The organism is Corynebacterium sp. CNJ-954, assembly GCF_001942345.1.
GTDB lineage: Bacteria > Actinomycetota > Actinomycetes > Mycobacteriales > Mycobacteriaceae > Corynebacterium.
Window position 1 is genome coordinate 230,687 of sequence record NZ_MKKI01000033.1, and the last position, 57,471, is coordinate 288,157.

General features: G+C 63.3%; 51 protein-coding genes and 4 pseudogenes (2 of these 55 only partly in view). 33 read left to right on the forward strand and 22 right to left on the reverse strand.

Going from position 1 to position 57,471, the window contains the following annotated elements; genetic code table 11:
- Window positions 1-1,040 (reverse strand): annotated as a pseudogene (locus tag BJF89_RS10965) (IS256 family transposase) (it extends 218 nt beyond the left edge of the window).
- Window positions 1,041-1,547: 507 nt separating this feature from the next.
- Between BJF89_RS10965 and BJF89_RS10975 the strand changes: the two are divergent.
- The 8 genes and pseudogenes from BJF89_RS10975 (at window position 1,548) to BJF89_RS11015 (ending at window position 14,264) form a co-directional block, all read left to right on the forward strand.
- Window positions 1,548-2,769, forward strand: a pseudogene (locus BJF89_RS10975) (IS110 family transposase).
- A 917-nt stretch (window positions 2,770-3,686) separates the two neighbouring features.
- Window positions 3,687-4,313: an ATP-binding cassette domain-containing protein gene (locus tag BJF89_RS10985; RefSeq protein WP_075814811.1), complete on the forward strand. Its 627-nt coding sequence runs from the start codon at window positions 3,687-3,689 to the stop codon at window positions 4,311-4,313.
- Window positions 4,314-4,626: 313 nt separating this feature from the next.
- Entirely contained in the window at window positions 4,627-5,121 is a 495-nt protein-coding gene (locus BJF89_RS18615) for a hypothetical protein (protein ID WP_139311995.1), read from the forward strand.
- A 1,080-nt stretch (window positions 5,122-6,201) separates the two neighbouring features.
- Window positions 6,202-7,755, forward strand: a complete 1,554-nt coding sequence (locus BJF89_RS10995) for a DUF4135 domain-containing protein (protein WP_075814815.1) — start codon at window positions 6,202-6,204, stop codon at window positions 7,753-7,755.
- The gene (locus BJF89_RS11000) at window positions 7,698-8,837 is read left to right on the forward strand and encodes a lanthionine synthetase LanC family protein (RefSeq protein WP_075814817.1); all 1,140 of its coding nucleotides are present in this window, start codon (window positions 7,698-7,700) and stop codon (window positions 8,835-8,837) included. Before BJF89_RS10995 ends, BJF89_RS11000 begins: the two co-directional genes overlap by 58 nt.
- 32 nt (window positions 8,838-8,869) lie before the next feature.
- Window positions 8,870-10,933 (forward strand): peptidase domain-containing ABC transporter, encoded by a 2,064-nt coding sequence (locus BJF89_RS11005; protein WP_075814819.1) that lies wholly within the window; start codon window positions 8,870-8,872, stop codon window positions 10,931-10,933.
- A gap of 827 nt (window positions 10,934-11,760) precedes the next feature.
- Window positions 11,761-12,997: pseudogene (locus BJF89_RS11010) on the forward strand (IS110 family transposase).
- Between the two features lie 502 nt (window positions 12,998-13,499).
- The gene (locus BJF89_RS11015; protein ID WP_075814821.1) at window positions 13,500-14,264 is read left to right on the forward strand and encodes a hypothetical protein; all 765 of its coding nucleotides are present in this window, start codon (window positions 13,500-13,502) and stop codon (window positions 14,262-14,264) included.
- A gap of 135 nt (window positions 14,265-14,399) precedes the next feature.
- Here the strand turns inward: BJF89_RS11015 and BJF89_RS11020 are convergent.
- Window positions 14,400-15,619 (reverse strand): IS3 family transposase gene (locus BJF89_RS11020; protein WP_139311996.1). Its coding sequence is split into 2 segments (ribosomal slippage): window positions 14,400-15,349 and window positions 15,349-15,619, totalling 1,221 coding nucleotides; the frame shifts between segments, so codons are not numbered across the junction.
- 307 nt (window positions 15,620-15,926) lie between these two features.
- Between BJF89_RS11020 and BJF89_RS11030 the strand changes: the two genes are divergently transcribed.
- Window positions 15,927-18,284, forward strand: coding sequence for a DEAD/DEAH box helicase (locus BJF89_RS11030; RefSeq protein ID WP_075814827.1), 2,358 nt, complete (start codon window positions 15,927-15,929; stop codon window positions 18,282-18,284).
- A complete protein-coding gene (locus BJF89_RS11035; RefSeq protein WP_075814829.1) occupies window positions 18,257-19,150 on the forward strand; it encodes a hypothetical protein in 894 nt (297 codons plus the stop codon). The genes BJF89_RS11030 and BJF89_RS11035 overlap by 28 nt, the downstream gene beginning before the upstream one ends.
- Window positions 19,151-19,691: 541 nt before the next feature.
- On the opposite strand, the gene BJF89_RS11040 is transcribed toward BJF89_RS11035, so the two are convergent.
- Entirely contained in the window at window positions 19,692-20,489 is a 798-nt protein-coding gene (locus BJF89_RS11040) for an SDR family oxidoreductase (protein WP_083650676.1), read from the reverse strand.
- Window positions 20,490-20,623: 134 nt separating this feature from the next.
- Between BJF89_RS11040 and BJF89_RS19615 the strand changes: the two are divergent.
- Window positions 20,624-20,852: pseudogene (locus tag BJF89_RS19615) on the forward strand (LysR family transcriptional regulator); the annotation flags it as partial.
- Window positions 20,853-21,115: 263 nt separating this feature from the next.
- On the opposite strand, the gene BJF89_RS11050 reads toward BJF89_RS19615, so the two are convergent.
- From BJF89_RS11050 to BJF89_RS11060, 3 genes are all read right to left on the reverse strand, one after another.
- Window positions 21,116-21,442: a helix-turn-helix transcriptional regulator gene (locus BJF89_RS11050; RefSeq protein ID WP_255372606.1), complete on the reverse strand. Its 327-nt coding sequence runs from the start codon at window positions 21,440-21,442 to the stop codon at window positions 21,116-21,118.
- Between the two features lie 86 nt (window positions 21,443-21,528).
- Complete coding sequence (locus BJF89_RS11055; RefSeq protein ID WP_083650663.1) at window positions 21,529-22,980, reverse strand: nucleobase:cation symporter-2 family protein; 1,452 nt, start codon at window positions 22,978-22,980, stop codon at window positions 21,529-21,531.
- Window positions 22,981-23,039: 59 nt separating this feature from the next.
- Window positions 23,040-24,092 carry an isopenicillin N synthase family oxygenase gene (locus BJF89_RS11060; protein WP_075814833.1) on the reverse strand — a complete coding sequence of 351 codons (1,053 nt, stop codon included), beginning with the start codon at window positions 24,090-24,092 and terminating at the stop codon, window positions 23,040-23,042.
- Window positions 24,093-24,319: 227 nt separating this feature from the next.
- On the opposite strand from BJF89_RS11060, the gene BJF89_RS11065 reads away from it, so the two are divergent.
- Window positions 24,320-25,123: a hypothetical protein gene (locus BJF89_RS11065; RefSeq protein WP_075814835.1), complete on the forward strand. Its 804-nt coding sequence runs from the start codon at window positions 24,320-24,322 to the stop codon at window positions 25,121-25,123.
- A gap of 9 nt (window positions 25,124-25,132) precedes the next feature.
- On the opposite strand, the gene BJF89_RS20045 is transcribed toward BJF89_RS11065, so the two are convergent.
- Entirely contained in the window at window positions 25,133-25,486 is a 354-nt protein-coding gene (locus BJF89_RS20045) for an HIT domain-containing protein (RefSeq protein WP_139311997.1), read from the reverse strand.
- A gap of 176 nt (window positions 25,487-25,662) precedes the next feature.
- Window positions 25,663-25,917 carry an AbrB/MazE/SpoVT family DNA-binding domain-containing protein gene (locus BJF89_RS11075; protein WP_255372607.1) on the reverse strand — a complete coding sequence of 85 codons (255 nt, stop codon included), beginning with the start codon at window positions 25,915-25,917 and terminating at the stop codon, window positions 25,663-25,665.
- A 95-nt stretch (window positions 25,918-26,012) separates the two neighbouring features.
- On the opposite strand from BJF89_RS11075, the gene BJF89_RS11080 reads away from it, so the two are divergent.
- The 4 genes from BJF89_RS11080 (at window position 26,013) to BJF89_RS11095 (ending at window position 29,256) form a co-directional block, all read left to right on the forward strand.
- The gene (locus BJF89_RS11080; RefSeq protein WP_139311998.1) at window positions 26,013-26,867 is read left to right on the forward strand and encodes a hypothetical protein; all 855 of its coding nucleotides are present in this window, start codon (window positions 26,013-26,015) and stop codon (window positions 26,865-26,867) included.
- Window positions 26,864-27,619: a MerR family transcriptional regulator gene (locus tag BJF89_RS11085; RefSeq protein WP_075814841.1), complete on the forward strand. Its 756-nt coding sequence runs from the start codon at window positions 26,864-26,866 to the stop codon at window positions 27,617-27,619. Before BJF89_RS11080 ends, BJF89_RS11085 begins: the two co-directional genes overlap by 4 nt.
- A 97-nt stretch (window positions 27,620-27,716) precedes the next feature.
- A complete protein-coding gene (locus tag BJF89_RS11090; RefSeq protein ID WP_075814843.1) occupies window positions 27,717-28,589 on the forward strand; it encodes a GDSL-type esterase/lipase family protein in 873 nt (290 codons plus the stop codon).
- A gap of 127 nt (window positions 28,590-28,716) precedes the next feature.
- Window positions 28,717-29,256 (forward strand): hypothetical protein, encoded by a 540-nt coding sequence (locus tag BJF89_RS11095; protein WP_075814845.1) that lies wholly within the window; start codon window positions 28,717-28,719, stop codon window positions 29,254-29,256.
- Window positions 29,257-29,335: 79 nt separating this feature from the next.
- Here the strand turns inward: BJF89_RS11095 and BJF89_RS11100 are convergent, their stop codons facing one another.
- Both BJF89_RS11100 and BJF89_RS11105 read right to left on the reverse strand, forming a co-directional pair.
- Complete coding sequence (locus BJF89_RS11100; protein WP_075814847.1) at window positions 29,336-30,847, reverse strand: acetyl-CoA hydrolase/transferase family protein; 1,512 nt, start codon at window positions 30,845-30,847, stop codon at window positions 29,336-29,338.
- A 32-nt stretch (window positions 30,848-30,879) separates the two neighbouring features.
- Window positions 30,880-31,518, reverse strand: a complete 639-nt coding sequence (locus tag BJF89_RS11105) for an HD domain-containing protein (RefSeq protein WP_075814849.1) — start codon at window positions 31,516-31,518, stop codon at window positions 30,880-30,882.
- A gap of 104 nt (window positions 31,519-31,622) precedes the next feature.
- Here BJF89_RS11105 and BJF89_RS11110 point away from each other — a divergent pair, with 104 nt between their 5' ends.
- Window positions 31,623-32,573: a GlxA family transcriptional regulator gene (locus BJF89_RS11110; protein WP_075814851.1), complete on the forward strand. Its 951-nt coding sequence runs from the start codon at window positions 31,623-31,625 to the stop codon at window positions 32,571-32,573.
- 38 nt (window positions 32,574-32,611) lie between these two features.
- Here BJF89_RS11110 and BJF89_RS11115 read toward each other — a convergent pair whose 3' ends face one another.
- The gene (locus BJF89_RS11115; protein WP_075814853.1) at window positions 32,612-33,553 is read right to left on the reverse strand and encodes a MerR family transcriptional regulator; all 942 of its coding nucleotides are present in this window, start codon (window positions 33,551-33,553) and stop codon (window positions 32,612-32,614) included.
- 92 nt (window positions 33,554-33,645) lie between these two features.
- On the opposite strand from BJF89_RS11115, the gene BJF89_RS11120 reads away from it, so the two are divergent.
- Window positions 33,646-33,876 (forward strand): hypothetical protein, encoded by a 231-nt coding sequence (locus BJF89_RS11120; RefSeq protein WP_075814855.1) that lies wholly within the window; start codon window positions 33,646-33,648, stop codon window positions 33,874-33,876.
- Window positions 33,877-33,933: 57 nt separating this feature from the next.
- Here BJF89_RS11120 and BJF89_RS11125 read toward each other — a convergent pair whose 3' ends face one another.
- From BJF89_RS11125 to BJF89_RS11135, 3 genes are all read right to left on the reverse strand, one after another.
- Window positions 33,934-35,673, reverse strand: coding sequence for an AMP-binding protein (locus tag BJF89_RS11125; protein ID WP_075814857.1), 1,740 nt, complete (start codon window positions 35,671-35,673; stop codon window positions 33,934-33,936).
- Between the two features lie 110 nt (window positions 35,674-35,783).
- Window positions 35,784-36,458 (reverse strand): response regulator transcription factor, encoded by a 675-nt coding sequence (locus tag BJF89_RS11130; RefSeq protein WP_075814859.1) that lies wholly within the window; start codon window positions 36,456-36,458, stop codon window positions 35,784-35,786.
- Entirely contained in the window at window positions 36,455-37,321 is an 867-nt protein-coding gene (locus BJF89_RS11135) for a sensor histidine kinase (RefSeq protein WP_075814861.1), read from the reverse strand. Before BJF89_RS11135 ends, BJF89_RS11130 begins: the two co-directional genes overlap by 4 nt.
- Before the next feature lie 126 nt (window positions 37,322-37,447).
- Here BJF89_RS11135 and BJF89_RS11140 point away from each other — a divergent pair, with 126 nt between their 5' ends.
- The 3 genes from BJF89_RS11140 to BJF89_RS11150 are packed head-to-tail and all read left to right on the forward strand — an operon-like array spanning window position 37,448 to window position 39,687.
- The gene (locus tag BJF89_RS11140; protein WP_369803705.1) at window positions 37,448-38,167 is read left to right on the forward strand and encodes an ABC transporter ATP-binding protein; all 720 of its coding nucleotides are present in this window, start codon (window positions 37,448-37,450) and stop codon (window positions 38,165-38,167) included.
- A 5-nt stretch (window positions 38,168-38,172) separates the two neighbouring features.
- Window positions 38,173-38,964, forward strand: coding sequence for a hypothetical protein (locus BJF89_RS11145; protein ID WP_222843834.1), 792 nt, complete (start codon window positions 38,173-38,175; stop codon window positions 38,962-38,964).
- 3 nt (window positions 38,965-38,967) lie between these two features.
- A complete protein-coding gene (locus BJF89_RS11150; protein WP_075814865.1) occupies window positions 38,968-39,687 on the forward strand; it encodes a hypothetical protein in 720 nt (239 codons plus the stop codon).
- A gap of 189 nt (window positions 39,688-39,876) precedes the next feature.
- On the opposite strand, the gene BJF89_RS11155 is transcribed toward BJF89_RS11150, so the two are convergent.
- The gene (locus BJF89_RS11155) at window positions 39,877-40,224 is read right to left on the reverse strand and encodes a hypothetical protein (protein WP_075814867.1); all 348 of its coding nucleotides are present in this window, start codon (window positions 40,222-40,224) and stop codon (window positions 39,877-39,879) included.
- A 141-nt stretch (window positions 40,225-40,365) separates the two neighbouring features.
- Window positions 40,366-40,968 (reverse strand): DUF1707 domain-containing protein, encoded by a 603-nt coding sequence (locus BJF89_RS11160; RefSeq protein ID WP_075814869.1) that lies wholly within the window; start codon window positions 40,966-40,968, stop codon window positions 40,366-40,368.
- A gap of 56 nt (window positions 40,969-41,024) precedes the next feature.
- Here BJF89_RS11160 and BJF89_RS11165 point away from each other — a divergent pair, with 56 nt between their 5' ends.
- From BJF89_RS11165 to BJF89_RS11180, 4 genes are all read left to right on the forward strand, one after another.
- Window positions 41,025-42,185, forward strand: coding sequence for a glycoside hydrolase family 76 protein (locus tag BJF89_RS11165; protein ID WP_075814871.1), 1,161 nt, complete (start codon window positions 41,025-41,027; stop codon window positions 42,183-42,185).
- 96 nt (window positions 42,186-42,281) lie between these two features.
- Window positions 42,282-43,319 carry a class II fructose-bisphosphate aldolase gene (gene fbaA / locus BJF89_RS11170; RefSeq protein ID WP_075814873.1) on the forward strand — a complete coding sequence of 346 codons (1,038 nt, stop codon included), beginning with the start codon at window positions 42,282-42,284 and terminating at the stop codon, window positions 43,317-43,319.
- Window positions 43,319-43,792: a DUF3151 domain-containing protein gene (locus BJF89_RS11175; protein WP_075814875.1), complete on the forward strand. Its 474-nt coding sequence runs from the start codon at window positions 43,319-43,321 to the stop codon at window positions 43,790-43,792. The genes fbaA and BJF89_RS11175 overlap by 1 nt, the downstream gene beginning before the upstream one ends.
- The gene (locus tag BJF89_RS11180; RefSeq protein WP_083650665.1) at window positions 43,793-44,782 is read left to right on the forward strand and encodes an endonuclease/exonuclease/phosphatase family protein; all 990 of its coding nucleotides are present in this window, start codon (window positions 43,793-43,795) and stop codon (window positions 44,780-44,782) included. It begins immediately after the preceding gene.
- Between the two features lie 5 nt (window positions 44,783-44,787).
- Here the strand turns inward: BJF89_RS11180 and BJF89_RS11185 are convergent, their stop codons facing one another.
- The 4 genes from BJF89_RS11185 to BJF89_RS11200 form a co-directional block, all read right to left on the reverse strand.
- Window positions 44,788-45,801, reverse strand: a complete 1,014-nt coding sequence (locus BJF89_RS11185; protein WP_075814989.1) for an alpha/beta hydrolase — start codon at window positions 45,799-45,801, stop codon at window positions 44,788-44,790.
- 51 nt (window positions 45,802-45,852) lie between these two features.
- The gene (locus tag BJF89_RS11190) at window positions 45,853-46,593 is read right to left on the reverse strand and encodes a DUF1345 domain-containing protein (RefSeq protein ID WP_075814877.1); all 741 of its coding nucleotides are present in this window, start codon (window positions 46,591-46,593) and stop codon (window positions 45,853-45,855) included.
- Window positions 46,594-46,659: 66 nt separating this feature from the next.
- Window positions 46,660-48,183 carry an MFS transporter gene (locus tag BJF89_RS11195; RefSeq protein ID WP_369803707.1) on the reverse strand — a complete coding sequence of 508 codons (1,524 nt, stop codon included), beginning with the start codon at window positions 48,181-48,183 and terminating at the stop codon, window positions 46,660-46,662.
- Window positions 48,180-48,803, reverse strand: a complete 624-nt coding sequence (locus BJF89_RS11200) for a TetR/AcrR family transcriptional regulator (protein ID WP_075814993.1) — start codon at window positions 48,801-48,803, stop codon at window positions 48,180-48,182. Before BJF89_RS11200 ends, BJF89_RS11195 begins: the two co-directional genes overlap by 4 nt.
- Window positions 48,804-48,896: 93 nt before the next feature.
- On the opposite strand from BJF89_RS11200, the gene BJF89_RS11205 reads away from it, so the two are divergent.
- Window positions 48,897-50,162, forward strand: coding sequence for an aromatic acid exporter family protein (locus tag BJF89_RS11205; protein ID WP_075814995.1), 1,266 nt, complete (start codon window positions 48,897-48,899; stop codon window positions 50,160-50,162).
- 55 nt (window positions 50,163-50,217) lie between these two features.
- The gene (locus BJF89_RS11210) at window positions 50,218-50,694 is read left to right on the forward strand and encodes a GNAT family N-acetyltransferase (protein ID WP_075814997.1); all 477 of its coding nucleotides are present in this window, start codon (window positions 50,218-50,220) and stop codon (window positions 50,692-50,694) included.
- Between the two features lie 4 nt (window positions 50,695-50,698).
- On the opposite strand, the gene BJF89_RS11215 is transcribed toward BJF89_RS11210, so the two are convergent.
- Window positions 50,699-51,601: a hypothetical protein gene (locus BJF89_RS11215; protein WP_075814879.1), complete on the reverse strand. Its 903-nt coding sequence runs from the start codon at window positions 51,599-51,601 to the stop codon at window positions 50,699-50,701.
- 108 nt (window positions 51,602-51,709) lie between these two features.
- Here BJF89_RS11215 and BJF89_RS11220 point away from each other — a divergent pair, with 108 nt between their 5' ends.
- From BJF89_RS11220 to BJF89_RS11230, 3 genes are read left to right on the forward strand one after another with little or no spacing between them, the layout of a single operon-like run.
- Window positions 51,710-52,996 (forward strand): adenylosuccinate synthase, encoded by a 1,287-nt coding sequence (locus BJF89_RS11220; protein ID WP_075814881.1) that lies wholly within the window; start codon window positions 51,710-51,712, stop codon window positions 52,994-52,996.
- On the forward strand, window positions 52,996-53,523 hold the full coding sequence (locus BJF89_RS11225; RefSeq protein WP_075814883.1) for a GNAT family N-acetyltransferase: 528 nt from the start codon (window positions 52,996-52,998) through the stop codon (window positions 53,521-53,523). Before BJF89_RS11220 ends, BJF89_RS11225 begins: the two co-directional genes overlap by 1 nt.
- Entirely contained in the window at window positions 53,523-53,894 is a 372-nt protein-coding gene (locus BJF89_RS11230; protein WP_075814885.1) for an MGMT family protein, read from the forward strand. The genes BJF89_RS11225 and BJF89_RS11230 overlap by 1 nt, the downstream gene beginning before the upstream one ends.
- 123 nt (window positions 53,895-54,017) lie before the next feature.
- Here the strand turns inward: BJF89_RS11230 and BJF89_RS11235 are convergent, their stop codons facing one another.
- A complete protein-coding gene (locus tag BJF89_RS11235) occupies window positions 54,018-55,019 on the reverse strand; it encodes a zinc-dependent alcohol dehydrogenase family protein (RefSeq protein WP_075814887.1) in 1,002 nt (333 codons plus the stop codon).
- Window positions 55,020-55,097: 78 nt separating this feature from the next.
- Between BJF89_RS11235 and BJF89_RS11240 the strand changes: the two genes are divergently transcribed.
- From BJF89_RS11240 to BJF89_RS11250, 3 genes are all read left to right on the forward strand, one after another.
- A complete protein-coding gene (locus BJF89_RS11240) occupies window positions 55,098-55,907 on the forward strand; it encodes a hypothetical protein (protein WP_075814889.1) in 810 nt (269 codons plus the stop codon).
- Complete coding sequence (locus BJF89_RS11245) at window positions 55,904-56,875, forward strand: nucleoside hydrolase (protein WP_255372608.1); 972 nt, start codon at window positions 55,904-55,906, stop codon at window positions 56,873-56,875. The genes BJF89_RS11240 and BJF89_RS11245 overlap by 4 nt, the downstream gene beginning before the upstream one ends.
- 127 nt (window positions 56,876-57,002) lie before the next feature.
- On the forward strand, window positions 57,003-57,471 hold the 5' portion of the coding sequence (locus BJF89_RS11250) for an AMP-binding protein (RefSeq protein WP_075814893.1). Its footprint extends 1,151 nt past the window's final position; only the first 469 of its 1,620 coding nucleotides appear in the window; its start codon is at window positions 57,003-57,005; the stop codon falls past the right edge of the window.

The following is a 57,471-nucleotide window of genomic DNA, read 5'->3' on the forward strand; positions in this document are numbered from 1 at the left end:
TCGGTGGGGTTGTTGGACCACACCTTCGTCCACACGGCCTTCGGGGTCTGGGTGAACGCCAGTAGTTCCTCGAGGGCCTCTTCCAGGTAATCGGCGACGTGGGGGAACCTGTGCTCGCAGAAGCTGACGACCTCCCGGGCCTGGGTCCACACCGTCGTGGGATCGGGCTGCTGGAAGATCGTCTGGAACATCGCCGACAGTGTCGGCCACTGCGTCTTCGACACCATCGACGAGAGGTTCTTGGCGAAGTGCGTTCGGCACCGCTGCCACGACGCGTTCGGGAGAACCTCACCAATGGCGTGCTGGATGCCCAGGTGGGCGTCGCTGGTGACCAGGAACACCTGGTCCAGCCCGCGGGCCTTGAGATCCCGGAAGAACCCGTTCCACGACGCCACTGATTCCGCCGTGGCGACCTGCATGCCCAACAACTCGCGGTACCCCTCGGCGTTGACCCCGGTCGCCAGCAGCACCGAGGTCTTCACCACTCGTCTACCCTCACGACTTTCATCGTCAGCGCGTCGCAGGACACGTACAGATATGGTCCGGTATCCAAGGGGCGGGTTCTGAAGTCTTCGACCATGGGGTCCAGGTCCTTGACCATGTCTTCACACCTGCGATTTCGACAGGTTGGTGATCCCCAGGCTGGCGACCAGGTCGTTCATCGAAGCGGGTGGAAACCCCCTTGAGGTAGCACGTTGCGATCACGGTCGTCAGAGCGCGTTCGGCGCGGCTACGGCGTTCCAGCAGCCAGTCGGGGAAGAACGAGCCGGAACGGAGTTTGGGAACGGCGACGTCGACGGTGCCGACGCGGGTGTCGAGGTCGCGGTGTCAGTAGCCGTTGCGGGTGTTGGTGCGTGACTCGCTGGTGGTGGCGTAGTCCGCGCCGCAGATCTGGTCGGCCTTGGTGGGCAGGATCTGGTTGATGAAGCTCTGAAGGATCTGACGCATCAGATCTGGTGACGCATCAGATCTGGCGATGCTTGGGTGAGCAGGTCGTCGAGGTAGGTCGACGGGTCGATATGATGGGGGCTGGTGGCCATCGTGGAGTGCCATTTCGAGGAGATGTAGGAGTTGAGTCGAAAGGTACCTGCGGTGGTCACCGTCGTCGTTGATGGGGTGGTCACCGGCAGTTACAGATACACCACGCTAGAGGACGTAACCGTTGAGTCGCACTTGATCAGGTCATCGCGGATTGGTGGGCTTGGTAGTTTCCTACTCTTGGCGCGCTTCTCTCCGAACACGGACCACCACTGATTGTCTTGGCAGATCCACCACGCACCCCGTTACCTTGATTCTGTCCCCGTAAGCTCGGGGGCAGGTCACTGGCCTCGGTATGGCTGATTCGCCCTGTTGTTCTACATCATGATCCGGGGGTGTTGCCGCCGAGGTACCAGGACACACGTAGACGGCTAATAGGGACGCGGCTCACCGCTCTTCAGGGGCGGTGAAGTCTCTTTGTAACGTGGGTGCCCGCACCGAGTGTCCGACCACCACCAGTGATCTTCCACCACAACCACACACCAACCTCCCCCAAGGAGGGGATGATCATGGAAGACACCACCTACGACGTCTACCTCGGACTCGACGTCGGAAAAACCGACCACTACGGCTGCGCCCTGACCAGCAGCGGGACCAAGATCTACGACAAGGCCCTGCCCCAGGACGAAGCCAGCCTGCGCGCCGTCTTCGACGAGCTCGCCACCCACGGCAGAGTCCTGCTGATCGTCGATCAACCCAACACCATCGGCGCCCTACCGATCGCCGTGGCGAGGGCCTGCGACTGCGGCGTGGCCTACCTTCCCGGCCTGGCGATGAGAAAAGCCGCTGACCTGTACCCCGGACAGGCCAAGACTGATCCGCGGGATGCGTTCATCATCGCCAATACCGCCCGCACCATGCCGCACACTCTACGTGCGGTGGACCGCAACGCTGAAGTGTTTTCCGCACTCAAGATGCTGTCCGGCCTGGATGACGACATCGCTCGTGATTGCACCCGCACGATCAACCGGCTTCGCAGCATCCTGGTGCAGATCTATCCGTCCCTGGAACGCGTCTTCGCCGGCGAGATCATCCAGCGAGCCTTCGTGCTGGATCTACTGATCCATTACGGCGGGCCGACCAAGCTCAAGCGTTCCGGTAAGAACCGGGTGCTGGCCTGGTCGCGTAAGCGTGCGAAGAAGGACCCAGAATCCCTGGTGGACGCCATCTTTCAGGCCCTGGCGGCACAGACGGTCACCGTACCCGGCACCGCCGCAGCCGAAGTGGCGATTCCGATGCTGGCGACCAACATCAAGGCGTTGAAAGCCCAGCGTGACTCCATCGCCGGGCAGGTTGAGGAGATGCTTGACGACTTCCCTCTTGCCGAGGTCTTGATGTCGATGCCGGGTGTGGGCATCAAGACCGCCGCGAATATCCTGCTGGCCGTGGGCGACTGTTCCGACTTCCCCGATGCCGCCCACCTGGCCGCCTACGCCGGCATCGCCCCGATCACCAGACGCTCAGGCACATCAATCAAAGGCGAGTTCCCTGCCCGATCCGGCAACAAACGGCTGAAAAACGCCCTGTTCAGGTCGGCCCGGGTCGCATCAAACTGCCACGAGGCGTTCCCGGTCGTACTACACCAAGAAGCGGGCCGAGGGTAAACGGCACAACGCCGCGGTGATGTGTCTTGCCCGGCGTCGGTGCAACGTCATCTTCGCGATGCTGACCCGCGGTGAGTTCTTCCGGGAGCTTCCGCCGAGACCGGCGAGGGAGGCTGCCGCAGCCTAGACTGACGAACTGGGCCCCGTCCCCGCAGAGACCTAAGGCGGTGCGCCCCAACAGCCGGGCGCACCGTCAACGTCCGCATGTTCGAAGCGTCGCCATCGGCAATCAGCCACACCAGGTCGAGAAACTTCGGTTGAAGGGTTGACAACCTACATAGGGACACCCCCCGTACATTGGTTCTCCGACCTCCGCGGATTCTTCGACGAGGAATCGGTAGCCGAACTCCTCGGCCGTCGAGGTGGGCGTCCAGCAGGCCGTTGGTGCGATAGGCTTCGACGAGTTCGGGCCTGGTAATCCGCCGTTTCCGCCAGCGGTAGTAGGGGTTGCGGGAGAGCTTCAAGATCCGGAGGGATACCACGACGCGGACGCCGAAGTCCTTCGCGATCTGCGCGATGGTGGCGCCGTCCTCGCGGGACCAAGCCACGCGTACGACGTCTTCGTGGAACCCCTGGGGGTAGAGGGCAGGCATGGCGCACATCCTTCCGGGCCGCGCAGCGGGCAAGCCACATCCGATGTCACCTAACTGTGCAAGAGTCCCCACTTCTGCACCCACCGGGGAGAATGATGGTGTGCTCCACCGGCACGCCGCACTCGTTCAGCATCTCCTGCAAATCGCGGTACCACAGTCCGTGGCGGTTTGTACCAGTGCACCGACCACAGGATCACGTCTTGAGATAACGGTAGCGGAACCCAAAGCAAGTTGATACTATAAGGTCCCAAGCAAGCTTCACTGGAAAGGAAAACAGCAATGAGAATCAACGCGGTAGCGACCTGTGGGATAGCGGTAGGAGCGCTGCTCTTCGTAGCTAATGCCATGGCACTAGGTAACATGTTACTAAGTGGAATTGGTATCGTACTGACTCTTGTTTCTGCCATAACTCTTATAATAGTAACCGTCCGCGGGGACAGGGATCTGCACGGTGCTGCCGAATAGCAAAAGCGAAATCAGGATCAGAGGGTTAGTCCTGAAGAGTTCAAACAAGAACGACATATCAATACCGGATTATACTTTCCGGTCCGGAACACTAACAGCAGTATCTGGAAAAAATGGCGCTGGGAAAACTAGCCTACTGTACGCTATATCTGGTGCCATTCGGCAAAAATCAGGGACAATTGAATTCGTCACCGACAGAAAAAAAAACCGTAGGAGAACGATATCCGCACATATGCCGGCCGTCTCCCTGTGTCAAAGCTCATCGATTAAGGGGATACTGGAAACGCGAAGAACATTCACCGACTTCTCGGAGAATAGATGTCGTGCAGTGTGGAATTCCCTGGGAGTTCAAGTAAGGGAGGGGTCAAGTATTGCATCCCTGTCGAGTGGAGAATACAATAAAATATCAATCGGTCTGACACTCGGACACAACTCAGATATTATTATACTCGACGAACCAGAAAAAGCCCTCGATAATGTATCTAGAGGAAAAGTGAACAAGCTGTTGGTAGAGGCAGCGACAAGAGGAACGATCGTTATCGCGACGACTCACTCTACTGAACTACTGCAGGAAGAATATGCTGAAAATCTGACCATACCTCAAGGTAACTAAAATACGCATGAATAATATACTCAGCACAATACTATACCTGATAAAGGTAAGATGCCGAGATCGGGTTTATGTAGGAATAATCGCGGGCTTCGCCGTAGCCTTGTCGCTCTTATCCTTTACGACAGCGCTAATAAATTCTAGGGGAAGTGAGGTGCCAGATTATATTTGGCAATATAGCCTCTCATACCCCGGGCGAACCGGTTATGTGTACTCCGCGATCGCAGGAGCACTCTTCATTATACGTTGTCTAAAATATGGAGACGACAGGTTTGTGAGGATGCGAGGGTACGAGAGTGCGACAACTCTATCCTTAATGGCAGCTTCTGCGCTATTGGTATCAGTTGCGGGCAGTATCACGCTGGCCGCGGCAAATCATCTGCTGGTCTCCGGAGCAGGGGCACTAAACGGCCACGAAGACATCTTGCTTTCATCAGAGGCCTTGGGGTTCGTTATAAAAAACTTACTGGTTTTGACTATATGGGGCATAATCGGTATAGGTATCTCCCTTGCATTAAAGACTATCACAAAAACAATCATCACGATTCTCGTATATGCACTGCTAGTCGAGCCTACACTGACTTCAGCATCTAACGAAGGTGGACGCTCTTCCGCTTGGCTCGACTACATGCCGGGCGCGTTGAACTGGACGATTGTCTGGAGCCCAGAAGAAAGCGGTAGTGAAACCATAGCTAATGTCGCATCAACTTCGTTAACCGTAAACCTCGCTATCCTATTGCTATCGTGCTATGCTTTCGCTATACTTACCATAGGTGGAACCGTTTACTTGAAAACGAGACGCCAGCGCTAAATTCCGAACCGGCATGCTCCTTCCAGTTGCGGCCATCTAGTGTCCACCAACCCCGTTCATGGCGACGCGCGCGGCGCGGAGAGGAAGAAGCCAAATGCACTTGAATCACAATCCGGAAAAATTCCGGGTACCGCTGGTCGAGCTCGACGATGCTGACATCGATGAGGTCAACGGCGGCACTACGTCCATTCCCTGCGGAACCATCGCGATTGCCTCGATAACACAGTGTTTCGGGGACAGCGCAATTTGGGGATCTTGCAAGCTTGGAACGAGAGCATGCTGCTAAGGATCAGAACAGACAGGAGAGTCCAATGAAAACTACTAATGTGCAGGTAGACCTCACCGAAGTGATCGACGAAGAGATCTCGGATGTAAACGGTGCAGCGTCAGGTATGTTTGGTACCATCGGATGCTGCTGGTGCGTCCCCTGGTACTCCGGTATCACCAAGTGTGGTATCGCATGCGGTCGACAAACTTGCTGATGGTGCGGTAGGGTAGAACGTCATCAAGAATACGGCAGCGCGGAATCACCTTGGCGTTGCCGTTTCTTGTGTCGTAAAATTATCGGTAATCTACTTTAAATAAATAAAACTCTAGAGCGAGAAAGACATTACAATGGCCACTACTTTACAGTCGCATATAGAAGGGCTACCGCCGCGATGGCGAGAGCTTGGGGTGCTAAAGGCAGTTAGTTCCGGAGAGCTAACAGTTGATGAAGCCCTCGCGCCGCTGGGTTATACGGCAAACGAACTCGCTATGGTACTAAGTTCGCCAGATAGCATGTGGAATCAGTATAGTACAATATGGTGGAAGAGTGGACTAGTGTACTATCATAAGGGGGGATCTGCCCGGGGCATTGTTACAGAGCTAGAAGAGTTCGGCCTCTTCGCTAAACCTATATTCCGAATAGTCTCCGGTTTCTGGCGCACTGCCTGTGAGCCCAGAATTATGGAACACCAAAATAGCCCCATTTTTGATCGAAACGTCCTCGATTCGTTGGTGCGGCAACTACCAATTGAACGCCTTGCGTCGGTTGTTCTTCCGAGCGTTTCAACGTTTCGTGAGGAGTTCTGTCGATCGATGTCACCGACGGAGTTTGAGTCATTTCTCGGAACGGAACTCGGTACTTGGGAACTTTTCGAGGAGTATCCCGAGGTCTTGCGAAGTGTAATCGTCGCTTTGGAAGATTGGCTTTCATATATCGTCGAGGTACTCGACCATATCGCTGAAGATGAATCCTCGCTAAGGGATGTATATTCACTTCATCGCAATGAGAGGATCAGTGGTATTTACTTCGCGGGTGGAGACGCCCATGGGGGCGGACGACGCGTCGTTCGCGTCGCGTTTGAATCACGCAATATCTTCTATAAGCCGACGGACGGAGAACTGCATAATCTCCTTCCTGAACTAAAGAAAATAATTCCTGAAGCGTTTGCCCATATTTTCATCCCCGAGGTTCTTCTACGAGATGGCTACTTCTGGGTCGCCGAGGTCGAAAGCAGGGTCAGACCTCACCAAGCAAGTAACTTGTCTAGTGGCTTGGGATCGCTGACAGCGATTTCTTACTTCTTAAGGTCAATCGACCTTCACCATGAAAACATCCGATTCGTAGACGGTAAGGTGTGCGTTACCGACGTCGAAACCCTAGTCCACGGCGCTATTCCGCAGCCTCCCGTGGATAATGAGTATGGTAACGCAGCTACGCAATGGTTTGCTAACAGCGTTGCATCTATCGGCATACTTCCCAATCCGGTAGCTGCAGCTCACGATCATCCCGACCGACTTACAGATATATCGACGTTGGGAGCTAAATCCGGCCAGGAAGGAGGACCGTCAGTTCCGCAACCGGTCGAGGGTGAGGACGGCCATGTACGGCTCGCGATGGTGAGTGGTGTATTTGATGATGAACAGGAGCTACCGGAGCGTCCTATCCTACTCCAGTATCGACAGGAGTTTTTGGAATCGTTTGAACATACTTTTAAGTTGATAGTAAAACGTAATAGGCTTATCGCACAAGTCGTTTCGGACCTATCCGACGTTAGAGCCCGGTTCCTTGCTCGGCCTACGATGGTTTATGGAAAAATAATTGCGGAAATGAACCACCCTGAATTCACTCGTGACTACATGGGGCGGGTACTCTGTTCTTCTAAACTGCTATCTCGATTCTACGGGAGAGATTACAGGGCGAGACTGGTTGCTTCTGAAATTTGTGACGTAATGGATGGTAACGTTCCACGGTTCGAAATGACGATAGGGCAAGGTGCGATATTTAATGATCGGGGAGAGCACATTGGTTATACCGATGCACCATTGCCCGATGTGATGCGCAGGTTAGAGTGCTGTTCAGATAAAGACCTTGTCGAACAGAAGGCCATCATCGAGCACTGCTGGGCGACAGCATACGTTGATAATACGAGCGATTCGTGTCCTTCGCAATCTTTTTCGATTTCGTCCTCATACCTGACATCCTCTTCTCTCGACAGGGAACTATTGGCAGATAGCCTATTGGGCAGCCTTCACATAAGCGACGATGGTTTTGCGGTTCCCCTGGCGCTGCGAGCGCAGTATCGTGGTCAATGGCGGCTCGGGACAGGAGGCGTCGACCTCTACGACGCGTTGCCGGTATACTACTAGCACTGAACTCGTTTTCGGAGGACGAAACGTCCCTCCGGCTTAAAGAGGCGAAGGAAGCGTGCGAGAAATCAATTGTCGCTGCTGCGCGGTTAGTGCAGAAGAAGGGCTTGAAACTTACTATTGGCTCGGAAGAGCCCGATTTGGGATTGACAGGAGTGCTGGGCGGACTTCTTAGGACGCTCCCGACTATATCGGATTCTGACGATCTGGGAAACATTGCCGATATTTGTAGGATAATCGGAGACGAGGCACATCTTCAAATCTATTCGACTCAGAACGTCGATGTTGTAGGGGGACTTTCTGGATTAATCATCGCGCTTCACCGCTGCGGAGAAAAGCTGAATATATCGTTTGACGAACAGATACGTGATACGGCAACGAGGATCTGCGACGTTGTCGTGGATCGTGCGTTATTTACGAATTCAAATGAATCTGGTGCTGGGCTGCTTGGGTTCGCCCACGGGTCTTCCGGAGTTGTTTACGCGTTGTCGATCGCTGTGGAAAAGGTCGGCTCGATTGACGATAGAAAGCGGATCTTCAGTTTACTGGAGCGTATTTCATATTGGGAGAGTGCGATTGTTGATCGGTTCGGGGGGACATGGCCGGACCTTAGGGAAGATCCGTCCAACCGGGGCGATGCCGGTTTTAATGCGTGGTGCCATGGGTCTGCTGGTGCTCTCATCTGCTGGTCTTACGTTGCATCGAAGACAGGATTTCCCGCTACGGTACTAGGACGGGCGAGAAGGCTTATGTCTAGTGCGCTCGAAGAGACGATTAACTCACTTGAAAATCTTTCATATGGATCAAACCACTCGCTTTGCCACGGTGCGAGTGGTAATATCGCCATTTTAAATGCATACTTTACGGGTGAGCTGGCGCAACCGAACGTGGGCACCGAGGCTCCGGAGACATCTCGTACTCTCGCGAGCATTGCGCTAGCACACCGCTCGTTTCTTAGACCATGGTGTTCTGGAGCGATGCCTGGGGTTCGTAACCAGGGTCTTTTTATGGGAATGTCAGGTACCTTGCTTTCGATTGCATCAGTTTCGGATCCTGAACTGCTACGTGGAGTCTTGTGGTGAACAGGTTTAGTCCCGGAATTCGCCCCCGCCTTGTGAAGAAGAACGGACCGACTCGTCAATTAAAGGCAACCGATTGTGGAATTGCCTGTTCGCATTGGTTGCTTTGCGCTATGGGTGGTCGAATTTCGTATAGCGAAGTGGCGAGGGTCGTTGACACGGGCAGGAGCGGGATTTCGTTATTAGATATCAAGAGGATTATCTCCGGATTTGGTGTTGGCGTTAAAGCTTATAAAGGAAGTATTGTCGAGGCTGTTAATCTGGGGCCGCTCGTTGTAGGCTGGAATGGTGACCACTTTCTTTGTGTGTACGGAGTCAATGATGACGGGGATGCTCTACTGGTTATGGACCCCGCCTCGGGCTATCGGGAGATAAGCATTGCTGAGGTGGAGTTGACATCTACTGGCCCCTTTCTCTGCCTTGCAGAAGGATCTGACGCACATCGTTCTAAGCGTTTTCGAAAGAGAACAGCAATCTTATGGCGTTATGCTCAGCCGCGAAGGTTCGAACTCGTTGCGATCGCTCTTATAGCGATGTGTTCATCGGCTATATTGACCTTCCCTCCGCGAATGGTTGGCTCTGTAGTGGACGAGGTATCGCGGTCAGGGATTATCTTGAGTCGAGAGACCTACATTCAATTCGCGCTTATAATGGGGTTAGTTGTTGCCTATTCTGTTTTGAGCCTCATACGAGCGGAACTTGCCAATTATGTAGAGCGATCGTTTGAGCGTGAGTTGGGAAAGTCAATTGGACTTAAGGTTTATGATCTCTCCCTTGCAGAGATGGGAAGAGTCGGCATTGGAAATCTATTGACTAAGTTCGCGTCCCTGAATTCTGTGCGCGACATCATCGCCTCTAGAGTGCTGTCGATAATTTCTGATATGGTGATGTTTTTAGTTCTGGCTTTCAGTGTTGCACTAATTTCTGGATATCATTTCGTGTTGCTTGTAATGGTAGCAGCGTTGGCGATAGGGATTGGCGTAAGTGTTGCTCCCGCAGCAAATAGGTTTACCGAAGATATTATTCGTGCTAGCTCTCGTGCGCAAGGAACGCTCGTTCAGGACGTATCGGGTTTCGACACCCTAAAAGCCAATGGCCTCGAAGAGTACAAGTTTGGCAATTGGTTCACTTCGTACGTAGATCAGGTTCGGAGTGTTTTTAAGCGCCAACAATTGGACCTCCGTGTCGGCGTTCTATTCTCGACGTTAGACGCTTTGGCTCCTCTTCTGTGGCTGATTCTTGGTCTGTTTATTATGTCGACAGGTGGGGTGATTACCATTGGGGATTTGGTAACTCTTGTCACGCTTTGTAGTTTCGCACTGGCACCGATTCAGCGGGTCGGGGCAAATCTGCAAATAATGCTCGGCGCTGGCGCTGAGATAGATAATGTCTCTGATCTACTGGATCTCCCGGGGGAGGATTTTCACCCCGGAGGGATTATGATAGCCCGCGTAAATGAGTTGTCCGCTCATGATCTAAGAGTAGGGTATCCTGGAGATTCGGACCTTGTTCTTGACGGAGTCTCGTTGGCATTGAAAGAAGGTGAAAAGGTTCTTATTTGCGGGCCGTCGGGTGTTGGAAAGTCTACTTTAGTTCGTTCGCTTCTTGGCTTGAATGAGTCTGGCGGTTCTGCGGTTTTCTGGGACGGTACAGACATGAGTGATATTAATCTTCGATCTTTGCGGTCCCAGGTTGGTTACTCGTCGCAGAAGAATTCACCTGTCTCTGGGTCTGTTCGGGAGATTGTGACATCTGGGCGGAGCGGATTTTCGGATAGTGATGTCTGGAAGGCTTTGAGGGTTGCTTGTCTAGATAGTGTGGTTGCGAAGCTGCCCATAGGTCTCTCTTCTTACATTGATGATTCGAATGGTGTTTCCGGAGGTCAGCTTCAGCGACTTTGGATCGCGCAGGCCGTTCTTGGTGTTCCCGGGGTTATTCTTCTCGACGAACCGACCGCAAATCTGGACAAGGTCACGGAGGAGCACGTTATGGTGCAGCTAGTAAATCTTGATTCTACAGTGTGTGTAGTTTCCCATAATAGCGATATGGCGCCTCTATTTGATCGTGTTGTCAATCTGGGTAGTGATCGTCAATCTTAGCCTTAGGCTTCTGTCGCTTACTGCATGGACCTTACTTTTATTCGTTGATTTTGGAAGTGGTTTTGCGGAGGATCGTGGGTCCTGCCAAGGCGGCGGGGCAACAATGTCTGCTTGTAGTAGCTTCTTAAACTTCTCGTGCGGCGTGTAGCTTCTCGGCACTCCACGTGGGATGTTGTTGAACATCGCCGCACCCCGGTCTACCTTCATCTGATCAATTCACAACGCGGTACCCCTGTCTCAGAACTCCCGCGCCTCCCGGTAGATCGATTCCTTGGTATCGTGTTGGATGGAGCTGTCGGAATCAGCGAGGAACACACCCAGGCCTGACTCTTTGGTCGGTCGTGCGTGCTGGGCCATCTGAAGTATCCCGACCCCAGGTCAACGTCGTGGGCGGCCCCCGGTCAGCCTGGATCCCAGTCTATCGACCGTGACGCTGAGCAGGTTGGCCAACCTGTCGGAATCTCTGCCCAGGTCCAACGTGTTTGTGATCATGAAGCGGCCGGTACGCTCAGCCAAGGGCCGCGTCAGCGGTCTTGCTGTTTTGCCGATGGTCAGGTCTCCCGTTGCCTTGATGGTGTCCCCGTATCCTCGGGGGCAGGTCACTGGCCTCGGTATGGCTGATTCGCCCTGTTGTTCTACATCATGATCCGGGGGTGTTGCCGCCGAGGTACCAGGACACACGCTGACGGCTAATAGGGACGCGGCTCACCGCTCTTCAGGGGCGGTGAAGCCTCTTTGTAACGTGGGTGCCCGCACCGAGTGTCCGACCACCACCAGTGATCTTCCACCACAACCACACACCAACCTCCCCCAAGGAGGGGATGATCATGGAAGACACCACCTACGACGTCTACCTCGGACTCGACGTCGGCAAAACTGCCCACGACGGCTGCGCACTGATCACCGACGGGACGAAGGTCGACGACAAGGCCCTGCTCCAGGACGAAGACAGCCTGAGCGCCGTCTTCGACGAACTCAAGACCTACGACAGTGTGCTGTTGATCGTCGATCAGCGAAGGCACCATCGGCGCCCTGCCCATCGCCGTAGCCAGGGCCTGCGACTGCGGCGTGGCCTATCTGCCTGGCCTGGCGATGCGTAAGGCCGGCGACCTGTATGCCGGCCAGGCGAGAACAGATCCGCGGGATGCGTTCATCATCGCTTGCCCCCGCCCCCAACATGCCTCATGCGCTGCTTGCGGTGGACCGCAACGCCGAAGTGTTTTCCGCACTGAAGATGCTGTCCGGCCTGGATGATGACATCGCCTGGGACTTCCACCCGCACGATCAACCGGCTAGGCAGCATCCTGGTGCAAATCTACCCGCTACTGGAACGCGTCTTCGCCGGTGACATCGTCCAACGAGCCAACGTGGGTGCACCTGCTGATCCATTACGCCAGGCCGACGAGGATGGAGCGCTCCGGCAAGAAATGCGTACTGACCTGGTCGAGGAACCACTCCAAGAAGGACCCCGAAGCCCTGGTCGACAGCATCTTCACCGCGCTGGCGGCACAGACGGTCACTGCGCGCGGCACCGCCGCAGTCGAAGTGGCGATTGAAGATGTTGGCGACCAACATCAAGTCGTTGAAGGCCCAGCGTGACTCGATCGCCGGGCAGGTCGAGGAGATGCTTGATGACTTCCCTCTTTCCCGGAGCCAGTTGCAGACTTGATGTCGATGCCGGGTGTAGGCATCAAGACCGCCGCGAACATCCTCCTGGCTGTCGGTGACTGTTCCGACTTCCCCGACGCCGCCCACCGGGACCCCTACGCCGGTATCGCACCGGTGACCAGACGGTCCGGCACGTCGATCAGAGGTGAGTTTCCCGCCCGATCCGGCAACAAACGGTTGAAGAATGCCCTGTTCAGATCCGCCTGGATCGCGTCGAACTGTCACGAGGCGTCCCGGTCGTACTACGCCAAGAAACGGGTCGAGGGTAAGCGTCACAATGCGGCGGTGATGTGTCTGGCCCGCCGCAGGTGCAACGTCATCTTCGTGATGCTCACCCGTGGCGAATTCTTCCGTGAGCTGCCACCCCGAGCTGCCCCGGAGGCTGCTGCAGCCTAGACCACTGAACTGAACCCCCTGCTATCCCGGAGGCGTCGCAGGCTCCGGAAACGCCCGGACCCGACGTCTACGCCACCCTGTTTGAAGACAGACCACTGAAGTCCGGGCACCAGGTCGAGGAAAACACGGCGCAGGGGTTGACAATCTAGATAGGGACACCCCGTTTCCCGGGCTTTGCCCTCCCGGCAACCTCGGCAGGCCGGGTGTGGACCTCCCGCATCCCCACGATCGGGCTGTGCCTTGGCTGGCGTTTGCCTAAAGGTGTATCAGTTCCCGTGCTGGCCGTCGTGATGTACCTGCTCACGGACGGGGACGTGCTCCCGATGGATGCAGGATATCTGGCCGGCTACTTCGCACTGACTATGTCTTCTTCCGTCGGCACCGGAAGAAACGGCTCAAGCGGGGTGTGCGCGGAGAGAAGGACGAGTTCTCGTTGTTGCGAGCGGCGGGGTACATTTCTCTGGACGTTATTTTTCAGAGACTTAAGGATGTTCGGTTCCCCATGATCCGTCGCTTTGCCAAGCCCCTGTCCCTCGCCGTGCTGCCGTTGGCAGTTTCCGGTGCCCTCGTGTCGTGCAGTTCGGACGACTCAGATGCTGGTGGGGAGGACACAGCTTCCCAGGAGGCACTGCAGAACCCGCCGGCATCTGATGCTCCGGCTGACCTGATCCTGGATGATGCAAGTACTCCGGACGGGTACACCTTTGAACCCGCGGGGTCGGAAGGCGACGAGGATCTCAGCGAACTCTTCGGCGGAGAAATGGAGGACAGTGGTGATATCGTCACTCCGCCCCAGTGCGAGCCGTTGGCGGTCGACCTCGGCTTGGTCCTCCAGTGGTCGATGGAACCAGCAGACGCGACGGCGGTCGCGTCCTTTGTGCAGGATCAAGATGACGAGTCCGGCGTATTCGTGCGGGTGACCACGGGGACGCCGGAGGGCGGCATGCCTGATGTTGCCGGGTGCGGGGAGTTCTCCAGTGAGTCGAACAGTGAATTCGGTTCCATGTCGAAGTCATTTCAGGCGACTCCGGTGGATGTCAGCGTCGACGGCGTTGATGACCTGGCCGCTGCCGACATCACGGTGACGGGACTGCTTCTGGACGGTGAGGACGTCGGCGCCGAGGCGGTAGGCCAGACAGCCCGCTACATCACTGGCGCTCTCGGAGACCGCACGTTCAATTTCCTCGTGGTCGGGCAGGTCGATGATGAGGTCGTGGAGCAGCTGGCTGCGGATCAGGTCGCGCGGATGAACAGCGTCGCAGCATAGCGATAGGCTATATTTCCTGAGCTCCTGTTTCGAGGAAAGTTACTCTCATGTCGACTCATTCCATGGTGTGGACGACCGTATCTGCCGCCACTATGATCGAGATTATGGCCTTGCCCGCAAATCGTGGACAGGTAACTAAGCTGCCTCGGGTACCTCAGCAGCAGGTTTGTTGAACAGATTCATTTCGAACTCCACCGGTGGCATGTACCCCAGCGACGAGTGCAGCCGTCGTCGGTTGTATACCACCTCAATCCACCGGGCGACAGCCTGGCATGCCTCAGCCCGGGTCGGCCAGGTGTACCGGTCGTAGAATTCGGTTTTCAACGTGGCCCACACACTTTCGGCCATCGCATTGTCCCAACACACCCCGGTCCTGCCCATTGACTGCAGTACGTGCAGGTCCTGGCACACTCGGTGCATCTGTTCGCTGGTGAACTGGCACCCACGATCAGCGTGGAACACCACATCATCGGGCAGCTCACCGCGTAGCGTGTGGGCCATGCGCAGGGCCCGTTCCACCAGGTCGGTGTGCATGTGGGTGTCCATCGCCCAGCCGATGATCCGCCGGGAATGCCCGTCGGTGACCGCCGCCAGATACACCCAGCCTTCACCGGTGCGAAGGTAGGTGATGTCGGAAATCCAGCATCGGTCGAGCCCACCCCGGTCCCAGGCCCGTTGTGCCCGGTCGGGGATCGTGTGGGCCTCGACACCAGGCAGCGTGGTCACCGGGGAGAACTTCTTGGGGCTAATGCCCTCCAAGCCCTGGCGCAGCATCGACTTCGCCACGGTCTTGCGGTCAACGGTCATCCCTTCACGGGCGAGCTGGGCGTGCACCCTGGGAGCGCCGTAGACCTCGTCGGATTCGGTGAACACCGTCCGGACCTTCGCGTCGAGGTCGTCGCGCTCACGGCGTCTGGGCGATGGTTCTCTCGCTTGTCTGGCCGCCCAGGCGTAGAACCCAGACCGAGACACTCCCAGCAGGCGGGCCATACGGGTGACCTCGTAGTTCGCCTTCTCCTGCGCCATCAGTTCGAACCGTTCGTCGGTGGCTGCTTGGCAGCGAAGAAGGCTGCTGCTTTTCCCAGGAACTCGTTGTCCTTCTTCATGTCGGCGAGTTCGCGGCGTAGTGCCTTGAGCTCGGCGCGTTCATCCAAGGTCAGTTCCCCGGTCGGTTCACCGGCGTCTTTGGCGCGTTCGGCGGCGACCCACTTTCCCAATGTCTGGGCACCGACGTTGAGCTCGCGGGCGACCTCGGCGATGGTGCGTCCGGTGTCGATGACCAGGCGGGCGGCTTCGTGCTTGTACTCGGGGCTGAAGTTTCGCCGTGGTCGCTTGCCCGGGGTCTTGTCGGTCATGGTGAATCCTCTCGTGCGGGACAGATCCCGCTAAATCGGATGTCCACTCAACGAGGGTAGGGCCAATTATTGATGGGGGTGTCTTGTTGCTCGCTGAGACTCCCGAGATGACAACTACACCCCGCTGGCGTGGGCGTCCGGGCGCTGCCAGGCGGGGCAACGACCGTCCAGCCGCCCACTAGGTCGCAGGTCCATATCGCCCGCTTGTGACGCTCGCTCGGTCCGAGAAGGTGATGCAAGCGTTTCAGTTCCTTCCCCCCGGGCAGTTTTGCCTCACTTCGCCCGCTTCACCCTATACGATCGATTCATGACTTCCGACGAGCGCGTCCAGCAAACGGCGACGGTTCCGGAACTCTGGGCGCAGCCCGTCAAGATCGCTGGGAACGAGGTCCGACAGCTCCTAGTGCCAGCGATGACCGCTGCGGTGCAGGACAGCCATTCGGACGCCGACGACACATCCGACGGGCGCAGGGTCACGGGAGTGTATGGCTCCTGGCCAGTGGTTAGCGGATCACTCGAAAGGGTTAGAGACGGCGCTGTGCTCCTGCTGACCGAACACGCGCAGGAGCTGGTCTGGAGCGGTTCGGCAGGCTTAACGGAACCCGAGGAGCTTCTGGAATCGTGGAGGGGCGCATTTCACTTCGGCGATCCAGACGGGGAGGGCGCGCTTCGCAGCCCACAGGTCGGCGCGGTGCACGCAGCGGTCGGCCACTTTCTGTCTAGCAACGATGAGCCCGGTTTGATCGTCATGCCAACGGGCACTGGCAAGACCGAGTCTATGCTCGCGATCGCCGTTCACGAGCGTGTGGCTCATCTGCTGGTGCTGGTTCCGACTGCGGCCCTGCGCCAGCAGATCGCGACGAAGTTCCTGACCCTGGGGATCTTGCAGCGCGAGGGCATCGTCAACCCTCTGGCCCTGCGCCCGGCAGTCGCCGAGCTTGCACGCGGCATCAGCAGCGTGGAGGACGCCCGCGCGCTCCTGGCTGCCGCCCAGGTGGTCGTCGCAACCCCGGATTCGCTGCGCGCGTGTTCCGCAGAGGCCAAGGAAGTGCTCCTAGAAGGCTGTAGCCACCTATTCGTGGACGAGGCTCACCACGCTCCTGCGGCAACGTGGCAGGCAGCGATCTCCCACTTTCCTGGCCGCCGCGTGCTGCTGTTCACCGCTACGCCCCATCGGCGCGACAAGCAGGACCTGCGTGGACGACAGATCTACCGGTACTCGCTCGCGGCTGCTCAAAGGGACGGGTACTACCGCGAGATCGCTTACTCCGCCATCGTCAGTCTCAACGACGCGGAACGGCTCATCGCGACGGCAGCTGTCGAACGACTCCGACGCGACCGGCGAAGCGGGTTCGACCACCTAATCATGGCGCGCGTCGGCTCGGTGGCACGGACGGCGCAAATACTGCCGCTCTACGAGCAGATCGCCCCCGACTTCGCGCCGGTCGTGATCCATAGTCAGCTCGGGGTGAAGCCCAAGCGCGCCGCGCTCGAAGCTCTACGTTCACGAACCAGCCGCATCATCGTTTGCGTCGACATGCTCGGCGAAGGCTTCGACATGCCGCAACTGAAGATCGCCGCTCTGCACGACTCGCGCAAGAGCCTCAGCCCACTCATCCAACTGGTCGGTCGATTCACCCGCACCGCACAGGACAGCGACCTCGGGACCGCGTCGGTGTTTGCCGCCCGCGACGCGCAGAGCGCGATGTCGCCGCTGAGCGACCTGTACCGCGAGGACGCGGATTGGAACGCGATCATGCGGGACGAAAGTGAGCGCTTGACCATCGAGGCGGAGCGGACCGCCGAGTTCGACCGGTCCTTCCGAGCTGCCGGAGAGGCGCTGCCGACATCGACGCTGCGCCCGACGGTCAGCGCGATCGCCTTCTTAGCTTCGTCGAACTCGTGGGACCCGGCTGCGGGCCCAAGCGTGTTCGAGGCCGCCAATTCCGAAGTTTCCGCGCTTACCGTAGGGCACGAGGGAAATGTGGCCTGGTTCGTGGTGTCGAGGCTGGACACGGTGCCGTGGTCGTCATCGGCGCAGATGGAGGACGCGACCCACGAACTGGTAGTCATGCGCTTCGACCCTAAGCGCCGACTGTTATTCATTCATGGTTCGGAAAAGTCCAGCAAATTCGAGGATCTCGCCGAGGCGGTGCTTCAGGGGCCGGGCGAACTGCTCCACGAAGCGGTCGCATTCCGGGTCTTGAGCGGTCTGGGCTACCCGGTCCCGACTAATGTCGGGCTGGTCGACCTCATTGACGGCGATAACCGCTTCAGCATGCACACCGGCGGGGACGTGAGCGCAGGCCTGCGCGTCCAGAACACCGGGACGAAGTCGCAGACACACATCGCACTAAAGGGCTTCGCCAACGGCGAACGAACGGTGATCAGCGCGGCCCGGTCCGGGCGGATCTGGAGCCCGCGGGCTGCCCGCAGTGTGCAGGAGTGGGTCCAGTGGTGCGACGAGCAGGGTGACAAGCTCTTGGACGCCAGCATCAATGTCGCCGAGGTCATTAGCGGCTTCGTCGTTCCGGAGCCGCTAAGGAAGATTCCGGAGGAGATGTTGCTCGCGGTGGAGTGGCCCGCGCTGGTGTACGAGAGCCTGACGGCGCTGCCCGACATCGAGCGTCAAGGCGCGTGTATTCGCTGCTTGAGCTGGACTTAGTCGCGCTCCCCTTGGCCCCGGGAGAGTTGAAACGTCTCGCGCTGGTGCATCAGTCCGCGGACCAGAACCAGCATTGGCAGTTGGAGTACACGCTCAGCACCCGGGACCGGAGCCTACAAGTCACCGCAGACCAGGTCGATGCCACCGTTCTGACGGCTCGGGGCGACGAAGCGCCCTTTGCGCGTTGGCTGACCGATCACCCGCCGACCCTGGTCCTTGCCGGGGATGTGCTCGTCCTAGACGGCCGGCAGGTGCTGCGCGCGAAAGACACGCCCGCGTTCGACCGCGAACACCTTGTCGCGCTGGATTGGCCGGGCGTGAACCTGAAGGTTGAGTCGCAGGGTAAGGACAAGCGCGCGGACTCGATCCAGTACCTCGCCGCCCGGGAACTGCGAACGACACGGCAATTCGATGTGCTGCTTGATGACGACGGGAAAGGTGAGGTTGCGGATCTGGTCGGGCTCCGCGTCAACGAGGGCCGTCTGATCGTGACACTGGTGCACTGCAAGTACGCGGCTGGTGATGGCCCGGGCGCGCGCGTGGCCGACTTGTACGAGGTATGCGGGCAGGCGGTCCGGAGCATCCGGCGACGTAAGCGCATCGCCGTGATGCTCGAACTGCTGTCGAAGCGCGTGGGCGACAAGCTGGAGCGAGGGTTCCAACCGTTCGAGGTCGGAGACGCCGCTGCGCTCGTGCGCGTGTGCGAGCAGGCTGGCCAGCTCCGGCCGCAGTTTGATGTCATCATTGCCCAGCCTGGCCTGGCGAAGTCCAAGGTTCGCGATGACCAGCTACCAGTACTCGCCGGAGTCGCCAGCTACCTGCAGCACACAGCCGGCGCGTCGCTGACCGTGCTCGTCTCGGAGTGAGCAAGCCTCGGGCGCAAGGTCCAAGCTGGTTCAGGTAACGAGGCCGACCACGAAGGCCTGATGCTAACTATACGAACGGAGGTCGCGCACGCTGCGGCGTCGCCTGCGCTCGAACAGGAGATATCCGTGGCGGCAACCCACGTCCGCTTTCGGTGCAACGCTCTTCCTACTCACACCGCGGTCTGATCGGAGCAGACGACCACGCCGCCGAGGGTGCGCCCTTTCGCCGCGAAGGTTCTGGTTCGTATAGGGCATGACGCGGGGACGCTGGTCACCGACGGCCGCCCAGATCATGACGAAGCGGACAGGCTAGGATCGTCGCAACCATTCGGGGTGTACTTTCCATTGGCCGCCGAGGCTCCGGGGATTACGACTTGGCTCCGCTTGCATTGACGTTCAAATGCCCGCCAGTCGGGGCAACGGGTGTCATACCGCCAAGGATTGAGTCATCTAACCCACCGGCTGTTCTTTCCTCCCGCGACGATGGGTTCCTAAGCCCTTCAGCGATGGTCCGTAGATACTGCCTCTTCGTCGGCCCCGGTCAGGGAAGATCTCGTATCGAACGGCAAATAGCAATTGTAGTCCTCCTCTGAGTGCTGGGGGTCACCATGGCAGGGGGGCCGCCTTCGTTGAAGAAGCCGCCGCGGGGACCGTCGTCGGGCAGGGTGGCCAACCGGATCGCGATTGCGGCCCCGTCCTCTGGGGCGCGGTCGCCCGAGTGGCTGGTGAAATCGGTCGCGACGAGCCCGGGACACGCCGCGTTGACGACGACGTTCGTATCGGCCAGCCTGCGGGCGTATTGGGCGGTGATGCTGTTGAGCATTGTCTTCGACGGCGCGTAGGCCGCCATCTGCGGTCCCGTCTGAAGAGCGAGCGAACCCATATCGCTGGACATGTTCACGATCCGCGGGGGCGGTGAGGCGTACAGGAGCGGGAGCATCGCGTTAGTCAAACGCACGACCTCGTACACATTGGTCTCCAGGACGGTGCGGAGGACGTCCAAGTCGAGGCTGGTCGGGTCCTGCGCGCCGTCGTCGGTGCGTCCGCCGATTCCGGCGTTGTTGACGAGCACGTCCAGTCGCCCGACCTTGGCTTCCAGGGCCTGGGCAGCAGAGATCACGCTGGTATCCGAGGTGACGTCCAGGGCGACGCCGAAGGCCTCCATGCCGCCAGCGCGCAGGGCTTCCACCGCCGTCTCACGGCGAGCGTCATCGCGGGCACCCACGGCGACTCGGAATCCAGCAGCTCCGAGCCCGCGGGCGATCGCGAAGCCAATGCCCTTGTTCGCGCCGGTCACCAGCGCGGTTTTCATATCCTGTGTGTTCGTCGTATCGGTCATGTGTTCCATGGTCGGCCGCCTGGTCACGTACCGTCCAACACCGTTCGGATCCGCTGTGATACCCGTCCGGTATCTCAGCGTATGGTGGGTGTATGGACCATCTGGAAGTGCGCGAGCTGAGGTAGTTCCTCGCCGTGGCCGAGGAACTCCACTTCGGGCGTGCGGCGGAAAGCCTCGGCATCGCCCAACCGCCGCTATCGCGCGCGATCCGTCAGCTGGAGCGCCGCTTAGGCGTGCAGCTCTTCGAGCGGAACCGCCGCGGCGCCAGCCTCACGAAGGCGGGGCGAGCTCTGCAGGGGGGAGGCCCCGCCGATTCTCGACGCGATCACGGCGGCGGAACGTCGTACCCGGCGCGCTGGGAAACAGGATCGGTCGCTCGTACTCGCAACCAAGGCAGGGTGTCCACTCAACGAGGGTAGGGTCAGAGGTGCCTCGCAAAGGCATCGGCGTGGCGCTCCGTCGGGGAGCGCTCACTGAGTTGGTCTGGCTCCGCATCGAGCACGGCGACTTCGTGACCTGTCGTCTGCTCGATCAAAGTGACGAGATCCCCCAGCGGTTGAATGCCAGGCTAATGATCGTGTCTGAACTTGTCGTAGCTGCCTTAACCTGGTGCTCTGACGATGACATCACGGAGCCGGGATCGCCTTATCAGCTAAGTAGGCGTCCATCTCCATGAAGTGAAGCAGACGTTGGCGCATCGCGTTCATGTTCGCACTGTTCGTGGACTGCGTAGCGCAGCGCACGCGCTTCGCGACTGCACTGTCGGTAAGTTGCGCTACCGTGCATCCTGTTGCTTCAGCGATCAGGATGATCTCCGGCATCTTCGCCACGCGGCTACCGTTCAGAATTCGATTCAGTGTGGTTTGTGAAATGCCCGTTTTGTCCGCGAGTGCACGCTGTGACAGCCCGGAGGCCGTCCGTGCGCTCTCGATGGCGTCTGCAACGGTGTTCACTATCTCCACCTCCTGAACCACTCCCCGGAACATGATTCATGTCTACCGCGCGGTACCCCTGGAGTCCAGGCCCGGTTGCCCGCCTCCTACACGAACACCGACTCCGGCTCGGGCCGCCGTTCATTGCGCGCCGCCCGGGCGCGGTCCGCGATGGGGGTGTGATTGAACAACAGGTTGAGTCCAAAGGCCGCCAACGCGGCCAGGACCACACCGTCCGACAGGAGCGTCTGTGCCCAGTCCGGGAAGTTCGACCAGATGCCGGTGGAGAACTTCGACAACAGCCCGAGGGCGACTGCTATCGCCACAATCGTCGAGTTGACCGTGTCGGTGAGATCCACCTTCCGCAGGGTGTTCACGCCCACTGCGGCGATGGAGGTGAACAGGATCAGCGAGATCCCGCCGATCACCGGGTCCGGCAGCGCGGCGATCACCGCTCCTGTCGCCGGCGTGAGCCCCAGGAGCAGCAGGACGGCCCCGGCCGTGGCGGTCACGTAGCGCGAGTGGACACGCGTGGTGCGTACCGCGCCGACGTTCTGGTTGAAGACGGTGTCGAAGAATCCGTTGAAGATCCCGCCGAGCACACCGGACGCCGCATCCCCGACCAACGACCGGGCCACGTCCGACCGGCTCATCTTCTTCCCGGTGATCTCCGACAGGGCGCTGACGCTGGCGATCGTCTCCGCGAAGAGGAACATCATCACCACCGACATTGACAGCACGCCGACGAGCGGGAACTCCGGAGCTCCGAAGTGGAACGGCTTCACCAGCGCGAACACCGGCTCGTCGCCGACTCCGGAGAAGTCGAGCAGACCGGCGGGCCAGCAGACCAGCACGCCGATGATCGTGGCGATGATCAGCGAGGCCTTCGCCACCACACCGCGTGCCAGGCAGGACAGGGCGACGGCCACGACGACCACGAGAGCGGCGATACCGATCGACAGCGGGTCGGCGTAGTCCGGATTCTCCTGACCACCGATCGCCGGTTGCCCGACGACCAGGCCGGCGGACACGCCGATCAGTGACACTCCGAGGACCAGCAGCACGGTGCCGGTGACCAGGGGAGGGAAGTACTTCAACAGCTTGCTGAACGGCCAGGCGAGGAGCAGTCCCACGACACCGCCGGCGAGCATGCACCCCCAGATTGCGGGCAACCCGTACGTCTGCCCGATCGATATCATGGACGCCACCTGGACGAACGCCGCACCACCGATGATCGGCATGCGTCCGCCGGCGATCCGTCCGAGCCCGAGCGACTGGATCATGGTGATCACGCCGGCGACGAGTAGGTCGGCGTTGACCAGCATCGCCACCGTCTCCCGGTCGAGCCCGAGTGCGGCGCCGAGCGCCAGGGGGACGGACACGCACCCCACGTACATGATCAGGACGTGCTGGATGCCGTAGGTGAGGTTGTGGCGCCAACCGAAGTTGGTGTCCACGGCAGATCCGTCGGTGGAGAATCCGACGTCGGGGTCGGCACCGGGGTCGACGTCGGGGGCGGGGTAATGATGTTGCGCGGTGCGGTCGAATGTAGCGGTCATGGGTGGGGATGCTCCTGAGCGGGACGGTGCTTGAGCGGCGACGGGGAGTGGTGCGGGAACTACCTGGCGGATTCGGCCTTGCTGAAGTTCGCCCTGATCCGCATGTCGAGGTATTCCCCGGCGGTCATCGGCGCGTACTTCCGGTCCGGTCCCTCGATGACGGCGTCCCGGTCAGCCTGGGCGAAGTAGGGCATGGAGTAGCGCTCCGGAATGTCCACGCCGATGTCGGCGGCCTTCACCCGGTGGAAGTTGGATTTCAGCCGGTCATCGCTCCACCGCATGAGCATGTCGCCGATATTGCAGGTGAGGATGTCCGTGAAGGCGGGGACCGGCGTCCAGCTCTGGACGTCCTGCGTGGCGTCCGCACCGGGCATGACCTGCAGGCCGGACTCGCCGTCGGTCTGGAACAGCAGGGTCAGGCAGTTGAAGTCGGTGTGTGCGCCTGCACGCCACACCGGCGCACCGTCCTTGTCGGGGACGTTGTCGGCGGCGTCCACGGCCATGTAGTGGATCATGCGCAGGGTGCACTGGTGCAGGTCGGAGGCGGGATCGTGCACCTTGGTGAAGTAGTTCCGCTCGAAGCCGAGCTTCACGGCGAAGAACTCCAGGATGCGCATGGCCACGTCATGGCACCTGCTTTCGAAGGACAGCGCGTGGTCACGGAAGCCGGGCAGCGTCTCCTCGTCGAGCCACAGGCCGTCCATGAGTGGACGGGTGAGCTGGTAGCTCTCCTTCTCGTCCGGAGTGCCCGTCGACGGGCGGATCTGGGACTTGTGCTCGAAGCCGACGTTCTTGCCTTTCGGCTTGGCGACGGTCTCCAACGTCTCCTTCGGCAGGGCGAAGAGTCGGCGGGACTCCGCAAAGGCGGCGTCGATCTCGGCTTTGCTGATGCCGAAGTTCTTCAGTTGGAAGAACCCGATGGTGGTGGCGGCCTGCCAGAGTTCCTCGGCCTTGGCGTCCCACTCCTGGTCGGTGAGGTCCCAGTCGTTGACGTCGATGACTGGGACGGCCCGGTCGGTGGTTTCGGTGCCGACACCGCCCATCCTCGACTCGAGGTCGAGTTCGGCGTTGCTGTAGTTGTCGGTGCTGCTGGGCGTGGTGGTCTGAACCATGATGGTCCTTTCACGTCACGCGGTTTCCCCTACGGTCGTACGCTCCGTCATCCCGACGCCGTGCGATGCAGACCCGGCTGAGCCGCTGATGGTCTCGTAACAGGACTCAATCTACGAAGCGGTCGTTTCGAGGTTGTGCCACTTCTGTGACATCTGTGTTGCCGGTTCCCGGGTGGCGGAAACGGCTACACTCGACCCGGTCAATCGCCCCACACCGGAGGACACCCGTGAAGCTACCGAAGCCTTTCTCCCGCCGCAGGAAAGACGACGCGTCCGTCCAGCGTGATACGGGGGCCGCTGCGCCCGCGACAGTCGACGAGGAGGAGCTGTCCCCGGAATCCAAGGAGGCGCTCAAGGGGATCGCGGACCTGGATGAGCCGGACGGTAAGTTGGCCCGCCAGTTCTTCAAGGCGGTGGACAAGGCGTCCGAGGTGCAGGCACCGGCGATCGAGAAGTACGTCAACTACATCCGGCGTAGGCACGGCAGGAAATCCGTCGCCCGGCAACAGAAGGTCATTGACCGGCATTTCCGGACGCTGGCGACGGGCACGGGTGCAGGGACCGGCGCCCTGGCTTTCTTCCCCGGTATCGGGACGCTGCTCAGTGCGGGCGCGGCGGGTGGGGAAGCCCTCGGTGTCGTGGAGGTCTTCGCGCTGTACACGCTGTCGAGTGCGCGCTTGCGTGGGGTCGACATCAGCCACCGGGAGGCACGCCGTCGGCTGATCCTGTTCAGCATCGCCGGTGCCGCAGGCAACGAGGCGGTGTCGGCAGCCTCGGGTGCGAAGGGGATCGGTGGACTCCGGAAGCTGGGCAGCGCCAGCGACGCCGAGAAACGTACCATCAACTCGCGGTTGGGTCGGATAGCCTTCCGCCAGCTGCGTCGACGCATGGCAGGGGCGGCGTTCGCCAAGATGCTGCCCCTGGGTGTCGGCGCGGTGCTGGGCGCGAGGGCGAACCGGAAGCTGGCGCACATGATGATCCGCCACACCCATGCGGTGCTCATCGATGAGGGGAAGAGCAGCCGTCACTGACGTCCGCCCTCAGAGATCGTGTGGGTGTGATCCCGACGTGCGAATATCTGTCCGGAGGAGGTCGGCGTAGTAACTCCGGTCCTGTTCCCCGTACCAGGTCGCACTGTCATTTAGTTCGTACAGCTTGTCGCCGTCATACCTCGGAATCACATGAACATGCAGGTGCCACAGGTCCTGGTGCCCTGCTGGCTCATTGTGCTGCCGGATGGTGATGCCGTCACACCCGTATGAGCTCCGCATTGCGACCGACACAGTCTGGACCATCTCCCACAGTGGGGTCCCGGTATCTGGCGGCAGAGAGTAGATATTCTCGACGTGGATTCTGGGACGACCAGAACGCCTCCCGGATTGTTCGGCCACCATTTCGGAGATATCAATGCGAATACTCCGGCAGCGTCTGCGACTACATCGGACGGTGAGTTGTATTCGCTGAAGCTGCCCGACGCAACATTGCACATTGGGCACTCGTAGTCGCTAGGGGCGTGGCTGTACATTCAGAAAGGCTATCAGCTCCCCGCTCTGACGACATCGTGCGAAAATCAGTCGGTGTCTGTGTCTCGCAGAAGTTTCATGAGGGCATCCGTTCGTGCTGTGGTCACCTGACCTCGCATCTTGCTGACAATGAGTTCCCCGCGGGACGGAACCTGCGCAGAATGAACGATGCGTAGCGTACCGCCGTCCTCGATTACCTCCACGTCATCACCTTCACGGATTCCGAACTTACGGCGTAACTCGGCCGGAATGGTCACCTGTCCCTTGGCGTTGATTCGCAAGCCGCGTCTCCAATTCTGCATGTCGTGCCTGGTTACATAGTACGTCGACACCCGTGTAGTGGGTGGGGCCCGCTGATCCTTGACTGCGACGCAGCGTCATAGTTGAGACTGAGGCTATGACTCAGAATCATCGGCGCGTGCGGGCGGTACACCGGGCGCATGCGGGTGTCACCGTGCTGGTCGTCATCACGCTGGTGGTGCTCAACCTGACAGGCGTCCTTGCCGGTGACACGGCACTGCGGCTGTTTCTCGCTGTTGAGGTGCCGCTGCTCATGGTGTTTGTGGTGTTGACCCTGATCCGGCTCCGACGTGTCGTCAGCACACCTGCCGGCGACGACCGCAGCCTCCTCGACCGCGTCCTCGCGGAGGAACCGCTGCTCCGGCCCGCGGTGTCGGAGGTCAGGTACTACTACAGCCTGGTTCTGGCTCTGGCAGGGAAGCGGCAGGTTCCCGCGGGCGTGGCATTCTTCGGGTACACGAAGGGAGTCATGGCTGTCCCCGTGGCGATCGTGATGGTGAGCCTGGTGGAACTGGTCGCCGTCCACCTCCTGGTGCCGTGGCAGTGGCTGCGGATCGTACTGCTGATCTCCAGTATCTGGGGCGTCCTCTTTGTCGCAGGACTCTTCGCCGCCAGGATCGTGAACCCGCACCTCGTTTCACACGACGACCTGACCCTGCGTTGGGGGCTGCAGACGGTACTCAGCACACCGCTGAGCAACGTAGTCTCGGCGGGCAGACACGCGAACCACGCCGCCACGCAACCCGATGTCGGAGGGAACCGGTTGATCCTCACACAGTTCCAGAGCACGAATGTGATGCTGCGCTTCGCCGTGCCCGTGGTCGCCGATGCGCCGGTGCCGAAGAAACACCGTCCGGTCGATGTCCGCGTCACCGAGGTACAGCTCTTCGTGGACGATCCCGGTGCATTCCTGCGTACCGTGGCACCCGCCCAGGACGAGGTCGGTGCATGAACGACAAGGGGGTAGGCAGGGACGGCGACATGGTGCTGCGCAGCCGTGAGATCGCCGATCTGGCAGGCACGACACCTCGCGCGCTGCGCCATTATCACGCGATCGGACTGCTTCCGGACGTTCCACGCGACCCGAACGGGTACCGCTGCTACCGCGCACGCGACGTGGTCCGCGTCCTGCGTATCCGGCAGCTCGCCGTGAGCGGCATGCCGCTCCGCCGGATCCGTACGATGCTGGAACAGGACCTCCGTAGTCAGGATGAGCTCCTGGAGGAACTCGACCGGGACCTCGCGTCACAGGCCGAACGGATCGACGCCCAGCGTGCGATGCTCGCAGAAGTACGTCGGCTGTCCATGCCGGTGGTCAGGTCCGGGAGTGGCGGGCAGCTCACATCCACCGAACAGTTCGACCAGGACGTCTGGACAATGGTCACGGCGACCGGCGCATTCGACGGTGACGGCGCAGCCGCCGTCCTCAAGGCGCTGGGTGACGGGGAGACGGCAGTGCAGGGTGTCGCACTCGCGACCGAACTTGAGCAGCTGGCGGAGCGGAAACACATTGAGGACGCGGATGCCGAGCGCCTGGCTCGGCAGATGGTGGCCTTCGGCGAGAGTGTCCTGGCGGAAGTGGGCATCGAACCCGTGGACGAGGAGCAACCGGTCGCAACGTTGATCCAGGACATGCAGGCTGATGCACTCAGCCCCGCCCAGCAGACGGTGTGGAGTGCGTTCCTGTCCCGCGTGCAGGACTGACGGCGCTGTCGCCCGCCTGTCGGGGACAAGAGCAGTTACAGTTCTGGGTGGTCGGTCATACCCGTGACCGAGACACCACCTGGAAGGACACCCCTCAATGCGTCGATTCACCTGTGTCACCCGTGTTTTCGCCACCTGTCTGCTGTTGTCGGCGACGATCTGTTCCGCCACCGCCACTGCGGGGGTGGCGTCGCCCGCCACCACGAAGGTGGTGACCTACGGTGACTCCTACACTGCCAACCCCAGTCAGCTTGTCGGCATGGCGAATCAGTATGAGGAGCTCAAGCCGTTCCTCACCGACTACCCGCGTACCGGGCAGCTGGAGTCGGGCAAGGAATGCCTGCAGGCACCCGACAACTGGCCGCGTCTGCTGCAGGATGAGGGTTTGGACGTCCGCGACTGGTCCTGTACCGCGCAGACGTCGCGCACGATGCTGGATCGGATCGACGCCAGCATCGCCGCTGGTGACCTCACCGCCGACACTGATTCGGTGGTGTTCCCGGTGGGGCTGAACAACTTCGGCCCGTGGGGGCAGAAGGACGGTGTGGACGTCACGGACTTCGATGCCGTGCAGGACGCCTACGCCGCCGACATGCGCGAGGCCGCGCGCCGCGTCCGGGCAGTTGCGCCGGACGCGGCGCTGGTCGTCAGCGGGATGCCGCAGATCGGTCACGGCGACAGGTACTGCATCGTCAACGTCGTGCCGGATCATCCGGCGGGCCTGTCGGTGCCGTACCTCGCACGTGCCGAGGATGCCGTGCAGACGATGCAACGACAGTCCGCCGAGGAGGTCGGGGCGACGTTCGTCGACCTGAAGGCCGCCAGTCAGGGGCATGATTCCTGCGCGCCGGATGCGGACCGCTACATCGCCGGCCTCATCGACACGACCACCCCGGACTACAAGATGATCATCCACCCCTCGCAGGCCGGGCAGCGGTTCATCGCGGAGCAGATGGCGGGCGTCGTGTGACGTTCTGTCGTCCGGACGCCGATTACCCCCCCGGGGGCAGACATTAATTTCCTTGATGAATTGGTTGTCCGTTAAATTCTCCTCAGTCGCGTTGATGACGAACGTGAAGCATCAAGAGGAGAATTCCATGACCACTCGCAAACTCGCCGCAGCGGTAGCCACCGCGGCCCTCACCCTCGGGCTCGTCACCGCCTGCGGTGGTGAAACCGAAGCTGAGGACGCTACCACCAGTGCTTCCAGCTCGACGACCTCAACCACGTCGCGTACGAGTACCACCAGCGCCACAAGCACCAGCTCGGCCCCCGCCACCAGTGAGCCCGAGCCCGAACCGGCCGTCGATGACGCCCCCGACTCCGCTCCTGACGCTGACGTGGATGCCGACGCAGCCGCCGATGCGGACCGGCCCCGGGCAGAAGCGCCGGCTCCTGCTCCCGCCTACACGCCGGATCCGGAGCCGGAATACACTCCGCCGCCAGCATCGGCCCCGGAGCCCGAATACACGCCCGCCCCCGTTCCCGACAGCCCCGGCGCAGTCACCGGACGGACCGTCACACCCGGCGCCTTCTGCAAGGGGGAGGAGACCGGGATGACGGGCCAGACTGTCACCGGGCTCACTGTCACGTGCACGAAGGACCCCGACGGCGACCGCTCCCGCTGGCGTGAGTAGGTAACACGCAAGGTCCTCCAGAACCCCCGTCACTGTTTCCCTGCGAGGGCAGTGAGAGTTCGCCAGGGACAACCGGCAGTTATACCGCGGCTGCTTTCATCGACCCCCGTTCTGCGAGGTTGCTGTGGAAGTAGAACGCGGTGGGCAGGTCATGCGGGGTGTGGAGGTGGCTGTCGGACGCGGCGCGTTCGTAGTACTCCTCGAGCAGCGGTCGGTAATCCGGGTGCGCCACTGAGATCATCTTCGGCACACGATCACGAGGTGCCAGACCACGCAGATCCGCGTAACCGTACTCCGTGATCACCACCATCGCATCGTGTTCGGTGTGGTCGATGTGGGAGGCAAAGGGAACCACCGCGGAGATTGCGCCGTCCTTGGCCACCGATGGAGAGATGAACGTCGAAGCAAAGGCGTTGCGGGTGAAGTCGCCGGAACCGCCGATACCGTTCATGATCCGCGTGCCGCTGATATGGGTGGAGTTGATGTTGCCGTAGATGTCGGCTTCGATCATGCCGTTCGAGGAGATCAGTCCCATACGCCGGATGACCTCGGGAGAGTTGGAGATCTGCAACGGTCGCACGACCAGATGCCTGCGGTACCTGGACGCTTCCCGGTTCATCTTCTCGGCGTACTCCGGGGACAGGGCGAACGACGTCGCCGACGCCACCGTCATCTTGCCCGCATCAATCAGATCGAGCATGCCGTCCTGCACAACCTCGGTGTAGGCCTGGATGTCCTCGAATTTCGAGTCGAGCAGTCCTGCCATCACCGCATTCGGGACATTGCCGACTCCCGACTGCATGATGTACCCGTCATAGGTCAGCCTGCCTGCGGCGACCTCGCCCTCAAGGAAGTCGAGGAAATGTCCGGCGATCTGCGTGGACACCTTGTCGAGAGGCTTGAACGGGCTGTTCCGGTCTGGGGCATCGGTCTCGACTACTGCGACGACTTTGGAGGTGTCGATCTGGACGTGAGGGGTCCCGATCCGGTCGCCGACGTTGTTGATCGGTATCGGCGTGCGGTTGGGCAGCGGCGGAACCCGGTAGACATCCGCCATCCCCTCCAGTTCCGGTGACTGCCAGGTGTTGACTTCGATGACGATCTTCTCAGCGGCATCGAGGTATTCGAGGTTGTTTCCGAGGCCGGAGGACGGGATGAGGTGGCCGTCTTCAGTGATCCGGGTGACTTCGACGACAGCGACATCGAGCTCACCGAGGAAACCTTGCTCGACCTGCAGCCCTGAATGCGAGAGGTGGATGTCCTGGAACTTCGTGCTGCCAGCGTTGATCTTGGAGCGCAGCACCGGATCTGACTGGTAGGGCATGCGGTAGTTGATGGCGTCAGCTTCAGCCAGCACCCCGTCGCAGTCCGGTGCGGTGGAGGCTCCGGTCAGCAGGTTAATGGTGAACTCGTCACCGCGGTCGTGGATCTGTGTGGCTTTGTCGGCGATCGCGGCGGGCAGTGCTTTCGGGTAGGCCGCTCCGGTGAATCCGGACATGCCTACGGTGTCGTTGTGGTGGATGAACTCTGCGGCTTCGTCGGCGGTCATGACTTTCGACTGCAGTTCCGCGTTGGCAATACGTTCGGACATGGTGGTGTTCTCCTCGTGGTGCGTGGTGGGGGTTACTCTGGCCAGGCGCTGTTACGGATGACCTCGACGAAGTCGCCGCGCTCGAATCCGGGGAGGAAGTGTTCGAGGACATCGGCCTTGACATTGCCGAACGTGGTTTCGGGACGGTCCTTGATGCCGTCAGTGAAGGCAGCGAGGATGCCGTTCTTGAAGTCAGGGCGTGGATGCGCCGCAACAACTTCCGCCCGCTGCTCTTCGGTGACGGTGTCGAACCCCAGGCCCATCACATCGTGCTCGACCCCACGGGTCACCAGAGCGATTTCGGAGCCCATATGCAGCGGGATCTCCGGTGTCGTGTGCAGCGCGATCGAGGTCCACACTTTGTCGGCTGCCTCATCAGCGATGCCGTGGGAGGCCAGGAACCTGCGTGCTTCGTCCGCTCCGTCGATCTCGAAGCGCTGGTCAGTGCGTCGGTACGTCTCGGTGAGACCCAGGTCGTGGAACATCGCGCCGATGTACAGCAGCTCCGGATCATAGGCGATGCTGTCGCGTTCGCCGCGTAGTGCGCCGAAGAGGAACACGCGCCGGGAGTGGTCGTAGACGAGCGGCGTGGTGACGTCTCTTACCAGTTCGGTGGCCTCTGTGGCGAGAGTGGAGTCGGGGATGGTGATGCCGGCGATGGTTTCTGTCATGGCGTTTCCTGCTTCCAACTCGGGGTCTGGTTCCAACCTCCAGCCTTGTGCCCCCGCTATACTCACGCCATGTCTTTCACGACGTATATCCCACGGATTACGACATGAAACGCGTCGGTTTCTTACTCTTCGACGGCATGACCATGCTTGACTTCGCTGGTCCAGCCGAGGTGCTGGGACGGGCTTCGGACTATGAGCTGGTGTTGTTCTCTCCCCACGGAGGTTCTGTCACCACAGCAAACGGTCTGCCTGTGGCCGGAACGGCCCAGGCGAGTCCGTCTGCGGCGGCTGACTTAGACACCGTGATCATCCCCGGTGCCGACGACCTGCCGGACCGTCCGATGGATGCGGAACTGTTGAAAGCGGCTTCGATTCTCGTGACGGGAGCGAGACGGGTTGCCAGTGTCTGCACCGGTGCGTTCATTCTGGCGGAACTGGGGTTGCTCGACGGGCGACGGGCCACTACACATTGGCGGAATGCCGGTGATCTGGCACGACGCTACCCCCAGGTACAGGTGGAAGCGGATACCCTGCACATCCACGACGGGAAGTTTGTCTCATCAGCAGGCATCACAGCCGGGATAGACCTGGCCTTGTCACTGGTGGAGGAGGACCTCGGTGCGGACGTCGCGAGAGAGATCGCCCGCGAGATGGTCGTCTTCATGCACCGTCCGGGTGGCCAGTCCCAGTTTGCCGGCACTCCGGATACACCGATTGCGCAGAATCCCATCCTGCGTGACGTTCTCTCCCGAGTCCACGCGGACCCTGCCGGATCTCACACGGTGATAACCATGGCAGCTGATGCCGCAGTCAGCACGCGGCACCTGGGGCGCCTGTTCCGTGAGGAACTGGGCACCACTCCAGCGCGGTGGCTTGAGCAGTTCCGAATGTCTACAGCCCAGCAGCTCATCCTTGACGGGCAGACGGTGACCGCTGCAGCCCGTCACTCCGGCTTCGGCAGTGACGAGAGTCTTCGACGGGCCTTCGGCCGGTACCTGAACACCACTCCGACGGAATACCGGGCACGGTTCAGCTCCACATTTCGAGGCCCGTGAATCCAAGGCAGCAGACTGCAGTTGGTAATGTCCACCGATCACTCCGGGTGTCGGGCAAGCCAGTCGAGCACCTGCTGTGCATGCTCGTTCGGTGGGAAGATCGGGTAGAAGACGTGCTCGATCGTGGATTCACGGATGATCAGGGTCAGCCTCGCATACAGGCGTTCATGCCCCGGTGCGCTGAAAGTCGGCAGTGTCAGTGCATCGGCCAGGGTGAGATCCTCGTCGGAGAGCATCGTGAACGGGAGGTGCAGACGCGCTACCAGTTCTGCCTGGTAGTCAGGGGACTGGCTGGAAAGCCCGTAGACGTGTCCGACACCTGCGTCCTGAAGGTCCTGGAAGTGGTCGCGGAAATTGCAGGCTTCTGTGGAACAGCCCCGCGCGCCGGGGATCTCGTCCCATCCCCGGGGGAGATCCACACCCGGGCGCCCCGACAGTGGGTAACAGTAGATCACGGTGCGGCCTGGGCCAGGAGAAGAAACGTCCAGCGTCATGCCGTCGCTGGTCGGCAACTCCAGATGTGGCATAGCGGCTCCCGGCAGATGATCGGCACCGCCGTCGTCTTCCGGTACCGGCAGACCTGCTGGCAGTGTCGTGAAGTCGGGCATCGTGGCCTCCTTGGCGGACGTGCTTCCTGAACTGTGGTCGAGACGTTGCTGCAGTTTCTCCCGGCGGGACGAGAGGGCGGTGATCATCTCGTCGAGGTCTGCGATCGTGTCGCGGTAGACCACCAGTGAGCTCACGCATTCATCGCCGTGCGCATGGCCGAGGTCCAGGCACTCGACGAATGGTCCGGCCTTACTGGGTGCAATGCCGACCCTGCTCAACTCCCGGATCTCTTCGACTGCACGGAGGTGACTGTCATTGAAAGACCGGTAGCCGTTGGACTCCCGGCTCGGGATGATCAACCCGAGTCGCTCGTAGTAGCGGATTGCTTTGACGGATACGTCGGCCCGTCGAGCCAGTTCTCCAATGCGCATCGGGCACCTCCTGACAACGACGATAAACCTTGACCTCAGGGGCAATGTCAAGTCGCTTTCGCTTCGGAGACGACCAGGATCTCCGGAGGTCTGTGAGTGCCCAGCACGTGAAGCCGGACGTGCTGAAGAAGCTCGGTATCCGCCACCCTCGTCGGATCCTTCAGGCGCACATCGACGACATCGGCACGGTCGTGAATCCTGCATTGTTCTTCCCACTGGCGTTCCGCGCTGCTGCGGAGAAGACGTTGACCTACCGGGTGGTCAGCGTTGCATCTTTCACTTGTGTCAGCGTGAGTCTTGTCGCAGCTGTGTTGCAGTACTGAGGCCTGTCCCCGAGCCGACGGGGACGTGGACCAGGGCAATGGTCATGATGTGGGTTTCTAGTCGTCCCGCCCCGGCAGTTCACGAGGAACGACCTTGCCGACGGCATTGCGGGGCAACACGTCCATGAAGACGTAGCTGCGTGGCACATTGTGACGGGCAAGCTTGTCCTTGACGGCCGCCTTGGCGCGGTCCTTGAATTCGTCTTCGTCGGTACCGTCGGCGTCCCCGGTGAGCACGACGTAAGCACAGAGGGACTGGCCGAAGTCATCGTCGTCGACGCCGTGTACGTGGACCTCCTCGACCCCGTCCATGCTGGAGAGGATGTCCTCGGTCTCCTGCGGGAAGACGTTCTCGCCGCCAGAGACGATCATGTCGTCGCTGCGTCCGGCGATGTAGAGCAGACCGTCCTTGTAGTAGCCCAGGTCACCGGTGGCGACGAGTCCCTCAACGGTCTCCTTGTCCACGCCTGGGCGGGTGTAGCCCTCGAACAGCATGTCGTTGCCGACGAAGATGCGTCCGACCTCGCCCTCAGGCAGCTCCCGGCCGTCGTCGTCGAAGATCTTCAGGACGGTGGCCATCGGAGGCTTGCCGGCGGTGGTCGGGTGCTCGGCCAGCTCTTCCGGCCTGGCGATGGACGCCCAGCTGACCTCGGTGGAACCGTAGAGGTTGTAGAGAATCCCGCCGAACTTCTTGGTGGTTTCCTCGATCACTGCTGGTGGCAGTGCCTCACCGCAGGCCGTGATGACCCGGGTACCCGGGTTGAAGTCGTCAGGCACAGCGGTGAGGAGGCGGCGCAACATGGTCGGCACGATCGCAATCGCATGGGGTCGGTTCGCCTCGATCAGTTTCACGGCTTCGGTCGGGGAGAATCGGCGCTGGAGTATCAGGGTGCTGCGCAGCGCCAGGCCGAGTTGGATCTGTGCGAAGCCCCAGGTGTGGAACATCGGCGCCGCGATGTAGTAGCCACGGTGATGCTTCAGTGGGATTCGGGACATGATCGACGACGCCGGCAGGTAGGTCCGTGGTTCCGGCCGGCGGGCACCCTTCGGCGTACCGGTCGTACCCGAGGTGAGGATGATCGTGCGACCACGGCGTGGTCGTGCCGGGAGCTTGTGGTCGTGCGACGCGGACCGCAGCAACTCGGTCAGGGTCGGCCAGTCCGGGTTCCTGGTCGCATGGTTTCCGGACTCCGTCGCCTCGGCGACGTTGCTCGCGTACTCGACGTCGTCGTGCCGGTGGTCATCGGGGATACGCGCTGCGGTGGCGTGGTTCTCCTCCCAGTTGACGATCACCGGGCACTCGTTGAAGTTCTCGGGGAGCAGAGGGATGAATTCTTCGTCGATGAAGAGCAGGTCGAGCTTCTGCTCCTTGACGACTGCGCGGGTCTGGTGTGCTGATGCGCCGGTGTTGAGCAGGACGATGTCGGTCCCCAGTCGGCCGTGGGCGCACAGTGCCATGATGAAGCCGCGGTGGTTACGAGAGAGGATGCCGATCCTGTCGCGTTCCCTCACACCGGTACGGTGAAGGGCCTTTGCCAGGAGGTTGGTCTGGTTGTGCAGTTCCGAGTAGGTGATTGACCCGGCGTCATCGACGATGGCGGTGTGGTGGGGGTCGCGGGCTGCACCGAGGGCGAGGAGACCGGTGGGCAGGAACTCCCACTGGTAGATGTACTTGAGGGCCTTGCCCATGGCGGCCGGTGACATGGGTCCGAGGACCCCTGACTTGAACAGGGGCAGTGTGCCCTTCGCCAGGACGGGCAGTTGGTTGAGGGTGACTGCGGGGCGGGCTGCGCTCATGGTGCTCCTCCGGGGTCTGCGGCCAGTTTGTTTATGAATGAAGACTGGTTTACGTCGTTAACCCTACCTGTTGACACTGATTGTCGTCAGGAGAACCGGTAGAGCCACGTCTACCTACCCGCAACCCCCGCCTCATATGCTGCGATCACCAGCTGCGTCCGGTCCCGGGCGTCCAACTTGGCCAGCAGGCTGCCGATGTGGGTCTTCACGGTGCGCATCGAAATCGTCAGCGCCTCGGTGATCTCGGTGTTCGACAGGCCCCGTGCCACCAGAGTGAGCACCTCGGTCTCCCGTGCGGTCAGCCGCTGGAGCGTTTCGTCGGGCGTATCACCCGGTGCCGCACCTTTTCCCACCCTCGGCGAGCGGACATAGTGCTCCACCAGTCGTGACAGGATCGCCGGCGCGAACAGTGACTCACCGTCATGTGTACGCTTCACCGCATCAACCAGCTGCTCCGGACGCGCATCCTTCAGCAGGAAACCGCTGGCGCCCGCGCGCAATGCCTCATGGACGTAATCGTCGAGGTCGAACATGCTGAGCACGATGACTTTCGTCGACGTGAGCGCAGGATCCGCCGTGATCGCCCGCGTCGCCTCCAGCCCGTCCCCACCGGGCATCCGGATGTCCATCAGAATCACATCGGGCACGAGTGCGCGGGCCTGGTGGACCGCGCCCTCGCCGGTACCGGCGTCTCCCACGGTCGACAATCCTTCCGCACCGTCGATGATCAGGCCCAGGCTGTGCCGTAGCAACGGTTGATCGTCCACCACCAGGACCCGTATCACCGCAGGTCACCGTCCGGAAGCCGGATGCGGAGCCGGAAACCCTCACCGGTCCGAGACGTCGCCAGGCGTCCTCCCATGCCTTCGGCACGTTGGCGCAGTGCGGACAGCCCGTGTCCCGCCCCAGGCTGTGGCCGGTGACCGGGAACGGGCCCGGAGTCGGTGACGGTGACGACCACCTCGCCCCCGTCCCGTTCCACCTCAACCAGCGCGCGGGCCGGCCCGGCATGGCGCAGGACGTTCGCGAGCGCCTCCCGCACCGTCGCGCACACCGCCACCTGGACACCGGGGGAGACGTGGTCGAGCTCGCCGACCCGGAGTTCGGCCGGGACACCCGCGTTCACGGCGGACGCTACGATCCCCGGGAGGTCATCGATCGTCTCCGCAGGGCGCAGGGGAGCGTCCTGCCCGGCGCCGTCCGACGAGCGCAGGACGGTGAGCATGCGCCGCAGCTCCGTCGTCGTCTCCCGCCCAGCGGTCTCGATGTCCTTCAGCGCCGTCCGGCGTTCAGCGTCACCGTGGGGGCCGGTTGCACCGGACGCGGCCGCCGCACGGACAGTGATCAGGCCGAGCCCGTGGGAGACGAGGTCATGCAGGTCACCGGCAATGCGCAGCCGCTCATGCTGCGTCGCCTTCTCCGCCGCCCACTGCTCCAGCTCCGCCTCATAGTGACGTCGTTCCGACCGCGCCTTGAGCGCAGCGCCCACCGCGAGCGCCACGCTGATGCCGACTGCCGTCAGCACCGCAGCCCACGCCGCCACGGGACTGTCCACGCCGACTGCCAGCACCGCACACAGCACCGCGACGATGGCCACCGTCGCGGCGAGCCATGTCCGGGAATGCCAGGTCGGCCGGTCATCGTGCATAACTCCGCAGTCTATCCGCCGTGCTCGGCGGCCACATCGGACCACGGTACGAGGGACCACGGTCCGTGGTGGTCAGCCGAAGTCCGGTCCCTGGGCCGATGACCACCGGCAGGTGCACCGGATTGGATGAGTTTCATGATCAGTATCGAGAATCTCACGAAGACGCGGGGGAACCGGACCATCCTCGACGACGTCTCCTTCCAGGCCCGCCCCGGTGCCGTGACCGGTTTCCTGGGGCCGAACGGGGCAGGGAAGTCGTCCACCCTGCGCATCCTGCTCGGCATCGACCGGGCGACGTCCGGCACCGCCCTCATCGACGGACGCCCGTACCCGTCACTGACCCGTCCGGTCACCCGGGTCGGTTCGTTGCTTGACGGGTCCGGGGCCCACCGGTTGCGCACCGCCCGCAACCACCTGGCCTGGGTGGCCCGCAGCAACGGCGTCCCACGCAGCAGGGTGAGTGAGGTGCTTGACGCCGTCGACCTCACCGAGGCCGCACGCACCCGGGTGGGACGGTTCTCATTGGGCATGGGGCAACGGCTCGGCCTCGCGACGGCACTGCTGGGAGACCCGGAGGTGCTCATTCTCGATGAACCGGTGAACGGGCTCGACCCCGAAGGCATCCGGTGGCTGCGGCGCCTGCTGCGTGGGCATGCCGACGACGGCGGCACCGTCCTGCTGTCCAGTCACCTGATGAGCGAGGTCGCCGAGATCGCCGATGACCTGGTGGTCATCACCAGCGGGCGCATCGTCGCTGCCGGATCCGTGCCGGATGTGACCCATGGGTACCCGACGCTGGAGGACGCCTTCTTCGACCTGACCGGTGGGACGGGGGCAGCACGATGACGAGCATGAGCAGTACGTTCGGCGCAGAACTGCGCAAGGCCACCACACTGCCCGCGGTCTGGGCCGGCACGGCGGTGACCGTGGTGGGCTCGGTGGCGCTGGCGGTGCTCAACGCCGTCAGCGTCCGCGGGGCCGTGGACTCCGGGCAGTCGGACCTGATCTCCGGCTCATCACCGACCTCGCCGTTCGAGTCCGGATTCACCGCGATGCCGATCACCGGTGTCGTCGGTGCGTTGGTCATCGGCGTCGTCGTGATCGGCAGCGAGTACACCGCCGACCGCGCCGAGTCCGGCGGCGGGCGCCAGATCGCGACGACGCTGGTCTCGTCGCCGCACCGTGTCACGCTTCTGGTCTCCAAGATCCTCACCGTCGTGGCGCTCGTCATCGCGACTGCCGTGGTGACGATCCCGCTCTCGGTGGGGGCGGCCTGGGTGGCGACAGGGGCCGTCGCCGAGGAGAGCGTGTCCCTGACCGACGGGCTGCTGCGTTCCGGCGGCGCGACACTCTACTGGGCGTGCATGGGACTGATCGCCTTCGCCGTGACCGTCCTGACCCGCAGCGGGGTGATCCCCCTGGTCGTGTTCATCGCCAACAGTTCGCTGGTGTCGGTGACATTCCTGCTGAGCCGGGTGACCGAGGTGGCGAACTGGTTGCCGGACATGGCCGGACGCAACCTCTTCGGCATCGAGGGCGCAGACGGCGGTCTGGATCCCCTCCCCGGGGCGGCGGTCATGCTCGTGTGGACGCTGGTACTGCTGGTCATCGCCGGGGTCGCCTTCGAACGACGGGACGGGTGAACGATGACCACGGCAGACACATCGTTCCAGGCGGTGGCTCGCACCACCGCCGCAGAGCTCGAGAAACTGCGCACTCTTCCCGCGGTTCCCTTGACCATTGTTGCCACGGTGGCCTTTACCGTGGTCTTCACGGCTGCCCTGGGAGGCCCGTCCGAGGAGCCGCCGTTGCTGCAGATCATTCCCTTCATGCAGGTCGGCGTCATTCTGCTGGGGATTCTTCCGACTGCGCACGAGTACGCGGGCAGCCAGTTCCGGACGACCCTGACGGCAGAGCCTCATCGCGGTCACCTGCTGCTCGGCAAGACACTCGCCGACAGCATCGTGGTAACTCTCGCCGTGATCCTGGCGGTCGGTGGCGGTGTATTGACGGCGGTGATGTCAGGAAGCGCCAGCAGCAGCACCCCCGGTGACGATGCCTCCCGTCTTCTCGGCGCCGCGGTGTACCTCGTCCTGATCGGGGTGTTCTCCCACCTCGTCACGGTGACTGTCAGGTACATGGTGCCGGCGCTGGTCGGGTTGCTGGCAGTGGTGGTCGTGTTCCCGCCGATGATCGCCGCGGTCACCGAGCATGCACGGTGGCTGCCCGGTGAGGCCGGCGGGGTGTTGTACCGGTTGCAGGCCGATGCGGTACTGGGCCCAGTGGCAGGGGGGCTGGTGCTGCTCGGCTGGATCCTGGTTGCCGGCCTGGTCGCCGCCGTGGTGATGCACCGGCGGGACGGGTGATCAGGTCATGCAGTGGCAGAGACGACGGCAGCGTGGCAGAGGTTCCGGTCGTTTTAGATGTAGAAACCGACCCGTACCTCTGCCAGCTCGCCGGTAGCTCTGCCATGTAGCAGCGATAGATCTGGGGCCCTGCTTGGTGTTGGACACGATCCCCCGAGTGTGATGCCTCCGGACGCCTGTCGGGCCGAACTACCAGACTTTCTTGACCCACCCGGAGTAACTGGCACCGCCGGGCAGGAACACCTGGCCGACTGCGTACCTGTCGACGTTTCCGTTTCTTCCGTACAGGTGCTCTCCTGGATAGGTTCGGCAGTTGCCCTCTGTGTACCCGCCGACGACGATCCCGATCTCCACATCGTGGTGGATGTGGCACTGGGTCGTGCCACCACGCTCGACGTAACTCATCGGCGCAGCACTCGCGGCCGGGGCGGCGAGGCCGGCGAGCAGACCTGCGCCGGCGGCGGCGACAGCGGCGCGGGTGGCCCAGCGACGAACGCCGGACGTCGTGGCGGGCATGGACGTGTCAGTACGGGACATGATGCATCCTCCTGTGATGGTGCGTCAGATAAGGACAGAGCGACGGTGCCTGAGAACGTCATGCCCAGACACAGCCATTGAAAATATCTTTACATAATCACTTAAGGGCCTCAAGGTTTCGCGTAAACCCGTACTCAGCACTCAGTCCTCGTCGCGCTTCTCCCGCGGCTCCAGCTCATGCATCCGCTCAGCGGCCCGGCGCAGGCGTTCTTTCCGCGTCTCCTGGTCGGCTTCCTTGATCTCCTCGAAGAGTTCCTCATCCTCGTCGGAGTACTTCAGCAGCATCCGGGGTACAGACAACGTGACCGCCAGCGAGGGCCACACGATCCACGCGTAGCTCATATGGAAGACGAACTGCAGTACCAGGAACGACACCAGCGTCACCCCAAGCACCACACCGTCAATGGTCTGCACCAGGTTCCCGCGTTTGCGCAGGCTCTCCACCTCGGCGGCTTCCGGGTCGAGTGGTGACAGCTCTGCACCAGGCCGGTCGGTGACTGCCCCGTCCTGCCCCGGCACGGCGACCGCCGTCCCATTTTCGTCGAAGGGAAGTCCTCCGGGGAGGTCGGTGAACAGGGGGCGCAGCTCACCGACAGTCCGGGCTTCAGCGACGGCACCGGACCGCTCGTTGAACTCGTGCTCGTCCAACCGACCGTCCGCGAAGTGCGTGCCCAGGGCACTCATCGCGTGGATCCGGTCGTTGTCGCTGAGGCGTAACCCGTCCGCACCATCGGCACTGTTCATGTGGTCAGGCTACCAATACGTGCGAAGAGTGACGGTGTGCAGGCACAATGTGAGCTATGCAGGAACGTTGGGATCATCGCGCCGATCTTGCCGAGCAGGCAATCACCGACCGCCACGGCGGACGGCTCTGGGGCGTGCCGCGAACCAACCTTGCTGTCGTCGCCTGGCCGCCGACCACCCGAGACAAGCTCTTCTACCACTGGCACTACTGGTGGCAGGCGCATTACATCGACTGTCAGGCGGACGCCGCCCTGCGGCGCAGTACCCGGCTGCGACTCAGTTTCATCCGGCGCACCATACGAGGCATGCGCATCCGCAATTTCGGGCGGCTCACCCGCAACAGCTACTACGACGACAAGGCCTGGCTCGCGCTCGCCCTGGAACGCGTCGAGCGTCTCGACCGCTACGGCAAGGTGCGTTACCGCAGCGCCCTGGAGCACGACATCTTCGACGGTGTCGACAGTCTCACCGGGGTCATGCCGTGGCGCGTGGGGGAGACGTTCTACAACGTCCCCACCAATGGTCCGGTCGCGATCCTCGCCGCCCGTACCGGACGGGTCGAGCTGGCAGAGCAGCTCATCGACTGGGTCCACGCCAACCTGATCAACACGGACGGTCTGGTCACGGACGGAATCAAGATGAAGCTGTCCGGGCCGGAGACGGTCCCGGAGATCCACGCCTACTGCCAGGGTGTGATGATCGGCGCGAATCTGGAGCTCGCCCGTGCGCAACGTCGCGCCGCCGGCATCGACATGGACGCCGTCGACCCTGTCGGCACCCAGGCGCTGACCCGCGTCCACCGTCTCGTCGAGGCTGTCTCCCACCACATGACGACGCCGAACTGGTCGTTGGACTGGAAGGCCCGGGGCGGCGACAACGGGCTGTTCAAGGGGATCCTCGCCCGGTACCTCGCCCTCGTCGCCACCTCGCTGCCCGGCGACGACCGGGCGAGCGCCGCGACCCGGCGTCTCGCCCGCCGTATCGTCCTGCGCTCGGCGGAGTCGGTGTGGCGCTACCGTCTGGAGATCGACGGGCTGCCGGTGTTCCCCGCATCCTGGGGTGGGGACGCCGTCCTGCCGCAGTCCGGTGGGCTGATGGGTGCTGCATTGTCGGGCTCGGCGGCCGCGGCGGAGATCCCTGAACGTGACCTCTCGGTCCAGCTCTCCGGCTGGATGCTCATGGAGGCGGCGGCCGCCGTCACCCGTGACAGTGAGTGACGGCTGACCGACGGCAACTGACAGATCGGCCCGAGCACGGCATACTTGAACTGAGAACGCGGAACCCGCCCGTCGACCCCACACGGAGGAACACTCATGCCCATCGCAACACCCGCCGTCTACCGCGACATGCTGGACAAGGCCAAGGAGGGTGGCTTCGCCTACCCGGCCATCAACTGCACCTCGTCGGAGACCATCAACGCGGCCCTGAAGGGATTCGCTGACGCTGAGTCAGACGGCATCATCCAGTTCTCCACCGGTGGTGCGGAGTTCGGTTCCGGTCTCGGTGTGAAGAACATGGTCGCCGGCGCCGAGGCACTGGCGCACTTCGCCCACCACGCCGCCAAGCACTACGGCATCAACGTCGCCCTGCACACCGACCACTGTCAGAAGGAGAAGCTCGACACCTACGTCCGACCACTGGTCGAGATCTCCCGCAAGCGTGTCGAAGCCGGCGAGAACCCTCTGTTCCAGTCCCACATGTGGGACGGCTCCGCCATCCCGATCGACGAGAACCTGGAGATCGCCAAGGACCTGCTGCCCAGGTGCGCCGAGGCGAACATCATCCTCGAGATCGAGATCGGTGTCGTCGGTGGTGAAGAGGACGGGGTCGAGGCCAAGGCCGGCGACAACCTGTACACCACCGCCGAGGACTTCGAGAAGACCGTCGACGCCATCGGTGCAGGTGACCAGGGCCAGCGTTACCTGCTGGCCGCCACGTTCGGCAACGTCCACGGTGTGTACAAGCCCGGCAACGTGAAGCTGCGCCCCGAGGTCCTGGACATGGGCCAGAAGACCGCGGCCAAGAAGCTCGGCCTGTCCGAGGGGGCACAGCCCTTCGACTTCGTCTTCCACGGCGGCTCCGGCTCCGAGAAGGAGAAGATCGAGGAGGCTCTGCGCTACGGAGTGATCAAGATGAACGTCGACACCGACACCCAGTACGCCTTCACCCGCCCCATCGCCGGCCACATGTTCGCCAACTACGACGGCGTGCTGAAGATCGACGGTGAGGTCGGCAACAAGAAGGTCTACGACCCGCGCTCCTTCATGAAGAAGGCTGAGGCCGCGATGACCGAGCGGATCATCGAGGCCTGCACCGACCTGCACTCCGTCGGAACCACGGTGTCGAAGTAATGGCGGAGCAGATCCGTAAGGGACGCGACCTCTTCGGCGCCGAGCACCCGGAGGTGCGTCTCCCGGTCGAGTTGGCGACGGCGGTCACCGGGTCGGAATCCCTCGAGGAGCTCGAGACCCTGGCTGTGGCGAACCCCAAGGACTCAGGCGTGTGGGCGGCATTGGCCGCCTACCATCTGTCCCAGGGCAGCGCCGAGGGTGCGGGCACCGAGAAGGTCACCGCCTATGCCTGTGCCCGCACCGGCTACCACCGCGGGCTGGACGCGCTGCGCTCCAACGGCTGGCGTGGCACCGGCCCGGTGCCGTGGTCCCATGAGCCGAACCGGGGTGTGCTGCGCGCGATCATGATGCTTGCGACCGCCGCCCGCACCATCGGTGAGGAGGACGAGTACATCCGCTGCCTCAACCTCGTCAATGACTGTGACCCGGGTGCCGCCGACGCCATGTCCACCGGCTCCGACGCTCAGTCGTAAGTGGTGGTGCGGCGACTGCTGCGGTCCGTCCCGGCGGTCGCTTTCGTCCTGTTCCTGGTGTGGGCGTCCACGCCGTTGTGGCATGTCACCAGTGCCCTTCCCGACCGTCTGGCCCGGTTCGTCCCCGCGGCCCAGGCGGTCTTCGCTGTCGGTGTACTCGGGGCGCTCCTCTGCCTGATCGTGGTGTGCTGGCAGGCATGGCGTCGTCGCTCTGCGGTGCCGGGGGTGCTCGCCGTGCTGCTCACCGCGGCCGTCGTTGCGCCCGTGGGAATCGTCACGGCACAGTCCGGGGCACCGGACACGGAGGCGTCGCGGAAGACAGGGGAGACACTGCGGGTGATGGCGCTCAACACCTACTTCAACGGGGCGGACGATGCATCGGTCATCGCTGAGACCCATCGTATCGACCCTGATGTCCTCGTCCTGTCGGAGACCTCGTCCGCCGAGGTCGACGCAGTCGAGGGAGGGACAGGGTTGACGTCGACGTCGCCGGTCGATGACAGTGGGCGGGCCTCCGGGACCGCTGTCCTGGTCCGGCCGGGCACCCCGGTGTCCGACGTGGTCGAGGACCGCGGGCTGACCGGCCACCAGACCCCGTCGGCCCGGGTGTCCGTTCCGGCGCCGGTGGACGTCTACGGCGTGCATACCCTCCCGCCGGCGTTCAGCGACCTGATTTCCGGATGGGAGGAGAACCTCGGGATGCTCAAGGACTCCTTCGGGGGGAGCGATGTGCCGTTGGTCCTGGCGGGAGACTTCAACGCCACCGTCGCCCACCCGGAGTTCCGGGGTTTCCTCGACCACACCGGGCTGACCAGGTGTGAAGGGAGCAGCGGGATACGACGTCTGACCGGTACCCCGACGTGGCCCGACCGGTTCCCGCTGGTCCGGATCGACCATGTCCTCGTCCGGGGCGGTAGCTGTGAGGACGGTGGTACGGTGCAGGTCGAGGGGACGGACCATCGTGGGGTGTGGGCCGACATCTCGGTCTGACCGGGTCAGGGCAGGGGCTTTACCGGGGACTGCTGGGGAGCCAGAAGCCTGGCGACCCAGGAGTCTCTCGCTGCCAGTGCGGACCGACTCACCGCGGTATCCGGCACCATCATCGCTGAACCGTGGAATGCTCCGGCCCACACGTGAAGTTCAGCCTGGATCCCTGCGGCCCACAACCCGGAGGCGTAGGCCACGTTCTCATCGCGGAAGACCTCCGCTGACCCGCAGTCGATAAACGCCGGCGGAAGACCGACGAGCCCGCCCTGCTGATCGACGGCCCGGCCGGGGGCAGAGTAGACGGACACGTCCTCCGTCCCCCGCCGGTCGCCCAACAGGCACGTCCACCCGAAGAGGTTGTCGCCGCGGTCCCAGACACCGGTCCCGTCGATCTGCCGGGAGGACGTGGTCGTGTTCCGGTCTTCCAGCATCGGGCTCATGAGGATCTGCCCCAGCAGCGGCGGACCGTTCCTGTCGCGGGCGAGAAGTGCCGTGCCCGCCGCCAGGCCGCCGCCGGCGCTTGTTCCGCCGATGAGGATGCGGCCGGGGTCCACGTTCAGTGATGCCGCATTGTCGTGCATCCACACCAGTCCGGCGTAGCAGTCCTCGACCGGCGTCGGTGCCGGGTGCTCGGGTGCCAGACGGTAGTCCGGTGTGACGAGCACGGCGTCATGGTCGAGCACCCACTGGACCATGAACTCCACGGCGTCCAGCCGGCGCCCGCTGATCATGCCACCGCCGTGGAGGAAGTAGATGCCGGGGCCGGCGGGACGGTCGCCCCGGTCCGCGCGGCTGATCACGGTGGCGGTGAGTTCGGCACCGGCCTGGCCGGTGACGGTGATCTCCCGGGTGACCAGGCCTCTGGCGTGAATGTGCTCCAGGGTCTGGGCAGTCCGGTCGCGCTGTCGCAGAGCCGGGAGGTCCTCGACCAGCAACTGCGGTGGCGTCATCTCCCGGATCACCTCGAGCGCGGGGACCAGCTCCGGGTCGAAAGGCGGATGGTGGGGTCGAGGGGTGTCCATGGCGTCCCACTCTGCCACGTGGGCGCCGGACGGCGACGGGTCGCAGGTCGTTCAGTTACCGGTCAGTCCACCGAACAGGAGTGACACCATCATCGCCACGATGACCGTGTTGAAGATGAACGCCAGCAGGACGTGGCTGCGCAGCTTGCGCCACATCCGACGGGAAGTGACCTCCGCCGGTGCCGAGAACGCCATGGTGGAGACCATCACCGAGAACGTCAGGTAGTCGGCGAAACGGGGCTCCTCGTCGAAGCCGAACCGGATGAGTGGCGTGTTGTCCGGGTCCTCCAGAAGCGTGGTCTGCATGTAGTCCAGGGCGAAGGAGTAGACCATGATTCCCCATGAGCTGGCCACCGTGGCCAGTCCCAGCAGGATGACCACGACATTCTCACGTGCTCCGGGCGACAGCGCGATCGCCACGGTGACCACGACCGCCATCATCGCCGCGGTGGTGGTCCAGTCGGTCGGCCCGCCGAGGCCGATGATCCGCCCCACCCAGGTACGGCGTGCCCGGTGGCCACGTCGCGCGACGTCGCGGATTGCCGCCGAACCGGCCCGTGCGTACGCACGGTGGGTCCACCACAGGTAGATCGCCGTGAACGACAGCCAGTACACCAGGTAGATCAGGACGGGCAGCGGAAGGTTCCATCCAGACGCCGGGCGGTCGGACAGCAGGAAGGCCACCGCCACCGCCACGGCGCAGGACACCAACGCGATGAGGCCGCTGACGTTGATCCGGAAGAGATCACTGCGGAGTGGGCGTGAGTGTTCTCCAGCGTCCGTGGCGGTCATGGCGCCAGTGTAGCCACGCAGGCCCCGGGCAACATCTCATACGTCTCCTACGTCTCGTCTGGACGCCTAGTGCGCAGCCTGCGTCCCTTTCGGCGTGATCATGAAGACCGCCGCTCCGACCAGGACCATGATCGCACCGCCGATGACCCCGGCGAACTGCAGTGAATCAGTGAACGCCTCTGCCGCGCTGGATGCCAGCGACGGCAGGTGCGCCTCCTCGGCGATGTGCATCGCGGCACCGAGGGATTCGCCGGCAGGATCGACGACCTCGCCGGGTAGGCCGAGACCGGACGCCAGGTCACGCAGATGGTCCCGGAACACCAGCGCCGAGACACTGCCCAGCACCGTGATCCCCAGTACCGCGCCGAGTTCGTAGGACGCCTCCTCCAGCGCACCGGCGTTACCGGCCTTGTCCTCGGGGGATCCGCCCATGATCATCGCCGAGGCGATGGCCAGTGAACCGACCCCGGCGCCGACGAGGATCATTGCGGTGAGGATCGTCGGGTAGGTGACGTCCCCGGGGGCCAGACCGACGTACAGCAATCCGACACCGGCGAGGACCAGGCCGGCGGCGAGCACTCCCCGGGAGCCGACCCGTCGGCTCAGTGGTGGTGCGGCGATGGATGCGACAGCGGCGGCTACGGCGACGGGGATCAGTTTCACGCCGGTCTCGATCGGGGAGGCGCCGTCGACGAGTTGCAGCCACTGGGCGAGCAGCAGGAGAGCGGCGATCATCGCGAAGGTCGACCCGAGAGCCGCGATGATCCCGGCGGTGAACGGGCGGTTGCGGAACAGTCGTAGTTCGAGCAGCGGCGAGTCGCTACGCAGGCAACGCACCGTGAACCAGGCGAGAACCGCCACCGCGAGGGCGAAGGCGATCAGTGCGCCCGGCACGGCGAAGGACGCCTCCTTGCCGAACTCCTTGACCGACCACACCAGCAGCACCATGCCGACCATGGACTGCACCGCGGCGAAGACGTCCCACCGTCCGGGGTCGGCGACGGTGGACTCGGGCAGCAGGATGATCCCGCCGATGATCGCCAGGCCCATGAGCGGGACATTGACCAGGAAGGCGGCGTGCCAGCTGAAGTGTTCCAGCAGGACGCCGCCGACCAGGGGGCCGAAAGCGGCGCCGAGGCCGGAGACCGCGGCCCAGATGCTCAGCGCGGTGGCGCGTTCCTTGAGGTCGGTGAAGATGATGCGGATCATCGACAGGGTCTGCGGCATGATCATCGCACCGCCGACGCCGAGGAAGGCGCGGATCGCGATGATCTGGTTGGCTGTGTCGGCGACGAGCACCAGCAGCGAGGCGATGATGAAGAAGCTGTAGCCCAGCATGAGCATCTTCTTGCGCCCCCACCGGTCGGCCACCGCCGACCAGGAGACCAGCAGTCCGGCGAGGACCAGCGAGTAGATGTCTACGATCCACAACTGCTGGGTGGAGGTGGGCTGCAGTTCGGCGGCCATCTCGGGCAGGGCGATGTTGAGGATCGTCATGTCCATCGTGATCACCAGCAGGCTGGCGGTGAGCACGGCGGTGGCGGCCCAGCGGGCGGTGCGGGACATGCCGTCGGACGGGTGTGCGGTCACGGGGTCGGCTCCTGGTTGTCGGGCATCGCGAGCAGTGCGGTGAGCACGGCGGCGATGGTGTCGGCGTCCGTCGGATCGTCCTGAGGGTCGTCATGGAGGGCGGCGTGGACGGTGAGCCCGTCGATGTAGGCGACGGCGGCGGAGGCGCGGGCACGTCCGACTTTCTCGGCGAGGAGGTCGGTGAGTTCGTCTGACCACTGCAGGGCGAGCCGACGCAGTGACGGGTCGGTCATCGCGGTGCTGATCATCGCGAGGTTCGCGCGGACCTGGCGGGTGTCGCCCAGGAAGTCCTGCATGATCCGGGCACACTGCATGACGATCTCCGGCAGGTCGCCGGTGTCCTCAAGCAGGTCGGCGATCTCGGCGAGGTCCTCCTCGGTCTCGTCGGCGAGGACCTGGAGTGCCTCGTCCCGGAGGTCGTCGATGCTGACGAAGTACTGGGTGGTGGACCCCACGGCGACGTGTGCCCGTGCCGCCACCGCCCGGTGGGTGAGCGAGGCGGCACCTTTCTCGCAGATCAGTTCGGTGGCGGCCTCCAGGATCGCCGCGCGGCGTCCGGCGGGGTCACGTCTGCCTGGTGCGGGCGTCGAGGGGGCGTCACTGTGGTCCGGTGCGGTCACGTGCCGTGCCTTCCTGTTGATGTACATCTGTACATGTACATGTGTACATCATCGTCCGCGGCTCCGGCAACAGGACGTGTCACAATGGACTCCATGACGGACAGCAGGAAACAGCGTGAGAGGCGGGCACGTGAACGCCCACGCGACCGGGCCCGCGCCGGGGTGAAGGCGGCGGCGGAGTCCCTCCAACGCGTGGCCGTCGCCGAACGCTTCAACCGGATGCGCGGCAGCTCCGTGTTCGCACTGCAGTGTGCAGTGGCAGCGGGACTGGCGTTCTTCATCGCCCACAACATCGTCGGGCACGAGCAGCCGTTCTTCGCCCCCATCTCCGCCGTCATCAGTCTCGGGGCCTACGGAGGGAAGCGGGCCCGGCGCGGCCTGGAACTGGTCATCGGCGTCGCCGTGGGCATCGGTATCGGTGACCTGGTGATTTCCCAGATCGGGGAGGGTGCGTGGCAGATCGCCGTCGCCGTCTTCGGGGCGATGCTCATCGCCGTGTTCGTGGACAAGGGGCCGATGGTCGCCAACCAGGCGGCGAGTTCCGCCGTGCTGGTCGCCACCTTGATTCCGCCGGGCGACCAGGCGGGCTGGGATCGCATGATCGATGCCCTGATCGGTGGTCTGCTCGGACTCCTCGTTGTCGCGGTGATCCCGAACAGTCCCCTGCGCGCGGCCCGGCGCGAGGTCGCCAGCCTCATCAGCAAGGCGGCGCTGGTGCTCGACGACGTCGCCCAGGGCATCGAGGAGGGCGACGAGAAGCTCATCGGTGAAGCCCTGGTGACCGCCCGCGGCACCCAGTCCGGCGTCAACGAGCTTCTTTCGTCCGTCGGCGGTGGCGACGAGGTGGTGAGCATCTCGCCGATCTACTGGTCCGCCCGCCGGTACGCCCGGTCGATGAACCGCATCCTCACCCCGGTCGACAATGTCATGCGCAACTCGCGTGTGCTCGCCCGGCGGGCCGAGATCATGGTGGGCGACGGTGTGAAGCCGGACGCGGAGCTGCCGCGGCTCATCCGGGATATCTCCGATGCCCTGGGGCATCTCGGCACCGTCTACGCCTCGGGGGGTACCCGGGGCACTCGCCAGGAACTCGTGGAGATCCCGGAGATCACCCGTCGTCTGCAGGTGCTGGCCGGGCGCGCCGACATGTCCATCGCCGAGGGCGCGGGGCTGTCGGGGACGGTCGTGCTGGCACAGTGCCGTTCGATCATCGTCGACACCCTGCAGATCTGCGGCATGTCGCGCGAGTCGGCCATGTCGGTGCTGCAGCCCACCGTCGAGGACCCGCGGTTCCCTCCGGAGGTCTGGGGCGGTGGTGCCGACGGGGACGGGGGAGACGACGGCGCCGACCGGCCGTAGCGGTGCCGCCGGGTCAGGCAGCCGGTCGGGCGTCGTCGTCGGATACAGTATTGGCATGGCAACAACCGCTCTGTCCGACATCACCGTCAAGCGTTGGGGGGACCTCGACACCACGGAGGTCTACGCGATCGCCCGGCTGCGCTCCGAGGTCTTCCTGCGTGAGCAGAAGGTCGACGACGAGGAACTCGACTGGCGCGACCTGGACGACGGCACGCTGCACGTGTTCATCCGCAGCGGCCGCGAGGTCGTCGCCTACCTGCGCACACTGTCCGTCCCGGCCCTGTGGAACGTGCCCGGCACCGCGGTGGTCCGACGGGTGCTGGGGCGGGTGGCGACCGATCCGCGGTACCGCGGCCGGGGGCTGGCGGGGAAGCTGATCGAGCGCGCCGTCGAACTGCACTCCGGTGAACCGATCGTGCTCCACGCCCAGACGTACATCACCGGCCTCTACTCCGCCTACGGTTTCGAGACCTACGGGGACGAGTACGACGAGGGTGGGATCGCCCACGTGTCGATGGTGCGTACCGCGTAGCGCGTCACCGCCGGACGAACTGCCCGTCGCGCAGGTGCCGGTAGAACGTCACCTTCGACGTGGGGCGGGGATGGACGACCCCGTCGCGGACGACGGTGAGCTCCACTCCGCCGGCCTGTAACGCGCGGCCGGTCAGGACCGCCTGCGGGTCCACGCCGCCGATCTCTGCGGGACGGCGGAACAGGCGACGCCGGGGGGCGTTCCGTGCGGCGTCGGCGTCCCACACCGACGGGGTGACCAGCCGGGTCGCGGCGAGGCCGGGAGCATCGACGGTGGGCACGAGCCGTGCGCCGAAGGCGCCCGGCCGCCCGTCCCAGGCCCGGCCCGAGGTGTTGGCGAACAGGGTCTGTGAGTCCACGATGATCTCCCCGACGAGTTCCGCGCCGGTGTGGAAGATCTCCGCCGACCCCAGTGTCACGAGGCCGGAGTCGTCGCGGACGACGGCGGTGGGACGGACCGGCGCGGTCATGGCGAAGTTCAGTGCCGCCACGCTCGGCCCGCCTCCCGAGCCGGACACCGTCGACAACTGCCAGTTCTGCGCGACAACCGAGGTCTCCCCGTCGTCGACCACCGGCACGAAGCCGACGGACATCCACATTGCGTCGATGCGCATCAGACGTGTCACCACCGCGGACAGCGCCGCGTCCGACCCCACCACGACCACCCGCACCGGACGGTCCGGGTGCTGCGGTGCGAACTGCGGGGCCCCCTGGTGGGGGACGTCCGGGGCGGCGGCGATCTCCTCGAGACTGGGTGTGTCGTCGACCGGCAGGTGCGCGGCGGCGAGGTCGTCGAGGAGCCGCAGGTCGCGGCGTCCCGGCATGTCAGGCAGGGTGACAGCGTCGGCGACGAGGGCGCCGACCAGATCTGCGGCACGTGGTCCACACGCGAGCACGACGGTCGTCATGGTCCCCAAGAGTACGGGACGAAGATGCTGGACCGGCAAGAGTGACCGGCTACACTGTTCAGTTGGTCAACGTACTAGTAACCGGATCGGAAAGCGACGGCAGAGCTAATGACAGCAATCATCGTGGTCGGAGCGCAGTGGGGCGACGAAGGAAAAGGCAAGGCCACCGACATCCTCGGCGGTCGGGTCGACTACGTCGTCAAGCCCAACGGCGGTAACAACGCCGGCCACACCGTCGTCGTCGGTGGGGAGAAGTACGAGCTCAAACTCCTGCCCGCCGGTGTCCTCAGCGAGAACGCCGTCCCGGTCATCGGCAACGGCTGCGTCGTGAACCTCGAGGCCCTCTTCGAGGAGATCGACGGTCTCGAGGCACGTGGTGCGAACGCCTCCCGTCTGCGGGTCAGCGCCAACGCCCAGCTGGTCGCGCCGTACCACCAGGTCCTGGACAAGGTCTCCGAACGCTTCCTCGGCAAGCGTGCCATCGGCACCACCGGCCGCGGTATCGGACCGTCCTACGCGGACAAGGTGTCCCGCATCGGCATCCGGGCCCAGGACCTGCTGGACGAGTCGATCCTGCGGCAGAAGGTCGAGGGTGCGCTGAACCAGAAGAACCAGATGCTGGTGAAGCTGTACAACCGCAAGGCCATCGACGTCGACGAGATCGTCGAGTACTTCATGAGCTACGCCGACCGGCTCACCCCGATGCTCATCGACGCCGAACTGGAGCTCAACCAGGCGCTCGACGCCGGCAAGTCCGTGCTCATGGAGGGCGGCCAGGCCACCATGCTCGACGTCGACCACGGCACCTACCCCTTCGTCACCTCCTCCAACCCGACCGCCGGTGGCGCCTGCGTGGGCTCCGGTATCGGCCCCACCCGGATCACCAGCTCCCTGGGCATCATCAAGGCCTACACCACCCGTGTCGGCGCAGGCCCGTTCCCCACGGAACTCTTCGACAAGTGGGGCGAGTACCTGCAGACCACCGGTGGTGAGGTCGGGGTCAACACCGGACGCACCCGCCGGTGTGGCTGGTACGACTCCGTCATCGCCCGGTACGCGTCCCGGGTCAACGGCTTCACCGACCTCTTCGTCACCAAGCTCGACGTGCTCACCGGCATCGGTGAGATCCCGATCTGCGTGGCCTACGACGTCGACGGCGTCCGTCACGACGAGATGCCGATGAGCCAGACCGACGTCCACCACGCCACCCCGATCTACGAGACGATGCCGGCCTGGGACGAGGACATCTCCGGCTGCCGGACCTTCGACGAACTTCCGCAGAAGGCCAAGGACTACCTGAACCGCCTGGAGGAACTGTCCGGCTGCCGCGTCTCCTACGTGGGCGTCGGCCCGGGACGCGACGAGACCATCGTCATCCACGACGTCCTCGACTGATGTTCTGGCCTGAGCTGCCCGAGCGTCTCCCGACCGGCACCGGCCGGGAGATGCGACGGGTGACCGCACAGGACGCTGCCCGCGTCGAGGCGGCCCTCCCAGGATCGGACCGGGACGAGACCTTCCACTTCTTCACGTTCTCCCCGTTTCCGCTGGCGGAGTTCATCGCCGATGACACCCGCCGGACCTATGCGCTGTGGGACGGTGACCGGCCGCTGGCCTGCACCACCGTGTACAACGGTGACCGTTCCGCCGGCACCGTGATGCTCGGCTACACCTGGGTGATGCCCTCGGCACGGGGCAACGGCGGGGCAGCCAACACGGAGATGAAGGAAACGATGTACACCGCCCTCCGCTCCGCGGGTGTCGGTGAGGTGTGGTTCCGTGCCGACGTCGAGAACCACCGCTCGTGCCGGTCGATGGAGAAGAACGGGGCGCAGCGCATGCACGTCGAGGACGCACCCCGGGTGTACCCCGACCGGGTGTCACAGTCGGTGTTCTACCGGAAGCGGCTCTCGGAGGCCTGATGGACGACCTGCACGCCCGGGTAGGGGAGGTCCTCGCACTCATCGACGACGGCGAGGTCACCGGATACGGCGAGATCGCGGCGGCGATCGGCGTGCCCCGCGGAGCCCGGGCGGTGGCGAGGGCACTGGCCACCGGTGATTTCGGCTGGGACCTTGCCGCCCCGGTGATCCCGGTCAGCCACACCCGCGGGCGGGCAGGTCACCGCAGCTTCATCGTCCCCGAGATGGGGGAGGGGGAGGATTCCCGGTCGGCCGGGCTGGCGCGGCGGGCGGTGTCCTTCACCCGGGACGGTGACACCCTGCGGATACCGACGAGCCAGTGCCTCGACGCCGAGGAGATCGCGGAGCGGCTGGGGCCCGCCGGTCGATGAGCATCTTGTCACTCAGCAACCCCGGAGGCTGGTTGCACCAACCTCCGGGGTTGCTCGGTGCTGTGCGAGGGTTTGCCTCGTCCTCCCATGTCCTCTCATGTCCTCCCACCGTCACCGGGGCAGTCATGCCCACGGGTCGATGAGGATCTTCCCGCGGCCGGACCCCACTCCCACACCCGCGCCGAGGATCCCGGGCAGACCGTCCAACCCGGTGGTGGCGGACACCGGGGTGCGCAGCAGACCTCGACACTGCAGGTCAAACACCGGTGTGAACAGATCCGGGAGATCGCGGCGGGGGAGCGAGTGCACGGTGTCGCGCAGGCGGAACATCTCGACGCGCGTCCCTCCCCGCCCGTCGAAGCAGCCCACGGACAGCGGGGTGCCCGACAGCAGACCGTAGAGCACCAGTGTTCCGCCGGGGGCGAGTGCATCGACGAGGTCGATGCCGAGTGACCCGCCGATGCAGTCGAGTACCACGTCCGGGCCCCGCGTCCCGCCGGGTGCCGAGGAGCGCAGCTGGGACCGCCAGTCGGGGTCGGCGGTGCTGATCACCTGCGACCATCTGTCCGGGTCCGCGACCGTGCTGCCGGGCGTTCCACGCACCAGGCCCACGGGACGCAGCGAGAACTGTTCCGTCAACAACTCCGCCAGGTGACCGGCGATGGCCGAGGTGGCGGCGGTGACCGCCACCGACCGGGCGCCGCGGCAGTACCGGGACACCATCAGTGAGGCGGTCAGCGGATTGATGTAGGAGAAGCAGGCCGTTCGGTCATCGAGGGCTGCGGGCACCGGGACGCACCAGGAGTGGTCGACGGTGTGTTGCTGCTGCCAGCATCCCGGGCCGCCGAGGGGAAGCACCCGGCGTCCGACGAGATCGCGGGCGGTGCCGGGGACGTCTCGTCCGACCCGCTCGACGACACCGACACCCTCGAAACCGGGGACCAACGGGAAGGTCGTGCGCGAGGGGTACGCCCCGGAGACCGTGACTGCGTCGGACGGGTTGGCTGTGGTGGCCGTCATCCGGACCGTCAGCTCCGTAGGGCCGGGTGCACCGGGCTCGGGGACCGTCTGCACGGTGACGACCTCGTGGAGCGGACCCGGACGGTCGGCGACTGCTGCTCTCATGGGCGGGGAGTGTAGTCGGGGGTAGTTCATCACCCCAACTGTTCGGTGGTGATACGCATCACCATAGAATGGGCGGACATGACCCTCGGCTTCCTCTTCTTCCGTCCTAGCGCAGGTGACAGCTACCGTCCCGACGAGGATCTCCGTGCCGAGGCGCATCGGATCCATGAGGAACTCGGCGACGACATGAGTGCGACGACGGACCCTGAGGCCTTCCGGCAGGGGCCCGGCGACCCGCATCCGGGGCGTCCCGCACCGCGGGGTGTCGCCACCCTGGCGGCGTGGGTGAACGAGCACTGCGACGTCGGAGGAGGTGTGCGCACCGAGGCGGGTGACCCGTTCAGTCTGCTGGAGTTCCCCGTCGAGGTCGTCAACGATGCGCTGCATGTGGCACTGCCGTTCTCTGAGGCGGGGGAGACCGGGCGGCTGCTGCAGGACAGGTCCTGCGACCTGGGGCTGTGCATGGTGGATGACATGGAGCAGATCTGGGTGAATCCGACCGGCGTGGACCGCGGGCTGCGGATGCGTTCGTCCGTCGGCACCGTGACCACGCACATCGACGCGGAGAGTGTGCGCACCGCCCTGACGGACGACGCCGACCGCCGTCAACGCTCGGACGAGGGCATCCCCTATGTGGTCGTGGAGACCGGACTGCCGGGCCGGGCGTCCCCGATGGAGGACACGCCGCTGGGGCATGTCCGTTTCGTCCAGGCGGCGTTGCTGGGCAACGGCTGGGTCGTGGAATACCGGACGACCCGGTCGCACTTCCGGAGACATGTCGGTGACCTCGCGTCCGCGGTCGAGGACGTTGCCGCTTTCGCGGAGGGGGACGTCTCCTTCCTCACCCGTGGGTGGGTCGACGCCACGGCGGAGACGGTGCAGCGGTGAGGGTCGTCGCCGACGTCGACACCGGGATCGACGACGCGCTTGCGCTGGTCTGGTTGGCGGCACGCCACCGCGCCGGGGAGATCGACCTGCAGGTCACGACATCTGCGGGCAATACCACCGCAGCGTTGGCGGCACGGAACTCGGTGGAGGTCCTGGGCCTCTGCGGAGCGTCGGACGTGTCAGTCACCGCCGGGGCCGTCGCACCCCGCGTCCTGCCGTTGACGACGACCCCGGAAACACATGGTCCCGAAGGGCTGGGCTACTGGATCCCGGGAGCGGGGGTCCCTGCGTCCGCTGACCGCGAGACGACGGCGGCCGACGCTGTCGCCGCATGGGTTCACGCTGAGCCGGACCATCTGCTCATCGCCGGGCCCGCGACGAATCTCGCCTATGCGGTGGAACACCACCCGGACCTGCTGCGGCGTGCCCGCGTGACGCTGATGTGCGGCGCGTTCACCTATCCGGGCAACACCACCCCCACCGCGGAGTGGAACGCCTGGGTGGATCCGCACGCGCTCTCTTTCGCCCTGGAGAACTGGCCGGAGGGTGCTGAACCGCCGGTGATCTGCCCGCTGAACGTCACCGAACAGGTGATCCTGACCCCGGAACGGTTGGCCGGGTGGACTGGGGGAGACGGAACGGACGCAGGCTCCGGCGTCGTACGGATGCTGCAGGACGCGCTGCGGTTCTACTTCGAGTTCCACGCATCCGTGGGGGTCGGTTATGTCGCCCAGATCCATGATCTGGCGGCGGCGATGGTGATGCTGCAGGCGGTCGACGCCGAGTTCCGTGAGGCGACGGTCGCTGTCGAGGCCGGCTCGGAGTTGCTGCGGGGGACCACGGTCGCGGACGGGGTGGGGGAGGACGGCGTCGGACCCTACTGGGGACGCCCGGCGAATGCCCGCATCCTCACCTCGGTTGACGTCGACGGGGTGTTCGCGCAGTTCGCTGAGTCCCTACGGCCCTGAGGGTGAATCTGGATTCGAAAAATGCTGCGAAACGGCCCCCGAAAGGATAGTTTGGTCAGCAAAGATCATTATTGTGATCGGTACCACTCGGCCAGGCCGAGTATGCAGAGAGATCAGGAGAACCGAAATGCCCGTTGAGAGTCCGTACCAGCGTATCGACATCCCCGCGATCAGCGTCTACGAGCAGGTGTTCGGCACCCTCGGTCAGGAGGAGGAGGGGCGCACCGCCCTCACTGATTCGGTCACGGGCGTTACGGTCACCTACGGGGAGTTGCGTGACCAGGTGAACCTGTTCGCCGGTGCGCTGGCGGCCCGGGGGATCGGTGTCGGCGACGTCGTCGCACTGCACTGCCCGAACACCCACGCATTCGCCGTCGCGTTCCACGGGATCATGCGTGCCGGCGCCACCGTGACCACCATCGGTTCGCTGAGCACGGCGGAGGACGTGGCCAAGCAGATCTCCATGTCCGGTGCGTCCCTGCTGTTCACCGTCGAGATGCTGGGCCCGAACGGTGCCGACGGTGCCCGCAAGGCAGGCCTGCCGGACGACGCGGTCATCGACCTCACCGACGGTGAGCGGGGTCTTGCCGCGATGC

Coding starts and splice junctions, on each gene's coding strand:
- BJF89_RS18615 (WP_139311995.1), top strand. CDS start 4,627: ATGGCAGCTTCTGCGCTATTGGTATCAGTTGCGGGCAGTATCACGCTG.
- BJF89_RS10995 (WP_075814815.1), top strand. CDS start 6,202: ATGTCACCGACGGAGTTTGAGTCATTTCTCGGAACGGAACTCGGTACT.
- BJF89_RS11000 (WP_075814817.1), top strand. CDS start 7,698: ATGGCGGCTCGGGACAGGAGGCGTCGACCTCTACGACGCGTTGCCGGT.
- BJF89_RS11015 (WP_075814821.1), top strand. CDS start 13,500: ATGATCCGTCGCTTTGCCAAGCCCCTGTCCCTCGCCGTGCTGCCGTTG.
- BJF89_RS11030 (WP_075814827.1), top strand. CDS start 15,927: ATGACTTCCGACGAGCGCGTCCAGCAAACGGCGACGGTTCCGGAACTC.
- BJF89_RS11040 (WP_083650676.1), bottom strand. CDS start 20,489: ATGACCGATACGACGAACACACAGGATATGAAAACCGCGCTGGTGACC.
- BJF89_RS11055 (WP_083650663.1), bottom strand. CDS start 22,980: ATGACCGCTACATTCGACCGCACCGCGCAACATCATTACCCCGCCCCC.
- BJF89_RS11060 (WP_075814833.1), bottom strand. CDS start 24,092: ATGGTTCAGACCACCACGCCCAGCAGCACCGACAACTACAGCAACGCC.
- BJF89_RS20045 (WP_139311997.1), bottom strand. CDS start 25,486: ATGGTGGCCGAACAATCCGGGAGGCGTTCTGGTCGTCCCAGAATCCAC.
- BJF89_RS11075 (WP_255372607.1), bottom strand. CDS start 25,917: ATGCAGAATTGGAGACGCGGCTTGCGAATCAACGCCAAGGGACAGGTG.
- BJF89_RS11080 (WP_139311998.1), top strand. CDS start 26,013: ATGACTCAGAATCATCGGCGCGTGCGGGCGGTACACCGGGCGCATGCG.
- BJF89_RS11085 (WP_075814841.1), top strand. CDS start 26,864: ATGAACGACAAGGGGGTAGGCAGGGACGGCGACATGGTGCTGCGCAGC.
- BJF89_RS11090 (WP_075814843.1), top strand. CDS start 27,717: ATGCGTCGATTCACCTGTGTCACCCGTGTTTTCGCCACCTGTCTGCTG.
- BJF89_RS11095 (WP_075814845.1), top strand. CDS start 28,717: ATGACCACTCGCAAACTCGCCGCAGCGGTAGCCACCGCGGCCCTCACC.
- BJF89_RS11100 (WP_075814847.1), bottom strand. CDS start 30,847: ATGTCCGAACGTATTGCCAACGCGGAACTGCAGTCGAAAGTCATGACC.
- BJF89_RS11105 (WP_075814849.1), bottom strand. CDS start 31,518: ATGACAGAAACCATCGCCGGCATCACCATCCCCGACTCCACTCTCGCC.
- BJF89_RS11110 (WP_075814851.1), top strand. CDS start 31,623: ATGAAACGCGTCGGTTTCTTACTCTTCGACGGCATGACCATGCTTGAC.
- BJF89_RS11115 (WP_075814853.1), bottom strand. CDS start 33,553: ATGCGCATTGGAGAACTGGCTCGACGGGCCGACGTATCCGTCAAAGCA.
- BJF89_RS11125 (WP_075814857.1), bottom strand. CDS start 35,673: ATGAGCGCAGCCCGCCCCGCAGTCACCCTCAACCAACTGCCCGTCCTG.
- BJF89_RS11135 (WP_075814861.1), bottom strand. CDS start 37,321: ATGCACGATGACCGGCCGACCTGGCATTCCCGGACATGGCTCGCCGCG.
- BJF89_RS11140 (WP_369803705.1), top strand. CDS start 37,448: ATGAGTTTCATGATCAGTATCGAGAATCTCACGAAGACGCGGGGGAAC.
- BJF89_RS11145 (WP_222843834.1), top strand. CDS start 38,173: ATGAGCAGTACGTTCGGCGCAGAACTGCGCAAGGCCACCACACTGCCC.
- BJF89_RS11150 (WP_075814865.1), top strand. CDS start 38,968: ATGACCACGGCAGACACATCGTTCCAGGCGGTGGCTCGCACCACCGCC.
- BJF89_RS11155 (WP_075814867.1), bottom strand. CDS start 40,224: ATGTCCCGTACTGACACGTCCATGCCCGCCACGACGTCCGGCGTTCGT.
- BJF89_RS11160 (WP_075814869.1), bottom strand. CDS start 40,968: ATGAACAGTGCCGATGGTGCGGACGGGTTACGCCTCAGCGACAACGAC.
- BJF89_RS11165 (WP_075814871.1), top strand. CDS start 41,025: ATGCAGGAACGTTGGGATCATCGCGCCGATCTTGCCGAGCAGGCAATC.
- fbaA (WP_075814873.1), top strand. CDS start 42,282: ATGCCCATCGCAACACCCGCCGTCTACCGCGACATGCTGGACAAGGCC.
- BJF89_RS11175 (WP_075814875.1), top strand. CDS start 43,319: ATGGCGGAGCAGATCCGTAAGGGACGCGACCTCTTCGGCGCCGAGCAC.
- BJF89_RS11185 (WP_075814989.1), bottom strand. CDS start 45,801: ATGGACACCCCTCGACCCCACCATCCGCCTTTCGACCCGGAGCTGGTC.
- BJF89_RS11190 (WP_075814877.1), bottom strand. CDS start 46,593: ATGACCGCCACGGACGCTGGAGAACACTCACGCCCACTCCGCAGTGAT.
- BJF89_RS11205 (WP_075814995.1), top strand. CDS start 48,897: ATGACGGACAGCAGGAAACAGCGTGAGAGGCGGGCACGTGAACGCCCA.
- BJF89_RS11210 (WP_075814997.1), top strand. CDS start 50,218: ATGGCAACAACCGCTCTGTCCGACATCACCGTCAAGCGTTGGGGGGAC.
- BJF89_RS11215 (WP_075814879.1), bottom strand. CDS start 51,601: ATGACGACCGTCGTGCTCGCGTGTGGACCACGTGCCGCAGATCTGGTC.
- BJF89_RS11220 (WP_075814881.1), top strand. CDS start 51,710: ATGACAGCAATCATCGTGGTCGGAGCGCAGTGGGGCGACGAAGGAAAA.
- BJF89_RS11225 (WP_075814883.1), top strand. CDS start 52,996: ATGTTCTGGCCTGAGCTGCCCGAGCGTCTCCCGACCGGCACCGGCCGG.
- BJF89_RS11230 (WP_075814885.1), top strand. CDS start 53,523: ATGGACGACCTGCACGCCCGGGTAGGGGAGGTCCTCGCACTCATCGAC.
- BJF89_RS11235 (WP_075814887.1), bottom strand. CDS start 55,019: ATGAGAGCAGCAGTCGCCGACCGTCCGGGTCCGCTCCACGAGGTCGTC.
- BJF89_RS11240 (WP_075814889.1), top strand. CDS start 55,098: ATGACCCTCGGCTTCCTCTTCTTCCGTCCTAGCGCAGGTGACAGCTAC.